Annotated in this window: 53 protein-coding genes, 2 tRNA genes and 1 pseudogene; 42 read left to right on the forward strand and 14 right to left on the reverse strand. The window is 70.0% G+C overall.

The annotated features are described in order from the left end of the window. A pseudogene (locus EEJ31_RS11670) lies at positions 1–539 on the reverse strand (hypothetical protein); the annotation flags it as partial. A 219-nt stretch (positions 540–758) separates the two neighbouring features. Between EEJ31_RS11670 and leuS the strand changes: the two are divergent. The 4 genes from leuS to holA all read left to right on the forward strand — a co-directional run bounded on the left by leuS (position 759) and on the right by holA (position 7707). Then, complete coding sequence (leuS, locus tag EEJ31_RS11675; RefSeq protein WP_123046470.1) at positions 759–3317, forward strand: leucine--tRNA ligase; 2559 nt, start codon at positions 759–761, stop codon at positions 3315–3317. An 89-nt stretch (positions 3318–3406) separates the two neighbouring features. Further along, positions 3407–4087 carry a helix-hairpin-helix domain-containing protein gene (locus EEJ31_RS11680; RefSeq protein WP_123046471.1) on the forward strand — a complete coding sequence of 227 codons (681 nt, stop codon included), beginning with the start codon at positions 3407–3409 and terminating at the stop codon, positions 4085–4087. Further along, positions 4084–6636: a ComEC/Rec2 family competence protein gene (locus EEJ31_RS11685; RefSeq protein ID WP_148040183.1), complete on the forward strand. Its 2553-nt coding sequence runs from the start codon at positions 4084–4086 to the stop codon at positions 6634–6636. The genes EEJ31_RS11680 and EEJ31_RS11685 overlap by 4 nt, the downstream gene beginning before the upstream one ends. Positions 6637–6663: 27 nt before the next feature. Next, the gene (holA, locus tag EEJ31_RS11690) at positions 6664–7707 is read left to right on the forward strand and encodes a DNA polymerase III subunit delta (protein ID WP_123046473.1); all 1044 of its coding nucleotides are present in this window, start codon (positions 6664–6666) and stop codon (positions 7705–7707) included. 166 nt (positions 7708–7873) lie between these two features. Here holA and rpsT read toward each other — a convergent pair whose 3' ends face one another. Then, positions 7874–8134: a 30S ribosomal protein S20 gene (gene rpsT / locus EEJ31_RS11695; protein ID WP_123046474.1), complete on the reverse strand. Its 261-nt coding sequence runs from the start codon at positions 8132–8134 to the stop codon at positions 7874–7876. A gap of 140 nt (positions 8135–8274) precedes the next feature. Beyond that, entirely contained in the window at positions 8275–9006 is a 732-nt protein-coding gene (locus EEJ31_RS11700) for an alpha/beta fold hydrolase (protein ID WP_233563867.1), read from the reverse strand. A gap of 84 nt (positions 9007–9090) precedes the next feature. Here EEJ31_RS11700 and lepA point away from each other — a divergent pair, with 84 nt between their 5' ends. Genes lepA through hemW form a run of 3 tightly spaced genes read left to right on the forward strand, consistent with a single transcriptional unit; the run spans position 9091 to position 12818 of the window. After that, positions 9091–10941, forward strand: coding sequence for a translation elongation factor 4 (gene lepA / locus EEJ31_RS11705; protein ID WP_123046475.1), 1851 nt, complete (start codon positions 9091–9093; stop codon positions 10939–10941). Between the two features lie 4 nt (positions 10942–10945). Continuing rightward, entirely contained in the window at positions 10946–11587 is a 642-nt protein-coding gene (locus tag EEJ31_RS11710; protein ID WP_123046476.1) for a DUF1990 family protein, read from the forward strand. A 4-nt stretch (positions 11588–11591) separates the two neighbouring features. Further along, positions 11592–12818 (forward strand): radical SAM family heme chaperone HemW, encoded by a 1227-nt coding sequence (gene hemW / locus EEJ31_RS11715; RefSeq protein WP_123046477.1) that lies wholly within the window; start codon positions 11592–11594, stop codon positions 12816–12818. Between the two features lie 160 nt (positions 12819–12978). Here hemW and EEJ31_RS11720 read toward each other — a convergent pair whose 3' ends face one another. After that, on the reverse strand, positions 12979–13353 hold the full coding sequence (locus EEJ31_RS11720) for a DUF4870 domain-containing protein (protein WP_233563868.1): 375 nt from the start codon (positions 13351–13353) through the stop codon (positions 12979–12981). Between the two features lie 63 nt (positions 13354–13416). Next, positions 13417–13827: a DUF4870 domain-containing protein gene (locus tag EEJ31_RS11725; RefSeq protein ID WP_123046478.1), complete on the reverse strand. Its 411-nt coding sequence runs from the start codon at positions 13825–13827 to the stop codon at positions 13417–13419. A gap of 167 nt (positions 13828–13994) precedes the next feature. Between EEJ31_RS11725 and hrcA the strand changes: the two genes are divergently transcribed. The 13 genes from hrcA to leuA all read left to right on the forward strand — a co-directional run bounded on the left by hrcA (position 13995) and on the right by leuA (position 27881). Further along, positions 13995–15017, forward strand: coding sequence for a heat-inducible transcriptional repressor HrcA (gene hrcA, locus EEJ31_RS11730; protein ID WP_123046479.1), 1023 nt, complete (start codon positions 13995–13997; stop codon positions 15015–15017). A 52-nt stretch (positions 15018–15069) separates the two neighbouring features. Then, positions 15070–16173, forward strand: a complete 1104-nt coding sequence (dnaJ, locus tag EEJ31_RS11735; RefSeq protein ID WP_123046480.1) for a molecular chaperone DnaJ — start codon at positions 15070–15072, stop codon at positions 16171–16173. 3 nt (positions 16174–16176) lie between these two features. Further along, complete coding sequence (locus EEJ31_RS11740; RefSeq protein WP_123046481.1) at positions 16177–16926, forward strand: 16S rRNA (uracil(1498)-N(3))-methyltransferase; 750 nt, start codon at positions 16177–16179, stop codon at positions 16924–16926. A gap of 39 nt (positions 16927–16965) precedes the next feature. Beyond that, entirely contained in the window at positions 16966–17328 is a 363-nt protein-coding gene (locus EEJ31_RS11745) for an HIT domain-containing protein (RefSeq protein ID WP_123046482.1), read from the forward strand. A 73-nt stretch (positions 17329–17401) separates the two neighbouring features. After that, a complete protein-coding gene (locus tag EEJ31_RS11750) occupies positions 17402–18418 on the forward strand; it encodes a PhoH family protein (RefSeq protein WP_123046514.1) in 1017 nt (338 codons plus the stop codon). Further along, positions 18415–18882 carry an rRNA maturation RNase YbeY gene (gene ybeY, locus EEJ31_RS11755; protein ID WP_123046483.1) on the forward strand — a complete coding sequence of 156 codons (468 nt, stop codon included), beginning with the start codon at positions 18415–18417 and terminating at the stop codon, positions 18880–18882. The genes EEJ31_RS11750 and ybeY overlap by 4 nt, the downstream gene beginning before the upstream one ends. Further along, positions 18879–20183, forward strand: coding sequence for a hemolysin family protein (locus EEJ31_RS11760; RefSeq protein ID WP_123046484.1), 1305 nt, complete (start codon positions 18879–18881; stop codon positions 20181–20183). The genes ybeY and EEJ31_RS11760 overlap by 4 nt, the downstream gene beginning before the upstream one ends. Further along, complete coding sequence (gene era / locus EEJ31_RS11765; protein WP_123046485.1) at positions 20170–21087, forward strand: GTPase Era; 918 nt, start codon at positions 20170–20172, stop codon at positions 21085–21087. The genes EEJ31_RS11760 and era overlap by 14 nt, the downstream gene beginning before the upstream one ends. Positions 21088–21094: 7 nt before the next feature. Next, a complete protein-coding gene (locus tag EEJ31_RS11770; RefSeq protein WP_233563870.1) occupies positions 21095–22852 on the forward strand; it encodes a sensor histidine kinase in 1758 nt (585 codons plus the stop codon). Next, a complete protein-coding gene (locus EEJ31_RS11775; protein ID WP_123046486.1) occupies positions 22849–23514 on the forward strand; it encodes a response regulator in 666 nt (221 codons plus the stop codon). Before EEJ31_RS11770 ends, EEJ31_RS11775 begins: the two co-directional genes overlap by 4 nt. A gap of 78 nt (positions 23515–23592) precedes the next feature. Then, on the forward strand, positions 23593–24354 hold the full coding sequence (locus tag EEJ31_RS11780) for an ABC transporter ATP-binding protein (protein WP_123046487.1): 762 nt from the start codon (positions 23593–23595) through the stop codon (positions 24352–24354). After that, positions 24351–25760, forward strand: a complete 1410-nt coding sequence (locus tag EEJ31_RS11785) for an ABC transporter permease (protein WP_123046488.1) — start codon at positions 24351–24353, stop codon at positions 25758–25760. Before EEJ31_RS11780 ends, EEJ31_RS11785 begins: the two co-directional genes overlap by 4 nt. Positions 25761–26114: 354 nt before the next feature. Next, the gene (gene leuA, locus EEJ31_RS11790) at positions 26115–27881 is read left to right on the forward strand and encodes a 2-isopropylmalate synthase (protein ID WP_123046489.1); all 1767 of its coding nucleotides are present in this window, start codon (positions 26115–26117) and stop codon (positions 27879–27881) included. On the opposite strand, the gene EEJ31_RS11795 is transcribed toward leuA, so the two are convergent. Further along, positions 27871–28737 carry an SDR family oxidoreductase gene (locus EEJ31_RS11795; protein ID WP_123046490.1) on the reverse strand — a complete coding sequence of 289 codons (867 nt, stop codon included), beginning with the start codon at positions 28735–28737 and terminating at the stop codon, positions 27871–27873. The two genes, leuA and EEJ31_RS11795, sit on opposite strands and share 11 nt — an antisense overlap. Before the next feature lie 62 nt (positions 28738–28799). On the opposite strand from EEJ31_RS11795, the gene recO reads away from it, so the two are divergent. The 4 genes from recO to EEJ31_RS14225 all read left to right on the forward strand — a co-directional run bounded on the left by recO (position 28800) and on the right by EEJ31_RS14225 (position 31271). After that, a complete protein-coding gene (gene recO / locus EEJ31_RS11800) occupies positions 28800–29522 on the forward strand; it encodes a DNA repair protein RecO (RefSeq protein WP_123046491.1) in 723 nt (240 codons plus the stop codon). Continuing rightward, positions 29519–30364 carry an isoprenyl transferase gene (locus tag EEJ31_RS11805; RefSeq protein ID WP_123046492.1) on the forward strand — a complete coding sequence of 282 codons (846 nt, stop codon included), beginning with the start codon at positions 29519–29521 and terminating at the stop codon, positions 30362–30364. The genes recO and EEJ31_RS11805 overlap by 4 nt, the downstream gene beginning before the upstream one ends. A 104-nt stretch (positions 30365–30468) precedes the next feature. Continuing rightward, on the forward strand, positions 30469–31146 hold the full coding sequence (locus EEJ31_RS11810) for a DsbA family oxidoreductase (RefSeq protein WP_123046493.1): 678 nt from the start codon (positions 30469–30471) through the stop codon (positions 31144–31146). Further along, positions 31143–31271, forward strand: coding sequence for a hypothetical protein (locus tag EEJ31_RS14225; RefSeq protein WP_267897624.1), 129 nt, complete (start codon positions 31143–31145; stop codon positions 31269–31271). The genes EEJ31_RS11810 and EEJ31_RS14225 overlap by 4 nt, the downstream gene beginning before the upstream one ends. Before the next feature lie 29 nt (positions 31272–31300). On the opposite strand, the gene EEJ31_RS11815 is transcribed toward EEJ31_RS14225, so the two are convergent. Then, a complete protein-coding gene (locus EEJ31_RS11815; RefSeq protein ID WP_233563871.1) occupies positions 31301–31795 on the reverse strand; it encodes an aminoacyl-tRNA deacylase in 495 nt (164 codons plus the stop codon). Between the two features lie 28 nt (positions 31796–31823). Between EEJ31_RS11815 and dusB the strand changes: the two genes are divergently transcribed. From dusB to EEJ31_RS11875, 12 genes are all read left to right on the forward strand, one after another. After that, complete coding sequence (gene dusB / locus EEJ31_RS11820) at positions 31824–33002, forward strand: tRNA dihydrouridine synthase DusB (protein WP_123046494.1); 1179 nt, start codon at positions 31824–31826, stop codon at positions 33000–33002. Further along, positions 32995–34254, forward strand: coding sequence for a deoxyguanosinetriphosphate triphosphohydrolase (locus tag EEJ31_RS11825; protein ID WP_123046495.1), 1260 nt, complete (start codon positions 32995–32997; stop codon positions 34252–34254). Before dusB ends, EEJ31_RS11825 begins: the two co-directional genes overlap by 8 nt. A 114-nt stretch (positions 34255–34368) precedes the next feature. After that, positions 34369–36264, forward strand: coding sequence for a DNA primase (gene dnaG / locus EEJ31_RS11830; protein ID WP_123046496.1), 1896 nt, complete (start codon positions 34369–34371; stop codon positions 36262–36264). A 156-nt stretch (positions 36265–36420) separates the two neighbouring features. Continuing rightward, complete coding sequence (locus EEJ31_RS11835; protein ID WP_123046497.1) at positions 36421–38070, forward strand: ABC transporter substrate-binding protein; 1650 nt, start codon at positions 36421–36423, stop codon at positions 38068–38070. Between the two features lie 96 nt (positions 38071–38166). Next, the gene (locus tag EEJ31_RS11840) at positions 38167–39255 is read left to right on the forward strand and encodes an ABC transporter permease (protein WP_123046498.1); all 1089 of its coding nucleotides are present in this window, start codon (positions 38167–38169) and stop codon (positions 39253–39255) included. A gap of 107 nt (positions 39256–39362) precedes the next feature. After that, positions 39363–40349, forward strand: coding sequence for an ABC transporter permease (locus EEJ31_RS11845; protein ID WP_123046517.1), 987 nt, complete (start codon positions 39363–39365; stop codon positions 40347–40349). Then, on the forward strand, positions 40346–42034 hold the full coding sequence (locus EEJ31_RS11850; RefSeq protein WP_123046499.1) for a dipeptide ABC transporter ATP-binding protein: 1689 nt from the start codon (positions 40346–40348) through the stop codon (positions 42032–42034). Before EEJ31_RS11845 ends, EEJ31_RS11850 begins: the two co-directional genes overlap by 4 nt. Positions 42035–42038: 4 nt before the next feature. Beyond that, complete coding sequence (locus tag EEJ31_RS11855; RefSeq protein ID WP_123046500.1) at positions 42039–43010, forward strand: ATP-binding cassette domain-containing protein; 972 nt, start codon at positions 42039–42041, stop codon at positions 43008–43010. Next, on the forward strand, positions 43007–43996 hold the full coding sequence (locus tag EEJ31_RS11860) for a D-isomer specific 2-hydroxyacid dehydrogenase family protein (protein ID WP_233563873.1): 990 nt from the start codon (positions 43007–43009) through the stop codon (positions 43994–43996). Before EEJ31_RS11855 ends, EEJ31_RS11860 begins: the two co-directional genes overlap by 4 nt. Before the next feature lie 148 nt (positions 43997–44144). After that, positions 44145–44217: transfer RNA gene (locus tag EEJ31_RS11865), tRNA-Asn, on the forward strand. A gap of 81 nt (positions 44218–44298) precedes the next feature. Next, on the forward strand, positions 44299–45042 hold the full coding sequence (locus EEJ31_RS11870) for an AzlC family ABC transporter permease (RefSeq protein ID WP_407643244.1): 744 nt from the start codon (positions 44299–44301) through the stop codon (positions 45040–45042). Beyond that, a complete protein-coding gene (locus EEJ31_RS11875) occupies positions 45039–45344 on the forward strand; it encodes an AzlD domain-containing protein (RefSeq protein WP_123046501.1) in 306 nt (101 codons plus the stop codon). The genes EEJ31_RS11870 and EEJ31_RS11875 overlap by 4 nt, the downstream gene beginning before the upstream one ends. Positions 45345–45362: 18 nt before the next feature. On the opposite strand, the gene def is transcribed toward EEJ31_RS11875, so the two are convergent. Further along, positions 45363–45929 carry a peptide deformylase gene (gene def, locus EEJ31_RS11880; RefSeq protein WP_123046502.1) on the reverse strand — a complete coding sequence of 189 codons (567 nt, stop codon included), beginning with the start codon at positions 45927–45929 and terminating at the stop codon, positions 45363–45365. Between the two features lie 52 nt (positions 45930–45981). On the opposite strand from def, the gene EEJ31_RS11885 reads away from it, so the two are divergent. From EEJ31_RS11885 to EEJ31_RS11900, 4 genes are all read left to right on the forward strand, one after another. After that, complete coding sequence (locus tag EEJ31_RS11885; protein WP_233563874.1) at positions 45982–46884, forward strand: DMT family transporter; 903 nt, start codon at positions 45982–45984, stop codon at positions 46882–46884. 218 nt (positions 46885–47102) lie between these two features. Continuing rightward, on the forward strand, positions 47103–48296 hold the full coding sequence (locus tag EEJ31_RS11890) for a glycosyltransferase (protein ID WP_407643245.1): 1194 nt from the start codon (positions 47103–47105) through the stop codon (positions 48294–48296). A 10-nt stretch (positions 48297–48306) separates the two neighbouring features. Beyond that, positions 48307–48380: transfer RNA gene (locus EEJ31_RS11895), tRNA-Ile, on the forward strand. Between the two features lie 249 nt (positions 48381–48629). Further along, positions 48630–49916: an ice-binding family protein gene (locus EEJ31_RS11900; RefSeq protein WP_123046504.1), complete on the forward strand. Its 1287-nt coding sequence runs from the start codon at positions 48630–48632 to the stop codon at positions 49914–49916. A gap of 104 nt (positions 49917–50020) precedes the next feature. On the opposite strand, the gene EEJ31_RS11905 is transcribed toward EEJ31_RS11900, so the two are convergent. From EEJ31_RS11905 to EEJ31_RS11920, 4 genes are all read right to left on the reverse strand, one after another. Then, positions 50021–50560, reverse strand: a complete 540-nt coding sequence (locus EEJ31_RS11905) for a hypothetical protein (protein ID WP_123046505.1) — start codon at positions 50558–50560, stop codon at positions 50021–50023. A 102-nt stretch (positions 50561–50662) separates the two neighbouring features. Continuing rightward, positions 50663–51262: a DUF3618 domain-containing protein gene (locus EEJ31_RS11910; RefSeq protein ID WP_123046506.1), complete on the reverse strand. Its 600-nt coding sequence runs from the start codon at positions 51260–51262 to the stop codon at positions 50663–50665. Continuing rightward, complete coding sequence (locus EEJ31_RS11915) at positions 51259–51705, reverse strand: phage holin family protein (protein WP_123046507.1); 447 nt, start codon at positions 51703–51705, stop codon at positions 51259–51261. The genes EEJ31_RS11910 and EEJ31_RS11915 overlap by 4 nt, the downstream gene beginning before the upstream one ends. Further along, positions 51705–52496, reverse strand: a complete 792-nt coding sequence (locus EEJ31_RS11920) for a hypothetical protein (RefSeq protein WP_123046508.1) — start codon at positions 52494–52496, stop codon at positions 51705–51707. The genes EEJ31_RS11915 and EEJ31_RS11920 overlap by 1 nt, the downstream gene beginning before the upstream one ends. Before the next feature lie 280 nt (positions 52497–52776). Here EEJ31_RS11920 and EEJ31_RS11925 point away from each other — a divergent pair, with 280 nt between their 5' ends. After that, positions 52777–53253 carry a DUF4383 domain-containing protein gene (locus EEJ31_RS11925; protein ID WP_123046509.1) on the forward strand — a complete coding sequence of 159 codons (477 nt, stop codon included), beginning with the start codon at positions 52777–52779 and terminating at the stop codon, positions 53251–53253. 73 nt (positions 53254–53326) lie between these two features. Here the strand turns inward: EEJ31_RS11925 and EEJ31_RS11930 are convergent, their stop codons facing one another. Together EEJ31_RS11930 and EEJ31_RS13915 are read right to left on the reverse strand one after the other, a co-directional pair. Beyond that, entirely contained in the window at positions 53327–54166 is an 840-nt protein-coding gene (locus tag EEJ31_RS11930; RefSeq protein ID WP_123046510.1) for an SDR family oxidoreductase, read from the reverse strand. Positions 54167–54188: 22 nt separating this feature from the next. Then, positions 54189–54341: a hypothetical protein gene (locus EEJ31_RS13915; protein ID WP_158603953.1), complete on the reverse strand. Its 153-nt coding sequence runs from the start codon at positions 54339–54341 to the stop codon at positions 54189–54191. A gap of 201 nt (positions 54342–54542) precedes the next feature. Between EEJ31_RS13915 and EEJ31_RS11935 the strand changes: the two genes are divergently transcribed. Further along, on the forward strand, positions 54543–55373 hold the full coding sequence (locus EEJ31_RS11935) for a sigma-70 family RNA polymerase sigma factor (RefSeq protein WP_123046511.1): 831 nt from the start codon (positions 54543–54545) through the stop codon (positions 55371–55373). Positions 55374–55408 lie beyond the last annotated feature (35 nt).

The following is a 55408-nucleotide window of genomic DNA, read 5'->3' on the forward strand; positions in this document are numbered from 1 at the left end:
GCCGCCAACGCCTCAGCCAACGCCTGTTCGGTGACGCCCTCGGCCGGTTCGCCGAGGCCGTGCCGGATCCCGGCGGCGGTCTCCGCGCCGATTCGCCCGGCCGCGACCGCGTCCCCGAGCGCGGCGTGCCACGGCCGCGCGTCGATGGCGAGCCGGGCCAGGACCTCGTCCTCGGGGTGCTCCTGGGCTTGCTCGTTGAGGTTGTGAGCGGCTTCGGCCTCGGCCATCATCCGTCCCACGGCCACCTGCCGGCGGGCGGCGGTCTTGGAGGAGCCGGAAATCGTCTGCAGCCACGCCTCCGGCGAGGCGTGGCCCTTCTGCCACGCGAGCCCGTTCTGCCCGAGCTCCGGAGCCGACCGTTTCGCGAGGGCCGCAGCCCCCAACGCGACGTGGGCCTCAACCATCCGCTGAAAACCCGTCATCGCCGCCATCGTCGCCTCGAGCTCCGCGTCGGGGACCTGGTCGAACGACGCGGCCGTGAGCGCGTGGCCGGCGAGGGTGCCGGTGAGGCCTGTGTAGACAGCTTCTATGCTGAGCATGCCTCAATCATCACAGCAGCCACCGACATTAGAAGCTACAGACGACAATCTGTGCACAACTTCTTTCGACCAAGACCTGGGGAGGAACCGCCACGGCGCCGACGGCGGCGGCCCGGCACGGGTGGCCGCGCGAATTGAGTAGCCTAGAAGCTTGGGCGGCCTCCGGGCGCCTGTCCGAGCGACGACGCTCTCCCGATCACCCCACCGAATGAGAGTCACGTGGAACACGAGCACGACACCAGCGCCGCCGAGGGCGAGGAATACGACTTCGCCACCATCCAGAAGAAATGGCAGCCGGTCTGGGAGGACCTCGCCCCGTTCGCGACCAGCGACCCGGACGACACCCGCCCCCGCAAGTACGTGCTCGACATGTTCCCCTATCCCTCCGGCGACCTGCACATGGGCCACGCCGAGGCATACGCGCTCGGCGACGTCATCGCCCGCTACTGGCGCCACCAGGGCTTCAACGTGCTCCACCCGATCGGCTGGGACTCGTTCGGCCTGCCCGCCGAGAACGCCGCCATCAAGCGCGGCATCGACCCGCGTGGCTGGACCTACGACAACATCGAGCAGCAGAAGAAGAGCATGAAGCTCTACGCGGCATCCTTTGACTGGGACCGCGAGCTGCACACCAGCGACCCCGAGTACTACAAGTGGAACCAGTGGCTGTTCCTGCAGATGTACAAGAAGGGCCTGGCCTACCGCAAAGACAGCTGGGTGAACTGGGACCCAGTGGACCAGACCGTGCTCGCCAACGAGCAGGTGCTGCCCGACGGCACCTCCGAGCGCAGCGGCGCCGTCGTGGTGAAGAAGAAGCTGACCCAGTGGTACTTCAAGATCACCGACTACGCCGACCGGCTGCTCGACGACCTGCAGCAGCTGGAGGGGCACTGGCCCGCCAAGGTGCTGAGCATGCAGCGCAACTGGATCGGCCGCTCCCAGGGCGCCGACGTCGACTTCGCCATCGAGGGCCGTGACGAGCCCGTCAGCGTGTTCACCACCCGTCCCGACACGCTGCACGGCGCCACCTTCATGGTGGTCGCGCCCGATGCCGACCTCGCCGCCGAGCTCGCGGCCGGGTCCACACCCGAGGTGCAGGCCGCCTTCCAGGACTACCTGGTGCAGGTGCAGAAGAGCACCGAGATGGAACGCCAGGCCACCGACCGCGAGAAGACCGGCGTCTTCCTCGGCCGCTACGCCATCAACCCGGTGAACGGGGAGCGCCTGCCCATCTGGGCCGCCGACTACGTGCTGGCCGACTACGGGCACGGCGCCGTCATGGCCGTTCCGGCCCACGACCAGCGCGACCTCGACTTCGCGCTCGCGTTCGGACTGCCGGTGCGCGTCGTCGTTGAAACAACAGGCCCAGACACCACAGGCGCAGACACAACGGATGCCGCCGGCGAAGCCGACCCCGCGGCATCCGACCCGGCCGTCACCGGTGTGGCCCTCGCGGGTGAGGGCCGTCTCGTCAACTCCGGCGAGCTCGACGGCCTGACCAAGGGTGACGCCATCGCCCGGATGATCGAGCTGCTCGAACAGCGCGGCACCGGTCGGGCGGCCACGAACTACCGGCTGCGCGACTGGCTCATCTCCCGCCAGCGGTACTGGGGCACGCCCATCCCGATTATCCACGGCGAGGACGGCAGCGAAATCCCCGTTCCCGAGGACCAGCTGCCCGTGTTGCTGCCGCCCACCGAGGGTCTCGACCTGAAACCCAAGGGCACCTCGCCGCTCGGCGCGGCCACCGACTGGGTGAACGTTCCCAACCCCATCGACGGCACGCCCGCGCGCCGCGACGCGGACACCATGGACACCTTCGTCGACAGCTCCTGGTACTACCTGCGGTTCCTGAACCCCAACGACGACACCCAGGCCTTCGACCCGGCGGAGGCGAGGAGGTGGGCGCCGGTCGACCAGTACGTCGGCGGCGTCACGCACGCCATCCTGCACCTGCTCTACGCCCGCTTCATCACCAAGGTGCTCTACGACCTCGGCTACATCACCTTCATCGAGCCCTTCACGGCCCTGCTGAACCAGGGCATGGTGCTCATGGACGGCGCCGCGATGAGCAAGTCCAAGGGCAATATCGTGCAGCTCAGCCAGCAGCTCGAGGAACACGGCGTCGACGCCGTGCGGCTCACCATGGCGTTCGCCGGCCCGCCGGAGGACGACATCGACTGGGCCGACGTCTCGCCGGTCGGATCGGCGAAGTTCCTCGCCCGCGCCTGGCGCATCGCGCGCGATGTCACGAGCGCGCCGGGCGCCGACCCCGCGACAGGCGACCAGGCCTTGCGCCGGGCCACCCACCGGTTCCTCGCCGACGCGCCGGGGCTGGTCGAGGCGTTCAAGTTCAACGTCGTCGTCGCGCGCCTGATGGAACTGGTGAACGCCACCCGCAAGGCGATCGACTCCGGCGTCGGCCCAGCGGATGCCGCGGTGCGGGAAGCCGCAGAGGTCACCGCCCTGACGCTCAACCTGTTCTCGCCGTACACGGCCGAGGACATGTGGCAGCACCTCGGTCACGAACCCGCCGTCGCGCTGGTGCCGTGGCGCACCGCCGACCCGGCCCTCCTGGTCGAGGAGTCGGTCACCGCGGTGGTGCAGGTGGACGGCAAGGTGCGGGACCGCCTGGAGGTCGCGCCGACGATCGCTGACGCCGACCTCGAGGAGCAGGCCCGGGCATCCGCTGCCGTGACCCGCGCCATCGGGGAGCGCCAGGTGGTCAAGGTCATCGTGCGGGCGCCGCGCCTCGTGAGCATCGTCACCAAGCCGTAGCGTCCTCCCCAGCCGCAGTGCCGGGGGAGTTGTCCACCGATCGGGCACGGGCTCGGTGGCGGGCGGGCCCCGCGGCCTAGCCTGCCGGAATGGACTCCCGCCCGCCGCCGGATCCGCTCGCCCGGCTCGACGCGCGCGCCCGGCCACGGGTGCGCCTCGGCATTGGCGCGGCCGTGGTCCTGCTGATCGTGGCGCTCGTGACCGCGGTGCTCGTGTCGGCGTTCGCGTCGGCGCCCACTGCGCAGGTCGTCGCCCCGACCGGGCCGCCCGCGGTGGTCGCAGCGACGGCGCCGCCTGCGTCGCCGGTCGCGGGAACCATCTTCGTGCACGTGCTCGGCGCCGTCCGTCGTAGCGGGCTCTTCGAAGTACGCGCCGGTGCGCGGGTCATGGACGTCGTGGCGGCGGCCGGCGGCCTCACCGCACGGGCCGATCCGGCCGGCATCAATCTGGCCCGACCGGTGAGCGACGGCGAGCAGGTCTATGTTCCCTCCGTCGGTGAGACCCGGGCACCGCCTGCCGGTGCGAGCGCGGCCGGCGGTGCGAGTGGGGCTGGCGGGGCCGGGGCGGGCGGCGTCCATGCTCCCGTGAATCTCAACACCGCAACCATCGCCGAGCTCGAGACACTGCCCCGCATCGGCCCTGCCATGGCACAGCGCATCATCGACTATCGCAACGCGAACGGGCCGTTCGCGTCGGTCGACGACCTGCGCAGCATCACCGGTATCGGCGACAAGACGCTCGAGGCCCTCGCCGGGCAGGTGACGGTGTGAGGCCGCTCGACCTGCGACTGGCCGTTCCTGCCGCGGCGGCCTGGGTCGTGGCCGGATGCCTCGTCGGCGTCCCCGGGGCAGCCGGCGTTGTCGCCGTCGCCTGCTGGCTGGCGGCGGCCGGCACCGCTGCGGGTGGGCTCGTTCTCGGTAGGCGCCAGGCGCGTCGCGAACGCCAGGGTCGGGAGCCGCAGGGTCGTCGGTTGCAGAGTCGGCGGTTGCAGGGTCGGCGGTTGCAGGGTCGGCGCGGGCGGCGCGGTCGGCGGGTGTGGAACGTGGCCGCCTTCGCCGTCGTGACCGTCAGCCTCGCAGGAGGCGCGCTCGTCGCATCCGTCGTCGCGGTCGACGAGCCTCACCGCTTCCCCGTCCTGGCGCACGTCGCGGCCGCCCGTCACAACCGGGTCGACGTGCAGGTCGTGCTGTCCTCGACGCCGGAGACCCGTCATTCGCCCGGCGGCGACACGCTCCGCTTCCGGGGACGCGTGACCGGCCTACGGCTCGCGGGCGGCGCCAGCAGCGACGCCAGCAGCGGCGCCGGTAGCAGCGGCGACGGCAGCAGCGGTGATGCCGGAGACGCCGGGGCACTGTCGATGCCGGTGCTGGTGATGGTCCCCTCCCCGCCGGAGACACCGCGCGGCCTCGCCATCGGCGCCACCGTGCGGATGGTGGGCACTCTCACGGCGACCGCGCCCGGCGACTCCACGGCGGCACTCCTGTTCGGGCGCGACCCGCCGGTCGTCACCGCGGCGCCGCCGGCATGGCTGTCCTGGGCGTCGCCCGTGCGAGACCGATTCGCGGCCGCGGCCGCAGGACTCCCGGGCGACGGCGCGGCCCTCCTCCCCGGGCTCGCCATCGGCGACACCAGCGCCGTCGGCGACGACCTCGACGTGGCCATGAAGCAGAGCTCGCTCAGCCACCTCACCGCCGTGTCCGGCGCGAACTGCGCGGTCGTCATCGCGGCGGTCATGCTCGGCGCGGCGCTGCTGCGGTTGGCCCGCGGTGCGCGGATCGCGCTGGCCCTGCTCGTGCTCGGCGCCTTCGTCGTGCTGGTCACGCCGGACCCCAGCGTGCTCCGCGCGAGTCTCATGGCCGTCATCGTGCTCGCCTCCTACGGGCTCGGGCGCCCCGCCGGCGGTGTGCCGGCCCTCGCCCTCGCGATCATCGCCCTTCTGGTCGTCGACCCGTGGCTGTCCCGCAACTACGGGTTCGCGCTCTCCGTGTTGGCCACGGCAGGGCTGCTCGTGCTCGCCGCGCCGCTCGCCCGCAGTCTCGCCCGGTGGATGCCGCGCTGGCTGGCAACGGTCATCGCCATCCCCGCGGCGGCGCAGCTCGCGTGCCAGCCCGTGCTGGTGCTGCTGACCCCCGCGCTCCCGCTCTACGGGGTGCCGGCCAACCTGCTGGCCGCGCCCGCGGCGCCGGTCGCCACCGTGCTCGGGCTCATCGCCTGCCTGCTGCTCCCGCTTCTTCCCGGCGTCGCCGCCGGCATCCTGCACCTGGCCTGGCTGCCCTCGGCGTTCATCGCCGCCGTCGCGACCACCTGTGCGGGGCTGCCGGGCAGCCAGCTGCCCTGGCCGGAGGGCATCCTCGGATTCGTCGCCTGCCTGGCGGTCACGGTGGCTCTGATCATCGTCCTGGTGCGAGGAAACGCCGCCGGGAACCGCCGGTGGGTGACTCTGGCCGCGGTCCTGCTGCTCGGATTCGCCGGCTCCTACGCCGGCTCGCTGCTCGGCTCCGGATGGGCCCGGGCGCGCGGGTTCCCCAACGACTGGCAGATCGCCGCCTGCGACATCGGCCAGGGAGACGCGGTGCTCGTGCGAGACGGCGACGCCCACGCCCTCGTCGACGTCGGGCCGGACCCGGCCCTGCTCACCACCTGCCTGGCCACCCTCGGCATCACCCACATCGACCTGCTCGTGCTCACGCATTACGACCTCGACCACGTCGGAGGCGTGGAGGCGGTGATCGGCAAGGTCGGCCTGGTTCTCGTCGGCCCCCCTGAGAACGCGCAGGACGAGCGCCTGCACACGCGACTCGCCGCCGCGGGCGCGACCGTGCGCGAGGCGGGCGCCGGCGACAGCGGGACCCTCGGCGGGTTGCGCTGGAGGGTCCTGTGGCCACGACGGGACGCGGTGCCCGTCATCACAGGCAATCCCGCCAGCGTGACCGTGACCTTCGAGGGCCGGGGCATCCGCTCGATCTTTCTCGGCGACCTCGGCGAAGACGCGCAGCAGGCGATGATGGCGGCCGCGTCGCCGTCACCGGTCGACGTCGTGAAGGTCGCGCACCACGGCTCCGCCGACCAGAGCGCGGCGCTGTACCGGCGCCTCCAGGCGACTGTCGGCCTCATCTCGGTGGGGGTCGACAACGGCTACGGGCATCCCACCCGGAGCCTGCTCGGCATGCTCCGCGCCTCCGGCACCCGTGCCCTCCGCACCGACCAGTGCGGCATGATCCTCGTGGCGCCCGGGGGAGAGGGCGGGGCACTCCGCGTCTGGTCGGAGCGCGCGCCGCCCGCCCTGACCACCAGCGGAACGTCGGTGCAGCCCGGGTAAACTGGGCGCAGCAGTCGAAAGGACTCCATGGCCCAGCGAACCGCCGCCCGATCAAACGCATCCGTTGCCGGCAAGGCGAAGGCGACGATCCCGCAGCTGGCCTGGAACCAGGTGCGCCCCGCCCCTATCGTGCTGGTGTCGGGCACCGAGCAGTTCCTCGCCGAGCGCGCCATTCGGCAGCTGCGCGACTTCCTGCGCCTGGAGGACCCGAGCCTCGAGGTCAACGACATCCAGGCAGACGGCTACGCGCCCGGCGAGCTGCTCACGCTGGCCAGCCCGTCGCTGTTCGGCGAACCACGGATGATCCGGGCCTGGTCGGTCGAGAAGTGCAGCGACGACTTCCTCACCGAGGCCCTCGAGTACCTCCAGCAGCCGGCCGACGACACCTACGTGGTGCTTCGCCACGGCGGCGGCGTGCGCGGCAAGAAGCTCCTCGACGCCATCCGCTCCGGACAGGGCGGCGGCATCGAGATCGTGTGCGCGGAGCTCAAGAAGGACACCGAGAAGTACGAGTTCGCCTCCAGCGAGTTCCAGGTGGCCGGGAAGCGGGTCACGGCCAGCGCCCTGCGCGCCCTGGTCGCGGCGTTCGCCGACGACCTCGCGGAGCTCTCCGCCGCCTGCCAGCAGCTCATCTCCGACGCGAGCGCCGAGATCACCGAGGTCACCGTCGAGCGCTACTACGGCGGCCGCGTGGAGACCAACGCGTTCAAGGTCGCCGACTCCGCCATCGCCGGGCGCCACGGGGAGGCCCTGATCACGCTGCGTCACGCGCTGGCGTCGGGCGCGGACCCGGTGCCCATCGTCGCGGCCTTCGCCAGCAAGGTGCGCACTATGGCGAAGCTGTTCGGTGCCCGCGGCGGCTCCGGCCAGCTCGCATCGCAGTTCGGCCTCGCGCCGTGGCAGGTGGAGCGGGCGCAGCGCGACCTCCGCGGCTGGAGCGACGAGGGCCTGGCCCGCTGCATCGAGGCACTGGCTGCAGCGGATGCCGAGGTCAAGGGTGGCGGCCGCGACCCCGTGTTCGCGCTCGAACGGCTGATCGGCATCATCGCCGCGCGCGGCGAATTCCGCTGACCCGCTCGCCCCGCACCCGTTGCGCGGGGTGAACGCCCCTGCGCGCGCTGAATTCATCCCGCGCAACGGCGTCCGACCCGCGCAACGCGAATTCGTCGAGCGGATGCCAACGGTGCAGGCGTACAAAAAAGCCCCCGGCGTGCGCCGGGGGCTTTCTTGGTGTGCCTTAGAGGGCGGAGACGGCCTTGGCGATCGCCGACTTCTTGTTGGCGGCCTGGTTCTTGTGCACGACACCCTTGCTGACGGCCTTGTCGAGCTTCTTGGACGCGAAGGCGAGGCTGGCGACAGCCTTGTCCTTGTCGCCGGAGGCGATCGCGGCGCGGGTCGCGCGGATCGCGGTCTTGAACTCGCTCTTGACGGCCTTGTTGCGCTCCTGGGCCTTCTTGTTGGTGCCGATTCGCTTGATCTGCGACTTGATGTTTGCCACGTTTGTACGCTTTCGTTCGAGAATGTTTTGGACGTTGCCGTCAAGCGGTAGAGGGGCGCTTCACGGCGAATTCGTGCAGGGGTGGGACCCAACACGCAAGCCAAGAATCAACAATACCAGCTATTCGTCGGGCCCGGGAATTACGTCACCTCCGAGGCGAGCTCCGCGGCCACCTGACGCAGCACCGCAGTGAACCGTGCCGGTTGCGCGAGGCTCACCAGGTGCGGGGCGCCCGGGATGACGATCAGGCGCCCGTGGCGGCACGCGGCCAGGAACCGCCGCTCGTTCAGGCGGAAATGGTCGAACCGGCCGTTCACGAGCCAGACCGGCCCCGGGTAACGCGCCAAGTCGTCCAGCGGATGCAATGTGCCGGTCGCCTGCAACCCCGGATCCATCACCTCCAGGGCCACCCCGCCGGCCAGCACGTCCTCGGCGCCCGCGGGAGGGAGCATCCGCCGCACCATCAGGTTGTTGAGCCACAGCCCGTGGTCAGGCAGCCGGTGGATGAGCCGCGCCAGGAAACGGTACCCGGTGAGCCCCGGCCCCGACGGCACGGTCGAGCAGGCGGCCGCGACCAGTCCCACCAGGCGTTCCGGGTGGGCGGCCGCGTACGCGATCGAGTAGTAGCCGCCGAGCGAGAGGCCCACGAGCAAGACCCGCCCGTGCTCGCCGGCCAGCTCGCTCACCCCGGCGTCGATGGCGGCCAACGCTGCCTCCACCGTGAACAGTTCATCGATCCGCCGGCCGTGACCCGGCAGGTCGATCGCGAGCACGCGGCATCCGTCGCCGGAGAGCGCCTCGACCTGGTGACGCCACATGCTCGCCGACGTGCGGATGCCGTGCACCAGCAGGATCGGCACGGTCGTCGTCATGGGCGCAGCCTACCCAGCCGGCCGCACCGCCGCCTGGGCGCCGGGGCCGGAATCGCCCGCAGGGCATGGGAGAATTGCCAGATCATGTCACCCAGAGCTCAGCAGGCGTTGGAACCGGCCGCAACCGCCCCCGCGTTCATCCGTAATTTCTGCATCATCGCGCACATCGACCACGGCAAGTCCACCCTCGCCGACCGCATGCTGCAGATCACCGGCGTCGTCGACGAACGGGCCATGCGCGCCCAGTACCTCGACCGCATGGACATCGAGCGCGAGCGCGGCATCACCATCAAGAGCCAGGCCGTGCGGATGCCGTGGGAGCTTTCGGGGTCGACCTACGCCCTCAACATGATCGACACGCCCGGTCACGTGGACTTCACCTACGAGGTGTCGCGCTCGCTCGCCGCCTGCGAGGGCGCCATCCTCCTCGTCGACGCGGCGCAGGGCATCGAGGCGCAGACGCTGGCGAACCTTTACCTCGCGCTCGAGAACGACCTCACCGTCATCCCGGTGCTGAACAAGATCGACCTTCCCGCGGCCGACCCCGAGAAGTACTCCCGGGAGCTGGCCAGCCTCATCGGCGGCAGCCCCGACGACGTGCTGCGCGTGTCTGGCAAGACCGGTGAGGGCGTCAGCGAGCTCCTCGACCGGGTGACCGAGCTCGTCCCCGCTCCCACCGGCGATGCCAACGCCCCGGCCCGGGCGATGATCTTCGACTCGGTCTACGACAGTTACCGCGGCGTCGTCACCTACGTGCGCATGATCGACGGCGCGCTCGCACCCCGTGAGCGCATCCAGATGATGTCCACCCGTGCCACGCACGACATCCTCGAGATCGGGGTCAGCTCCCCGGAACCCACACCGAGCAAGGGCCTCGGCGTGGGGGAGGTGGGTTACCTCATCACTGGCGTGAAGGACGTGCGGCAGTCCAAGGTCGGCGACACCGTCACCACGGCGTCCAAGCCCGCCACCCAGGCGCTGCCCGGCTACACCGAGCCCAAGCCCATGGTGTTCTCCGGCCTGTACCCGATCGACGGCAGCGACTATCCGATCCTCCGCGAGGCGCTCGACAAGCTGAAGCTCTCCGATGCGTCGCTCGTCTACGAACCCGAGACATCCGTCGCCCTCGGCTTCGGTTTCCGCTGCGGGTTCCTCGGGTTGCTGCACCTCGAGATCATCACCGAGCGCTTAGAGCGCGAGTTCGGCCTCGACCTGATCGCCACCGCCCCCAGCGTGATCTACGAGGTCACCACCGAGGACAAGAAGACCGTCACCGTCACCAACCCGAGCGAGTTCCCGTCCGGGAAGATCCAGAAAGTCGAGGAGCCCGTCGTGAAGGCGGCGATCCTCGCCCCCAAGGACTACGTCGGCGTGATCATGGAGCTCTGCCAGGGCCGCCGCGGCAGCCTGCTCGGCATGGACTACCTCGGTGAGGACCGCGTCGAGATCCGCTACACCATGCCGCTCGGCGAGATCGTCTTCGACTTCTTCGACCAGCTCAAGAGCCGCACCGCCGGCTACGCCTCCCTCGACTACGAGCCCATCGGCTCGCAGGAGGCCGACCTGGTCAAGGTCGACATCCTGCTGCAGGGCGAGCAGGTCGACGCGTTCAGCGCCATCGTGCACCGCGAGAAGGCGTACGCCTACGGCACCCTGATGACCGGGCGGCTGCGCGAGCTGATCCCCAGGCAGCAGTTCGAGGTGCCCATCCAGGCGGCGATCGGCGCCCGCATCATCGCCCGCGAGAGCATCCGCGCCATGCGCAAGGACGTGCTGGCCAAGTGCTACGGCGGCGACATCAGCCGAAAGCGCAAGCTCCTCGAGAAGCAGAAGGAGGGCAAGAAGCGCATGAAGATGGTCGGCCGCGTCGAGGTTCCCCAGGAGGCCTTCATCGCCGCCCTGAGCGGTGACACCGAGAAGAAAGAAAAGAAGTAAACGGATGCGCGAAACCTTCACCGGGTCGGGCGTCACCTACGGCGCCATCGGCGGCACCCTCGCCCCCGACCTCCTGCAGTACCCGCCGCCCGGCACGCACCCCATGGAGAAGACGGTGCGACTCGGCAGCGGCGAGGACCGCTTCACGCGCGCGGCGACCGCGCTCATGACGTGGGGCGTGCAGCGCGGCAGCGGCATCGACGTCACCGACATCCAGCCGGGCACGGGCGTGGAGTACCGGGGCATCATCTTCAACGAGGACGGCACGCCGGCCGCCGAGCAGGTGCACGTGACCGAGTCGGTGCTGCCCGACGACGGCACCGAGTACATCACCAACGGCATGACCGCGAAGCTCGGCCTCCCGCTCGGGCCGTTCACGGTCACCGCCCCGGTGCGCGTCGTCTACGTCATCGACGAGGCCACCCGCATCGGCTTCGCCTACGGCACCATGCACGGGCACCCGGTGAGCGGCGAGGAATCTTTCATCGTGGAGCACCTCGACGACGACTCCGTCTGGCTCACCATCCGGGCCTTCTACCGCGGGAGCGAGTGGTACCACCGGCTGGCGGCGCCGCTGCTGCGCCACCTGCAGGACAAGGCAACCAGACGGTACCTCCGGGCGCTGCACCCGGCCGGCGCCGCGTAGCCCGATGCCCAGCGCCCTGCCCCTCGCCGACCCGGCGCCCCTCGACGGCCTGCTGCCTGCATCCGCCGGTCTCGACGCGGCGAGCCGCGACTTCGGGGTCTACCTGCACGTGCCGTTCTGCCGGGTGCGCTGCGGGTACTGCGACTTCAACACCTACACGGCCACCGAACTCCGCGGCGTGAAGCAGAGCGACTACGCCAGCCAGGCGATCCTCGAGGTCGAGGCGGGCGGTCGCATCCTCGCCGACTCCGGCGTGCTGCCCCGCGCGGCCGCGACGGTGTTCTTCGGGGGCGGGACGCCCACGCTGCTGCCCGCCGAGAACCTGGTGCGCATGCTGCAGGCGGTGGAACGCACCTGGGGGCTCGCGCCCGGCGCCGAGGTGACCACCGAGGCCAACCCCGACTCCGTCGACAGGGAGTACCTCGACTCGCTGGCCGCGGCCGGCTTCACCCGCGTCTCGTTCGGCATGCAATCCGCCGTGCCGCGGGTGCTCGCCACGCTCGAGCGCACGCACGACCCCGAGCGCATTCCGCTTGTGGTGCAGTGGGCGCGTGAGGCCGGCCTCGACGTGAGTCTCGACCTCATCTACGGCACGCCCGGCGAGTCGCTCGAGGACTGGCGCACCAGCCTCGAGCACGCCATCGCGCAGCGGCCCGACCACATCAGCGCCTACTCGCTCATCGTGGAGGACGGAACCAAGCTCGCCCGGCAGATCCGGCGCGGCGAGGTGGCGCCCGTCGACGAAGACCACCAGGCCGATCTCTACGAGCTCGCCGACGAGCTGCTCGACCAGGCCGGCTACGGCTGGTACGAGGTGAGCAACTGGGCGACGGATGCCGCGCACGAGTCACGACACAACCTCGCCTACTGGCGCAGTCAGGACTGGTGGGGCATCGGGCCGGGCGCCCACAGCCACGTGGGCGGCGTGCGCTGGTGGAACGTCAAGCATCCGTCGGCCTATGCCGACCGCGTGCTGGCCGGGCACTCGCCCGCCGCCGGGCGCGAGACCCTCGACGACGCCACCCGTGAGGTGGAGCGCGTGCTGCTGGGGAGCCGCATCCGCGAGGGCCTCGCCGTGGAATCGCTGGCGCCCGCCGGACGGGCCGCCGTGGCGGGCCTCATCGCCGACGAGCTCATCGACCCCCGCCATGCGTTCGCCGGCCGCATCGTGCTGACCCTGCGCGGCCGGCTCCTCGCCGACGCCGTCGTGCGCCGCCTCCTCCCCGACTGAGCCTCGAGCCCCGTCCGCTTCCTGACCGCTGCGCACGCACAGTGGCCGTCCCTGTTCGTAGTTCAGCGTCCCAGGGGCGCTGAATTCGGGGCAGGACCCAGGAGCGGCGCACCGCGGCCACCCCAACACACGAGTGAGGAGCGAAGGAGGGTGGCGGGGCCTAACTGAAGAAGGGGATGCTCAGCGGGTAGGTGTAGCGCCGGCCCTCGTTCGCGGCCACGGCGGCCATGATCCCGAAGACGATCGCGAGCACCCAGGCGGCAAACAGCACGAGCAGGCCGATGAAGACGAGGGTGAGGATGCCGCCCACGATGTAGGCGATCAGCAGCGTCAGCTGGAAGTTCAGCGCGGTCGCCGCGTGCTCGCGGATGAACGGCCCGCGGTCCTTGAGCACGAGGTACCCGATGAGCGCGGGGAGGAAGCCGAAGAGAATCCCGCCGACGTGGATCAGGGTCGCCCAGAGCTTCTCGTCTGCCGGGCTCATCTGTGCGGGCGCCTGGTACGGGTTCTGCGGCGGGGGAGGGTAGTCAGCCATGATGTCTCCTTCGACGGGCCCCGCGAGCTGCCGGGGCGTGTTGCGAACAGCGTAGCGGAATCGCTACCTGATCAGGCGGAGCGTGAACGGATATCGGTAGTGCACGCCGTCTTTCGCGCTCATGAAGCCGAAGACCGAGAACGTGACGCCCGTCACCCAGAGCGCCCAGGTGATCAGCGCGAACAGGCCGCCGCCGATCGGGGTGGTGAGCACCAGCGCCAGCCCGAGGAGGTTGACCGACACGTACGCCACCGCCAGTGTGACCTGCATGTTGAGGGCCTCCGTGGCCTCGGCCCGGGTGAACCGGCCCCGCTCGCCGAACGAGAGCAGGATCACGAGCGCCGGCACGAAGAACAGCACCGCACCCAGGTGGGCGAAGGCGGCCCACTGCCGGTCCTCGTCGCGGCTCAGCGGGCGGATGCCGGGGGCCGGCCCCGGGTCGGGACGAACGGATGCCGCGTCGGAACTGCTCATCGGGTTCCTTTCAGACGTGGTGCTCTCGGGTGTGCCTGAATCGGTGTGGTGCTCACGCTAATGGCAACCCGCGCCGGCGGCAATGGAGCAACCCGCAGGCCGACGCGGTATCATTGGCACTCGAAGGACGTGAGTGCTAACGGGTGAGCAGGGGAGACGGTCGCGGGATGGTGTCTGATCGCAGTCTTGAGGTGCTGCGCGTCATCGTGCAGGACTACGTCGCATCGCGGGAACCGGTGGGTTCCAAGTCGATCGTCGAGCGCCACGCCTTCGGCGTGTCCGCTGCCACCATCCGCAACGACATGGCCCTCCTCGAGGAGGAGGAGCTCATCGCGGCGCCGCACACCTCCTCCGGCCGCATCCCCACCGACAAGGGATACCGGGTGTTCGTCGACCACCTCGCCGACATCCGCCCGCTCACCACGGCGCAGCGCCATGCCATCGAGACGTTCCTCGGCCGCTCCGCCGACCTCGACGAGGTGCTCGCCCGCAGCGTGCGCCTGCTCGCGCAGCTCACCCACCAGGTCGCGCTCGTGCAGTACCCGTCGCTCTCCGGCGCGCGCGTGCGGCACATCGAACTGGTGCCGCTGACCGAGCGCCGCGTGCTGTCGGTGCTCATCACCGACAGCGGGCACATCGAACAGCGGGTCGTCGACCTGCCCCACCCCGTCGACGAGCAGGTGCTCGCCGACCTCCGCGCCCGGTACAACAGCGTGCTCGGCGGCCTCAGCATGAGCGAGGCCACGCCTCTTCTCACGGATGCCTCGGCATTCGGCCCCGAACCTCTGCACGACGTCATCGCGCTCCTGTCCGCCGCGCTCGTGCAGCAGGTGGCCGCCAACCGGCAGGAGAAGCTCGTGATGGCGGGAGCGGCGAACCTCGTGCGCCGCGAAGAGGACTTCACCGGCAGCATCTACCCGGTGCTCGAGGCGATCGAGGAGCAGGTGGCCCTGTTGCGCCTGTTCGGCGAGATGGCCAGCGACCAGCACGGCGTCGCGGTCAGCATCGGCCGGGAGAACGCCTCGTTCGGACTGGGGGAGACCTCGGTGCTGGCCAGCGGCTACACCGCATCCGGGCAGGAGCTCGCCCGGCTGGGATTGCTCGGACCCACCCGCATGGACTACTCCAACAACATGGCGGCGGTTCGCGCCGTCGCCCGCTACCTGTCCCGCCTGCTCGGCGAGAACTGAACACTTTCACCCACGAACACGCTGTCACCCACGAATACAAGGAGAGCCGCTTTTGGCTGACCACTACGAGGTCCTGGGCGTCGCCCGCGACGCGTCCAGCGACGAGATCAAGAAGGCGTACCGCCGTCTCGCACGCGAACTGCACCCCGACGTGAACCCGGGGGCGGATGCCTCCGAGCGCTTCAAGCTCGTCACGCACGCCTACGACGTGCTGAGCGACCCGAAGCAGCGCCAGCAGTACGACCTCGGCGGGCAGGGCGGCGGCGGCTTCGACGGCGGCAACTTCGGCAACTTCGGCGACATCTTCGAGACCTTCTTCGGCGGCGGGGGCGCGAGCCGCGGCCCGAGGTCCCGCCGCGAGCGCGGCCAGGACGCGCTCATCCGGGTGGAGGTCGACCTCGACGAGGTCATCTTCGGCACCCACCGCGACATCGAGGTCGACACGGCCGTGGTCTGCGAGACCTGCCACGGCAGTTGCTGCCAGCCCGGCACCGCACCCGTCACCTGCGATATCTGCCACGGCACCGGCAGCGTGCAGCGCGCGGTGCGCTCCCTGCTCGGCAACGTCATGACCTCCAGCCCCTGCGGCTCCTGCCGCGGCTACGGCACGATCATCGCCACCCCGTGCGTCACCTGCCAGGGTCAGGGCCGCGTGCGCGCGCGCCGCAGCGTCCCCGTGGACATCCCCGCCGGCGTCGACACCGGCCTTCGCCTGCAGATGCCCGGCAGCGGCGAGGCCGGCCCCGCCGGTGGCCCGAACGGCGACCTCTACCTCGAGATCAAGGTGCGCCACCACGACGTGTTCAGCCGCAACGGCGACGACCTGCTGTGCACCCTCGAGGTGCACATGGCCGACGCCATCCTCGGCCGCGATGTGACGCTGAACGCCCTCGACGGCGACGTGCACCTCGAGCTGCGCCCCGGCACCCAGAGTTCCGAGGTGCTCACCGTCAAGGACCGCGGCATCACCAAGCTGCGCGGCAACGGCCGCGGCGACCTCAAGGTCGGCATCCAGGTGGTCACCCCCACCCGGCTCGACCACAAGGAGCGTGAGCTCATCCAGCAGTTCGCCGCCCGGCACAAGACGCCGGAGCCCGCGCTCGGACAGTTCCAGCAGGGCCTGTTCAGCAAGCTCCGCGACCGGTTCCTCGGCTAGCCCGTGGCCCACTTCTTCCTCGACGAGACGCTGCGGGAGGGCGACGCCCGGCCCGGGGCCGCCATCACCCTCACCGGCAGCGAGGCCAGGCACGCGGTCACCGTCAGCCGGGTTCGGCCCGGGGAACGCCTGCGGGTGGGCAACGGGGCGGGGCTCATGGTCACCGCCACGGTGACGAGCGCCGCGCCGGGGGAGCTCACCCTGGGCGTCGAGGAGGCCACGGTCACCGAGCGGCCGGCGCCGCGCATCCGCCTGGTGCAGGCCCTCGCCAAGGGCGACCGCGACGAACGAGCCGTGCAGGCCGTGACCGAGCTCGGCGCCGACGGCGTCGTGCCGTGGGCGGCCGCCCGCTCGGTGTCGCGCTGGGAAGGCGCCAAGGCCGCGAAGGGCCGGGAACGCTGGGCCGGCATCGCCCGCGAGGCGACCAAGCAGTCCATCCGCGCCTGGCTGCCCGAGGTGAGCGAGCTTGTCACGACCCGCCAGCTGGCCCGGTTGGCCGGCGACGAGCGGATGCTCCTGCTCGAACCGAACGCGACGGTGCGGCTCACCGACGCCCTCGACACCCCCGACGGGACGCCCGCGCCCGGGATCCTCCTCGTCGTCGGCCCGGAGGGCGGCATCGCCCCCGAGGAGCTCGACCTGCTGCAGGAGGCCGGCGCCACGCCCGTGCGCCTCGGCGACACCATCCTCCGCACCTCCACCGCAGGGCCGGCCGCCCTCGCGGTGCTGAACCAGGCACTCGGACGCTGGTGACCCCCGCAGTCGGGCGCCCCGGCGCTTAAGATGGGGAACATGACCGCCGAGGCACCAGAACCGTCCATCTTCAGCCGCATCGCGGCCCGAGAGATCCCGGCTGCCATCGTGGCCGAGACCGAACGGGTGATCGCCTTCGACGACATCGCCCCGCAGGCTCCCGTGCACGTCATCGTCACCCCGAAGACGTCGGAGTACCGCAACGTCGCCGAACTCGCGGCCGGAGACCCGGGCCTCCTGGCCGAACTGGTCGACGTGGCCAACCAGGTCGCCGCGAGGCGCGCCGGCGGGGAATTCCGGCTCGTGTTCAACACGGGCGAGTCCGCCGGGCAGACCGTCTTCCACGTGCACGCGCACGTGCTCGGCGGCCGGCTGGGGGAGGGCACCCTTGGCGCCCAGTGACCCGCAGCCGCCCCGCGACGACACAGCGGATGCCGCACCCGCCGAGGTGCGCCTGCACGTCGACGGCATCGCCATGGTGCGCCTGCTCGGCCCGCAGGACCGCTTCCTCACCACGATCGAGAAGCAGTACCCCGGCGTCACCGTGCACGTGCGCGGCAACGAGATCGCGCTCAGCGGCCCGAACGACGACGTCGCGGCCGTCGCCCGGCTCGTGGAGGAGCTGCAGCACATGATCCGGAACGGAGTGGACTTCGACGAGGCGCAGGTGTCGACATCCGCTCGCATGCTCGGCATCGACAGCTCGCAGAGCCCGTCCGACCTGCTCGGAGCGCCGATCCTCACCTCCCGCGGCAAGAGCATCCGCCCGAAGACCCTCGGCCAGAAGGAATACGTCGACGCCATCGACCAGAACACGATCGTGTTCGGCATCGGGCCGGCCGGCACCGGCAAGACCTACCTCGCGATGGCCAAGGCCGTGCAGGCGCTGCAGCGCAAGGAGGTCGACCGGATCATCCTCACCCGGCCCGCCGTCGAGGCCGGCGAGCGGCTGGGGTTCCTGCCCGGCACGCTCACCGACAAGATCGACCCGTACCTGCGGCCGCTGTACGACGCCCTCGGCGAGATGATGGACCCCGAACTCGTGCCGAAGCTGCTGGCCATGGGCACCATCGAGGTCGCGCCGCTGGCGTACATGCGCGGCCGCACCCTGAACTCGTCGTTCGTCGTGCTCGACGAGGCCCAGAACACCACGCCTGAGCAGATGAAGATGTTCCTCACCCGGCTCGGCTTCGGCTCGAAGATGGTCGTCACCGGTGACATCACCCAGGTGGACCTGCCGGCCGCCGCCAGCGGCCTGCGCCTGGTTACCCGCGTGCTCACCGACATCGACGACATCTTCTTCGCCCGTCTCACCAGCGCCGACGTGGTGCGGCACTCGCTCGTCGGGCGCATCGTCGACGCCTACACCGAGTACGACGCCCACAAGCAGGCCCAGCGCTACGAGAGCGAGCAGGCCCGGGAGTTCGCGAACCGCGCCGAACGCCGTGCCGGCACGCCGCGTGACCGCTTCCCGAAACGGAGACAGAGTTGAGCATCGAAATCAACAACGAATCGGCCGTCCCGGTCGATGAGGCCCAAATCCTCGGCCTGGCCGCGTTCGCCCTCGACGCCATGCACGTGCACGCCGACGCCGAGCTCGCCATCGTGCTCGTCGACGAAGGCGCCATGGAGCAGCTGCACGTGCAGTGGATGGACGAGCCGGGTCCCACCGACGTGCTCAGCTTCCCCATGGACGAACTGCGTCCAGGCACCGAGGATGCCGAGACCCCGCCGGGCCTGCTCGGCGACATCGTGTTGTGCCCGCAGGTGGCGCAGGCGCAGGCGGAGACGGCCGGCCACTCGACCCTCGACGAACTGCTGCTGCTGACCACCCACGGCATCCTGCACCTGCTCGGGTTCGACCACGCCGAACCCGATGAGGAGAAAGAGATGTTCGGGCTCCAGCGGGAGATCCTGGCCGGCTACGCGTCGCAGGAGAAACGCCGACGGTCATGATCGCCTGGTTCGTCGTGGTCGCCGTCGCCCTGGTGGCATTCGGCGGCCTCATGGCCGCGGTCGACTCGGCCATCACCGCGCTGTCGCGGGCGGACATCACCGACCTCGCCGCCCACTCCCGGGCCCGCCGGTCGCTCCTGGCCATCGCCGCCGACACCGGCGCGCACCTGAACGCCGTCAGCTTCATGCGCATCATCGCGGAGACCACCGCGGCCGTGCTGGTGACCCTGGTCTTCGCGACCACGCTCCAGCACATCTGGGCGGCGCTCGTGATCTCGGCGTTCATCATGACCGCGGCCTCCTTCGTGCTCGTGGGCGCGAGCCCCCGCAGCGTCGGCCGCGCCCACCCCGGCGCGCTCCTTCGGCTGACCGCATCGCTCGTGCACTTCCTCCGCGTGCTGCTCGGACCCATCGCGAACGCCCTGGTGGCGCTCGGAAACCGGGTGACCCCGGGCCGGGTGCGCCTGAACACCTTCACCTCCGAGGACCAGCTGCTCAGCATGGTCGACGAGGCCACCGAACTCGACGTGCTCGAGGAAGGCGACCGCGAGCTCATCCACTCGATCTTCGAGTTCAACGACACCGTCGTGCGCGAGGTGATGGTGCCGCGCACCGACATGGCAACGGTCGACGCCGACGCCACCGTCGGCGCCGCGATGGGCCTGTTCCTCAGCCGCGGCCTGTCGCGCGTGCCGGTCATCGACGGCGAGGTCGACGACGTCGTCGGCGTGCTGTACCTCCGCGACCTGGCCCGCCTCATCTACGAGCGCCCCGCCGACGCGGAGGACACCACCGTCGCCGACCTCGCGAAGCCGGCGCTGTTCGTGCCGGAGTCGAAGAAGGCCGACGACCTGTTGCGGCAGATGCAGCTGGAGTCCAACCACCTGGCCATGGTGGTCGACGAGTACGGCGGCATCGCCGGGCTGGTCACCCTGGAAGACCTGATGGAAGAGCTCGTGGGAGACATCTCCGACGAGTACGACCGCGACGTGGTGGAGGTCGAGGACCTCGGCGACGGCCGGTACCGGGTGAGCGCCCGGCTCCCGGTGGACGAACTGGGAGAGTTGTTCGACCTCGAACTGGACGACGACGAGGTCGATTCCGCCGGGGGCCTGCTGGCCAAGGCGCTCGGCCGGTTGCCCGTCCGTGGCTCCGTCGCCCGCATCAGCGGGCTCGTGCTCACGGCCGAGCGCACCGAAGGGCGACGCAAGCAGATCAGCACGATCGTCGCCGAACGCGACCAGGCGCTGATCGACGCGCAGGCCGCGTTCCGGAACACCGCCGACGATGAGGGAGTATAAGAACGTGGATGCTGAAGACTACCGGGCCGGATTCGTGTCGTTCGTTGGGCGGCCGAACGTCGGCAAGTCCACGCTCACCAACGCCCTCGTCGGGGAGAAGGTGGCCATCACCTCCTCCAAGCCGCAGACCACGCGGCGCGCCATCCGTGGGATCGTGCACCAGAAGAACGGCCAGCTGATCCTCGTCGACACCCCTGGCATCCACCGGCCCCGCACCCTGCTCGGTGAGCGCCTGAACAGCCTGGTGCAGTCCACGCTCGGCGACGTCGACGTCATCGGGCTGTGCATCCCCGCGAACGAGCCGATCGGCCCCGGCGACCGGTTCATCAACGAGCAGCTCGACGCCTTCCCCCGCGCGAAGAAGGTCGCCATCGTCACGAAGATCGACGCCGCCGCCAAGACCACCGTCGCCGCCCAGCTGCTCGCCGTCTCGCAGCTGCGCGACTGGGAGGCGATCGTGCCGATCTCGTCGACCAGCAGCATCCAGCTCGACACCCTCACCGGCGAACTGCTCCGCCTGCTGCCGCCCTCCGACGCGCCGCTGTACCCGGCCGACGCCGTCACCGACGAAAGCCTGGAGAGCCGCATCAGCGAGTACATCCGCGAGGCGGCGCTCGAGGGCGTGAGCGAGGAACTCCCGCACTCCATCGCGGTCACCATCGACGACATCATCGAGCGCGACGACCAGGACCTCGTCGAGATCTACGCCAACCTTTTCGTGGAGCGCGACAGCCAGAAGGGCATCATCATCGGCAAGTCCGGCAGCCGGCTGAAGGACGTTGGCATGCGCGCCCGCAAGCAGATCGAGCCGCTGGTTGGCACGAAGGTGTTCCTGTCGCTCCGGGTGAAGGTCGCCAAGGAATGGCAGCGCGACGCCAAGGCGCTCGGCCGCCTCGGCTTCTGATCCGCGGATGAGGCAGCCCGGCCTGCTGGCGCGCCCCCTGTTCGAACCGACGCTCGCCGTCGTCTTCCTCGCCGTCTGCGCGATCGCGGCGCTGCTCCCCGGCGGCCGCATCGACCCCGGCAGCGCCCTCATGCTCGCGGTGGCGATCGCCAGCAGCAGGCTGAGTCCCGGGGGAGCCGTGACAGCGGGCTGGTTCGCCGTGGTTCTCCACGTGGTGGCACTCGTGCGCGGCGGGGAGCCGGCGCTCTGGGGGCTCGTCGTCGCAGGCACGGTCGCCGTCTTCGGCACGGCGGCCCATGGAACCACCGCGGTGCGCAGCTGGGGGCTCGCGGTCGTCGTCGTGCTCTCCGGCACCACGGCGCTGCTCGGCATCCGCTCGGTGTTCCTGGCCGTCGGGGCGGGCCTGGCGACCCCGTCCGCGCTCATTCTGTTCACCATTGTGTATGTCGGCGTCGGCGCGGTGTGCGGGGCGCTCCTCACCGCCGGCTGGATCGTCGGCCTCACGCTGCGCCGCCGGGCCGACCGGACCGCGCGTCGCGGCCCGGTCGAGACCTGGCTGATGCAAGCGGACCCCGTCGCATCCGCTGATGTCGCCCGGCGCCGCCATCGGCTCACCGTGGACGCCATCGTCGCCGTGATGTTCTTCGTCGTCGGCACCGTCGCGGGCACGCCCGCGTCGGTGGTCGGGTTCGGCGTGCTGGTGCTGTTCACGGCGGCCGTCGCCCTGCGCCGGGAAGCGCCGCCGGCCGCGCTCGGCCTGGCATGGCCCGCCGCCCTCCTGCAGATGGCCTCCGGCGCCGGCCCCGGTTTCGTGGACATCGCCGTGCTCGCCGTGCTGTTCGCGACGTCGGCTTACGGCGACCGGGTCACGCGGCTCGCCGGCCTTGCCTCGGTCGCAGTGGGGTCGCTCACGGCGGCCGGGTACCTCTTTCTGCAGGCGCACCGGGGAGCGCCGATCACCGCCGCGACCTGGGCATCGCTCGCGACCCTGCTCGTGGGCTGCGTGGCCGTGCTCGGGCTCGCCTGGACGCTCGGCCTGCTGCTGCGCACCTGGCGCACCGCCCGGGACAGCCGCCGCGAGGGGCTCCGCGCGCTCGAGGAGCACCGGCAGGCGCAACGCGCCGTGGTCGTCGAGCAGGAACGCAGCCGCATCGCCCGCGACATGCACGACGTGGTCGCGCACTCCCTCGCTGTCGTGATCGCGCAGGCCGACGGGGCCCGGTACGCCCGGGCAACGGATGCCGCCGCCGTCGACTCCGCGCTCGTCACCATCTCGGCGACCGCGCGCGCCGCCCTCGCCGACGTGCGCGTGCTGCTCGCCCAGCTGCGGCAGGACGACACCGTGGGGCCGCAGCCGACGCTTGCCGATCTCCCCCCGCTGGCCGCGCAGATGCGCGCGGCGGGCCTCGCGCTCAGCTGGTCGGAGACGGGCGAGCCGCTGCCGCTGGGCTCCGGCGCACAGCTCGCCGTCTACCGCATCATCCAGGAGGCGCTCACCAACGCGCTGCGGCACGGCGCGCCGGGCGGCGAGGTGCGCGTGGCGCTCGGCTGGACCGGCGCCGACCTCGCCGTGTCGATCGAGAACGCCCTCGACCCCGGCCGGGACGCGGCCGGCGGCGACGTGGGGCACGGGCTGCCCGGGATGCGGGAGCGCGCCGTCCTGGCCGGCGGCACACTCAACGCCGAGGCGGACGGGGACCGGTTCCGGGTGCGCGTGGCCGTCCCCGCCACGCCCGCCGCGGCATCCGCCCGGGAGACGGCATGACCGCGCGCATCCGCGTCGCCCTCGTCGACGACCAGGCCCTGTTCCGGGCTGGCATCCGCATGCTGGTCGGCTCGCAGCCCGACCTCGAGTTCGCGGGCGAGGCGGGCAACGGCCAGGACGCCGTGGCTCTGGCGACCGCAGCACGGCCCGACGTCATCCTCATGGACATCCGGATGCCCGTGAAAGACGGCATCCAGGCCACCGCCGAGATCATCGCGGCTGCCGAGGCCGGCGGCTCCACCCCGCCGCGGATCCTCGTGCTCACGACGTTCGACCTCGACGAGGCGGCCGCGCGGGCCATCCGGGCCGGGGCCAGCGGTTTCGTGCTGAAAGACGCCGACCCCGAGTTCCTGCTCGCCGCCATCCGCACCGTGCACGCCGGCACCGCCGTCATCGCGGCATCGGCCACCCGCGACCTGCTGCAGCAGTTCCGCGCGCGGGAGCCCGTCGCGGAGCCCGCGGCCTTCGCGCAGCTCACGGTGCGGGAGCGCGACATCTTCCGGCTCGCCGCCCGTGGGCTCAGCAACGCCGAGATCGCGACGGGCGCGTTCCTGTCCGAGGCCACCGTGAAGACCCACATCAGCCGCATCCTCGCCAAGCTGGCGTTGCGCGACCGCGTGCAGCTCGTCGTCTTCGCCTTCGAGCATCGCCTCACCGACTAGAGAAGTCATCCTTGCGACGGATGCGCGTCAGCAGGGCGACGGATGCCGCGGTGCGCGCCCGTCCCTAGCGTGGAAGGCATGCAGAACTCTCCCTCCGCCCTCGGCCTCGTCGCCCGGGTCACGCACCTCACCAAGTCCTACGGCACGGCCGGCAACCGCGTCACCGCCCTCGATGACGTGTCCGTCGGCATCCGTCGCGGCGAATTCACGGCCATCATGGGGCCGTCCGGCTCCGGCAAGTCGACGCTCATGCACGTCATGGCCGGCCTCGACAGCCCCACCAGCGGCGGCGCCTGGCTGGGAGACACCGAGGTGTCCTCCCTCGGGGATGCGGCACTGACCGTGTTGCGCCGTCGCCGGGTGGGTTTCGTCTTCCAGTCGTTCAACCTGGTGCCCACGCTCGACGTGTCCGGCAACATCCTGCTGCCCTTCGAGCTCGACGGCCGCCGGCCTGACGCCTCGGAGAAGGCTTGGATCGACGAGCTGATCCAGTCGCTCGGCCTCGCCCCGCGACTCACCCACCGGCCGCACGAGCTCTCCGGCGGCCAGCAGCAGCGCGTCGCCATCGCCCGCGCCCTGGCCACCCGGCCCGACCTCGTCTTCGCCGACGAGCCCACCGGCAACCTCGACTCCCGCAGCGGCCGGGAGGTGCTCGGCCTGCTCGCCGCGGCCTGCGCCGACTACGGGCAGAGCATCGCCATGGTGACGCACGACCCCATCGCCGCCAGCCACGCCGACCGCATCATCTTCCTGGCCGACGGCCGCATCGTCGAGGAGCGCGGCCGCTCCAGCGCCGAGGAGATCTCCGCCATCATGCTGGGCATGGAGCAGCCGGCATGAGCGCGCCCAGGCGGCTCATGGCCGGGGGCCGGGAGCACCGCTCCAGCATCCTCGTCGCAGCGCTCAGCTCGGCGTTCGGCGTCGTGCTGCTTCAGGTGACCGACGCCCTTGCCACCATGATCGGCGCGGATGACGTTTCCGGGCACGGGAGCGTCGCCATGGCGCTCGCGATCGTGGCGTTCGTCTTCATCGCCATCGCCGTGTATGTCGGGGCCATCGTCACCGCGAACACGTTCGCCACCATCATCGCCGGCCGCACCCGCACCATCGCCCTGCTCCGGCTGGTCGGCGCGAGTTCCCGCACCCTGCGCCGCGCGGTGGCGGGCGAAGGCTTCCGCGTGGGCATCGTGGGCGCTGCCGCCGGCGCCCTGATCGGCACCGGCGTCTCGTTCACCGTGCTCCGCATCAGCGTCGCGCGCGACCTCATCCCCGACCTCGACTACGCGCTCGTCACCCCGGTCGTCGCCGCACCCATCGTCATCGTCGTGCTCTCCACGTGGCTCGCGTCGTGGGTGGGCTCCCACCGGGTGCTGAACGTGCAACCCATCCAGGCGCTTGGCGCGGCGCAGGAGCTCTCCTACGACGAGGCGCGGCACCGGCCGGTGCGGAACGCGCTCGCCCTCTGCCTGGCGGCACTCGGCCTGGCCTTCCTGGCCGGGGGAGTCGCGGTGGGACTCGTGAGCGCCGTCGGCGTGCTCATCGGCCTCATCGGCGGTCTACTGTCGTTCACGGGCCTCATCCTCGGCGCCCACCGGGTCATGCCGCCCGTGCTGCGGCTCGCGGCGCGCCTCACGCCGCGGAGCGCCGCGTCGAGACTCGCCGCGGCGAACGCCCTCCGATACCCGGAGCGGTCGTCGCGGGCCACGATCGGCCTCGTCATCGGCGTGACCCTCATCACCATGTTCGCCGTCGCCGGCCAGAGCTACCAGGACATGATGCACCGCGCGCAGGAGGCGCAGCCCGAGCTCTACCAGGGCGTCGACCAGGTCGTCGCGGTGACGGTCGCCATCTTCTCCGTGCTGATCGGCTTCAGCGCCCTCATCGCCGCGGTGGGCATGGTCAACAACCTCGCGCTCAGCGTGCTGCAGCGCACCCGGGAGCTCGGCCTGCTGCGCGCCCTCGGCTTCACGGCGACGCAGGTGCGGCAGATGATCCTCGCCGAGAGCGCCCAGATGACCATCGCGGCCGTCGGCCTCGGCCTGGTGCTCGGCGTGTTCTACGGATGGGCCGGAGCCCAGTCCTTGCTCGGCTGGCAGGACGGCGTCGGGCTGATCTGGCCCTCCGTGCCGTGGCTGCTCGTCGTGGCCTGTGTGGTCGGGGCCGCCGCGCTCACCCTCGTCGCCTCGGTGTCGCCCGCCCGCCGGGCCACCACCGTGTCGCCGATCGTGGCCCTCGCCGCCGACTGAGCCCACCGCGTCCGCCCGCGGCCCCCGCACCGCCGCCCGCCCCCTATCCGCCCCACCACACCCGAAGTCAGGAGCGGAGGTGTGTCGCGGCCGCCGGCCCCGCGGAAACACGGGGCCCGGTTTTCGACACGCCGGGTGCAGTCCTGAAAACGGGCGGACACGACGGATGCCGGTGCGCGCGACGCGAGCACCGGCATCCGTTGGCCGGCAGCAGCACAGGCGAAACGGTGTTACCCTGATTCTGTGTTGTACGGTGTGCTCCTCCTTAGCTGCCGCGACGAGTCCTAATCTGAGGCCTCACTCGTCGCGGAGTTCGTCGTTGGCACCCAACAACTCGCGAGGAGAACCCCGATCATGAAGAACAACCAGACGGCGTCTGCACTGCCCGTCCACAAGTACCGCCCGTACCACCAGCAGTTCCGGGTGGAGCTGCCCGACCGCACCTGGCCCGACAAGCACATCGAGACGGCGCCGCGCTGGTGCGCCGTCGACCTGCGCGACGGCAACCAGGCCCTCATCGACCCGATGAGCCCCGAGCGCAAGCGCATCATGTTCGACCTGCTGGTGCGCATGGGCTACAAGGAGATCGAGGTCGGCTTCCCGTCCGCCAGCCAGACCGACTTCGACTTCGTGCGCAGCCTGATCGAAGGCGACGCGATCCCCGACGACGTCACCATCCAGGTGCTCACCCAGGCCCGCGAGCACCTGATCAACCGCACCTACGAGTCGATCCGCGGCGCGAAGCAGGCCATCGTGCACCTCTACAACTCCACCAGCACGCTGCAGCGCGAGGTGGTGTTCCGCGAGGACAAGCAGGGCATCATCGACCTGGCCCTGAACGGCGCCCGCCTGTGCAAGGCGGCCGAGGCCACCGTGCCCGGCACCACCGTCTACTACGAGTACTCGCCCGAGAGCTACACCGGCACCGAGCTCGAGTTCGCGCTCGACATCTGCAACCAGGTGATCGAGGTCTTCCAGCCCACGCCGGAGCGCAAGGTCATCGTGAACCTGCCCTCCACCGTCGAGATGGCGACGCCGAACGTGTATGCCGACTCGATCGAGTGGATGAGCCGCCGCCTCGCGCACCGCGAGAACGTCATCCTGTCGCTGCACCCGCACAACGACCGTGGCACCGCCATCGCCGCCGCCGAGCTCGGCTACCTGGCCGGCGCCGACCGCATCGAGGGCTGCCTGTTCGGCAACGGCGAGCGCACCGGCAACGTCGACCTCGTCGCGCTCGGCATCAACCTGTTCACGCAGGGCATCGACCCGCAGATCGACTTCAGCAACATCGACGAGGTCAAGCGCACCGCCGAGCACTGCAACCAGCTGCCCGTGCCCGAGCGCAGCCCCTGGGCCGGCGACCTGGTCTTCACCGCGTTCAGCGGTTCCCACCAGGACGCCATCAAGAAGGGCTTCGAGGCCATGGCAGCGGATGCCGCGCGCCAGGGCCGGCACGTCGACGAGCTCGAGTGGGCGGTGCCGTACCTGCCGGTCGACCCCAAGGACCTCGGCCGCAGCTACGAGGCCGTCATCCGCGTCAACTCGCAGTCCGGCAAGGGCGGGGTCGCCTACCTGCTGAAGACCGACCACGCGCTCGATCTGCCCCGCAAGCTGCAGATCGAGTTCTCCGGCGTCGTGCAGGCCAAGACGGATGCCGAGGGCGGCGAGGTCACTAGCCAGCAGATCTGGGACATCTTCAACGACGAGTACCTGCCGTCGCCGCACGAGAACGCCGACGTCAAGTGGGGCCGGTTCGAGCTGCTGTCGACGCGCACGGCGAGCGACCTCGCCGGGTCGGTGCAGCTCACCGTGGACCTCCGCGACGGCGACCAGGTGTCACAGGTGACCAGCACCGGCAACGGCCCGATCGCGGCGTTCCTGCATGTGATGGAGGAGCGCGGCATCGACATCACGCTGTACGACTACGTGGAGCACGCGCTCTCGGCCGGCGGCGACGCCACGGCCGCCTCGTACGTCGAGCTCGACGTGAACGGCAAGCGCTATTGGGGCGTCGGGATCGACGCCGACATCTCCACCGCGTCGCTGAAGGCCGTCGTCTCGGCCGTCAACCGCGGCATCCGCGTGGAGGCCGGCGAGCGCCAGCTCGTCACCGCGTAACCTCGATACCATTCGACGGAGAATTCCCGGGATACGCCCGTTTCCGCGCGGATCCGGGTAGAAAGCGGCCGATTCTCCATCGAACGGCATGGGCACGGGGTGGGCCGGTCGGGTGACGCCGCGCGGCTCCGGCGCCGGCCAGGAACTCCTCGAAGGTGCGGTGCCCGTATGGAGCGCCGGACACCATGTTGTGGCCGGCCGTGAGCGCGGCGAACGTCGCGCCCGGAAGGCGCAGCGGCGCGATGCGGCGGCGCGATCCGGTCGCGTCTCGCCATGCCCGCGCGAGGTCGCGGCCGGTGCGTTGCTCGGGGCCGCCGATGTCGGGGACGCGGCCGGCGGCATCCGTCGTCGCAAGCTCGACCAGCCGGGCCGCCACCTCGTGCACGTCGATCGGCTGCACGGAGAACGTCGGCGCAAGCAGCACCGGCAGGAACCGCTGCGCGCGGAAGACGCCGGCCACCAGGTTGTGGAACTGCGTGGCCCGAAGGATCGTGTGCGGGATGCCCGAGCCCGACACCAGCTCCTCGATCGCGAGCTTCTGCCGGTAATAGCCGAGGGGGATCGCGTCGACGCCGACGATCGACATGAACACCAGGTGACGGATGCCGGCCTGCCGCGCCTCTGCAACGAGCGTGCGGCTGGCGCCCACGTCGTTCCGACCGGTGGCGAGGTGCAGCACGGTGTTCACGCCCGCGAGCGCGGCAGCGACGCCCTCACCCGTCAGCAGGTTGCCTGTGGTGAGGCCGTCCCCGGTGCGCCGGCTGAGTACCCGCACGTTGTGGCCCGCCGCGCGGAGCGCCGCGACAGTCGGTGTTCCGAGCTTTCCGGTGCCCCCGGTCACAAGCATGGCCGCCATTGGTGATTCCTCTCCTCGCCTCATTCAACCGGATTCCGGACCGCGCATGGGAGAATGGCGGGGTGCCTGTCTACCGTGATGAAGCCGTCGTGCTCCGCACCCACAAACTGGGTGAGGCCGACCGCATCGTCACCATGCTGACCCGGCAGCACGGCAAGGTGCGCGCCGTCGCCAAGGGCGTGCGGCGCACGGCGTCGAAGTTCGGGGCGCGCCTGGAACCGTTCATGGTCGCCGATGTGCAGCTGTACGAGGGCCGCAGCCTCGACATCATCACGCAGGCCGAGTCGCTCGGCTCCTACGGCGCCCAGATCACCGCCGACTACCCCAGCTACACCGCGGCGAGCGCCATGGTAGAGACGGCCGACAAGCTCACCGAGGCGGAGGGGTCGCTGCAGCAGTACCTGCTGCTCGTCGGCGGCCTGCGCTCGCTCTCTCGGCGGGAGCACGGCCCGAGCCTCACGCTGGACTCCTACCTGCTGCGGGCGCTGTCGATGGCCGGCTGGGCGCCGAGCTTCCAGGACTGCGCCCGCTGCGGCGCGGCCGGCACCTACTCCGCCGTCGTGGTGCAACTCGGCGGCGTGGTCTGCGACGACTGCGCGCCCCCCGGCACGCCGCGGCTCACCCCGGAGACGATCGCGCTCCTCGGCGCGCTGCTCTCCGGCGACTGGGCCTCCGCCGGCGCGGCCTCCGAACGCACCCGGGCCCAGGCCACGGGAATCGTCGCCGCCTACACGCAGTGGCACCTTGAGCGGGGACTGCGTTCCCTGGAACACGTGAGCCGATGATCCGCCGGCAGCCGGCACCGGGGCATCCGGGCGACACGACCCCGCTCACCCACCCCGACGCCGTGCCGTTCAAGCCGCTCGACTGGACCGGCCTCTACCCGCCGGCCATCCCGGCCAAGGCCGTGCCCGAGCACGTCGCCGTCGTCATGGACGGCAACGGCCGCTGGGCCAACGGCCGCGGCCTCACCCGAATCGAGGGGCACAAGGCCGGCGAGGCGGCCCTGCTCGACGTCGTCGCGGGCGCCATCCAGATCGGCGTCAAGCACCTCTCCGTCTACGCGTTCTCCACCGAGAACTGGAAGCGCTCACCCGAGGAGGTGCGCTTCCTCATGGGCTTCAACCGGGAGGTGCTGCACCGCCGCCGGGACCAACTGAACGCTTGGGGCGTGCGGGTGCGGTGGGCCGGGCGAAAGCCGAGGTTGTGGGCATCCGTTGTCAACGAACTGCAGTTCGCCGAACGACTGACCGCCGGCAACGACGTGCTCACCCTCACCATGTGCGTCAATTACGGGGGCCGCACCGAGATCACGGATGCCGTGCGCCAGCTGGCCGAGGACGTCGCCGCCGGCAGGCTGAAGCCGAGCGGCATCACCGAGAAGGCCATCGCACGCCACCTCTACACCGCGGGGCTGCCCGACGTCGACCTGTTCGTGCGGAGCTCGGGGGAGCAGCGCACCAGCAACTTCCTGCTCTGGCAGAGCGCGTACGCGGAGATGGTGTTCCTCGACACGCTCTGGCCGGACTTCAGCCGCGTGGACCTCTGGCGCGCCATCGAGCTGTACGCCTCCCGCAACCGCCGCTACGGCGGCGCCGTAGACGCCCCCGCCCCGCAGAACCCGTGAGGGGTCACCTTTACCTAGTGCCCGAGGCATCCAACTAGGTAAACGTGACCCCTCACGGAGGAATGACCGGGAATAGGGGTGCGGCGGCCCGGGTTGGGGTCAGGGTGAGCGAAACCATCAAGGTAGACATCTGGTCCGACGTGCAGTGCCCGTGGTGCTACATCGGCAAACGCACGTTCGAAGCGGGCGCGGCGCAGTTCGGCGGCGACGTCGAGGTCGAGTACCACAGCTTCGAGCTCGCCCCCGATACCCCGGTCGACTTCGACGGCACCCCGGTCGACTACCTCAGCCGCCGCAAGGGTCTCCCGGCCGAGCAGGTGCACCAGATGCTCGACCATGTCACCGGCATCGCCAAGAACGTCGGCCTCGACTACGACTTCGACTCCGTGCACCAGACCAACACGGTCAAGGCGCACGAACTGCTGCACTACGCGAAGGCGCACGGCCGCCAGCTCGAGATGAAGGAACGCCTGCTCAAGGCCTACTTCGTCGACGGGGCGCACGTCGGCCGCATCGACGACCTCGCGGACCTCGCCGCGGAGGTGGGCTTCGACCGGAGCGACGTCGTGCGCGCCCTCACCGAGAACGAGTACCTCGCCGACGTGAAAGCCGACGCCGCCCTCGCCGCCGAGTACGGCATCCAGGGTGTACCGTTCTTCGTCATCGACGGAAAATACGGCGTCTCCGGAGCACAGGAGGCCGCCACCTTCGCCCAGGTGCTCGAGCAGGTCGCTGCCGAGCGCACCACAGCCACCACCGAATCACAGGAGCAGAACGCATGAGCGAGACCACGACCACCGCAACGGATGCCGCCCCCGCCGCCGACGGACGCGCCATCCTCGAGATGGTCGGCCAGCCCGCCGAGACGACCGGCGGATGCTGCGGCGGCGCCTGCTGCGCCGTCTGAGCCCTACCGCGTCGCCGGTTCGGGGCGCGCTACTCGGGGTCGCTGATGTCGGCGACCGTGGCCTCGAACGCGGCGATGAGCGCGTCCGCGTCGACGAAAGCGCTGTAGCCGTGGTCACCGGCGCCCATCGACACCTCCCGGCCCACGATGGAGGCGTCGGCGAACACCGGCCACGCCGTGCTGCTGCCGAACGGCGTGATCGTGCCGCGGGCGTAGCCGGTCGCCTCCAGCGCGTGCGACGCGTCGGGCAGCGAGAGCTTGTTGACCCCGACGAGCGCCCGGAGCTTCGCCCAGGAGATCTTGCGGCCGCCGGGGACCAGGGCGAACAGGTAGTCGCCGTCGTGGCGCTTGACAACCAGGGTCTTCACGATGTCGCCGGGCCGGATACCCATCAGCTCGGCCGCCTCGTGCAGGCTCCGGGCGGCCGGGCGCTGCACGATCCGCACCTGAACGCCGCGTGAAGCCGCATCCCTCAACACCCGGGCTGTGCCATCGGATTCTCCACCCTGCGCTGCCTCGTTCACGACCCGCCCCGGCTTTCTGGGAGAATTGATGACAATGATGACCCCCACGCCCACGATAAGCCACGCACCGGCCCTCCGAATCGGTCCGCTCGAGCTCGACGTCCCCGTCGTGCTCGCACCCATGGCGGGCATCACCAACACGGCGTTCCGCCGGCTCTGCCGCGAGTACGGCGCCGGCCTCTACGTCAGCGAGATGATCACCTCGCGCGCCCTCGTCGAGCGCACCCGCGAGTCCATGCGGTTGATCACCCACCACCCGAGCGAGACCACCCGCTCCATCCAGCTCTACGGCGTCGACCCGACCACCGTCTCCGAGGCCGTCACCATGCTCGTCGCCGAAGATCGCGCCGACCACATCGACCTCAACTTCGGCTGCCCGGTGCCCAAGGTCACCCGCAAGGGCGGGGGAGCAGCGCTCCCATGGAAGCTCACCCTGTTCCGCCAGATCGTCGAGGCCGCCGTGAAGGCCGCCGGCGACATCCCCCTCACCGTGAAGATGCGCAAGGGCATCGACTCCGACCACCTCACCTACCTTGAGGCCGCCAAGGCCGCCCAGGGCGCCGGCGTCGCCTCCATCGCGCTGCACGCCCGCACCGCCGCGGAGTTCTACTCCGGCCAGGCCGACTGGTCCGCCATCGCCGCCCTCAAGGAGGCGATCACCGACACGCCCGTGCTCGGCAACGGCGACATCTGGTCGGCCGACGACGCCGTGCGCATGACCCGGCAGACCGGATGCGACGGCGTCGTCGTCGGGCGCGGCTGCCTGGGCCGTCCGTGGCTGTTCGGCGACCTCGCCGCGGCGTTCCAGCCCGGCGACGGCGAACGTGCACCCATCCAGCCGAACCTCGGCCAGGTGGCCGCAGCATTCCGTCGGCACGCCGAGCTCCTCACCGCGTTCTTCGAGAGCGAAGAACGCGGATGCCGCGACATCCGCAAGCATGTCGCCTGGTATTTCAAGGGGTACCCGGTCGGCGGCGACCTGCGCGCGAGCCTCGCGACGGCGGAGTCCCTCGCCCAGCTCGACGACCTGCTCGGCACGCTCGACCACGACCAGCCATACCCGGGCGTCGGCGCCGAAGGGCCGCGCGGCCGCGCCGGCACCCCCAAGAAGCCGGCACTGCCGGAGAACTGGCTGGCCAGCCGCGAGATGGTCGGCGACGACCGCGCCACCCTCACCGAGGGCGAAGGAGACACCAGCGGTGGCTAACAGCACCGGCTACAGCGCGGCCGACGAAGAGCGGGCTCTGCCCGAGGTGCACCGTTCGCGCCGCAGCGACTTCGCCCGCGACCGCGCCCGGCTGCTGCACTCCAGCGCACTGCGCCGCCTTGCCGCCAAGACCCAGGTGCTCAGCCCCACCGCGGGACTCGACTTCGCCCGCAACCGGCTCACCCACTCGCTCGAGGTGGCCCAGATCGGCCGCGAACTCGCTCTCCGGCTCGGCCTCGACCCCGACATCGTCGACACCGCCTGCCTCGCCCACGACATCGGTCACCCGCCGTTCGGCCACAACGGCGAGAAGGCCCTGAACGCCTGGGCCGCCGATATCGGCGGCTTCGAGGGCAACGCGCAGACCCTGCGCCTGCTCACCCGCCTCGAGCCCAAGGTGTTCGGTCCGGACGGCGAGAGCTTCGGCCTCAATCTCACCCGCGCCAGCCTCGACGCCAGTTGCAAGTACCCCTGGGCAGCGGATGCGTCGGTGGCCGATCCGAGCGGGCGCGCCAAGTTCGGCTTCTACCCCGACGACCTCGCCGCGTTCGAGTGGGTGCGCCGGGGTGCCCCCGCCCGGCAGCTCTGCATCGAGGCGCAGGTGATGGACCTCTCCGACGACATCGCCTACTCCGTGCACGACTTCGAGGACGCCGTGTTCAACGGCTCCATCGACATCGCCGCCCTCGGCCGTCGAGTCGACCACGACGACCTTGTCTCCTCCATGTACGAGTGGATCGGGGGAGCGGTCTCCCACGACGAGCTCATGGCCGCCTTCGACCGGCTCGATACCCTCGACGTGTGGTTCGACAGCTGGGACGGCGGTCGGCGCGACCAGGGCCGGCTGAAGAACCTCACCAGCCAGCTCATCGGCCGGTTCTCCGGCGCCGCGGTGAACGCCACGCGAGCCGCCCACCCGCAGGAGAGCCTGATCCGCTTCGCCGGCTCGGTCGTCGTGCCCCGTGAGATCCAGGCGGAGATCGCTGTGCTGAAGGGCATCGTCGCCGCGTTCGTCATGTCGACCACGACCCGCAAGCCCATCTACGCCGAGCAGCGGTCGATGCTCACCGACCTCGCCGACGCGCTGCTGGCCACCGGCGACGCGCAACTCGACCCCGGGTTCCGGGAGGACTGGCGTGCCGCGACCGACGACGCCGCCCGCAAGCGCGTCGTCGTCGACCAGGTGGCCAGCCTCACCGACCAGTCCGCGACGGCGTGGCACGAGCGCCTCGTGCCGCCCGTCATCCCGTAGGCCATGGAAGTCGCGTCGCGCGCGCTGAACGCCGCTGGGCGGGTTGAATTCAGCGCGCGCAGCGGCGTTCAGCCCGCGCAGCTCGATACTTCGGCGAGAAACTAGGATGACGCTATGGCCGGCCTGATTCGACAAAGCGACATCGAAGAGGTCAAGGCGCGCACCAACATCGCCGACGTCGTCGGCAGTTACGTGAGCCTCAAGTCCGCCGGGGTCGGCTCGCTCAAGGGCCTCTGCCCCTTCCACGACGAGCGCAGCCCCAGCTTCCACGTGCGCCCCCAGGTGGGCTTCTACCATTGCTTCGGCTGCGGCGAGAGCGGCGACGTCTACTCGTTCCTGCAGAAGATGGACCACGTCAGCTTCTCCGAGGCCGTTGAGCGCCTCGCGGCCGGCGTCGGCATCCAGTTGCACTACGAAGACGGCGGCAACGCCCCCGACCACGGCAACCGGGCCCGGCTCCTGGCCGCCAACCAGGCCGCCGCCGAGTTCTTCACCGACGCGCTCGCGAGCCCCGAGGCGCAGGTGGGGCGCGCCTTCCTCGGCGAGCGCGGCTTCGACGCGCACGCCGCCGCACGGTTCGGGGTCGGCTTCGCGCCGAAGAGCTGGGACCAGCTCACCAAGCACCTGCGCGGGCGCGGCTTCACCGCCGACGAGCTCCTCGCCGCGGGCCTCGTCTCCAGCGGTGACAGGGGCGTCTACGACCGCTTCCGCGGGCGGCTGGTCTGGCCGATCCGCGACATCACCGGCCAGACCGTCGGCTTCGGTGCGCGCCGGCTCCTCGACGACGACAAGGGGCCCAAGTACCTCAATACCCCCGAGACGCCGGTGTACCACAAGGCGCAGGTGCTCTACGGGCTCGACCTCGCCAAGCGCGACATCTCCCGCGGGCACCAGGTCGTGGTGGTTGAGGGGTACACGGATGTCATGGCCTGCCACCTCGCAGGCGTCACCACCGCGGTCGCCACCTGCGGCACCTCGTTCGGTGTCGACCACATCAAGGTGCTCCGCCGCGTGCTCGGCGACGACAGCGGCATCGGCGAGGTGGTGTTCACCTTCGACCCGGATGCCGCCGGCCAGAAGGCCGCGGTGCGCGCATTCGGCGAGGAGCAGCGTTTCGCCGCCCAGACCTACGTCGCCGTGGCGCCCGAGGGGCTCGATCCCTGCGACCTGCGCCTGGCGCGCGGCGACGAGGCGGTCCGCCGCCTCATCGACACCAAGAAGCCGATGTTCGAGTTCATGATCCGGCAGCTGCTGGGGCGCTACAACCTGGAGACCGTCGAGGGCCGCGCCGGGGCGCTCAGGGCCGCGGCGCCCGTCGTCGCCGACATCCGCGACCCTTCGCTCCGGCCCGGCTACAGCAGGGAACTGGCGCGCATGCTCGGCGTCGACATCGACGAGGTGAGCCGCGCGGTGTCCGCCGTGCGGCGAGGCGGTGGCGAACAGGGCCGGGCGGGGGAGAACCGCCCCCGCGCCCGCAGCGACGCCGGCACGGCATCCTCTGCCGCGGGGCCGGCAGCCGAACCCGCCCCGGAACGGCCATTCTCGATCGCCGACCTGCCGAAGGACCCGGCCACGCGGCTGGAGCGCGACGCCCTCATGGCCATGCTGCAGTACCCGGCCGTCATCGGGGTCGACCTCCTCCGGCGTGCGACCGCCACCACGTTCACGCAGGGTTCCCTCGCAGTCGTCAGCGACGCGATCGCCGTGAACGCCGAGCACGCCGACGAGCCCAACTGGCTCGGTCGGATCCTCGGCGAGCTTCCCCCGACAGTGCAGGGGCTCGTGCAGCAGCTCGCCGTCGCCCCGCTCCCGGAACGCACCGAGCGGGAGGTGCTCCGCTACGCCCGCGAGATCACCATCTCCCTGGTCGACCGCGACCTGCTGCGGTTGAAGGCCGAGCTGCTCGGCAAGCTGCAGCGCACCGACCCGGCGGCCCGCGAGGTCTACGCAGTGATCCAGCGCGAGCTCGTGCGGGTCGAAACCGAACGGCGCGCCCTCCGGGGCGACTGAGGGCGCGCTGCCTGCCAAACCGCAGGTTGCAGCTGTATAAAGAAGCGGCCGAGCGCTAGGGCGAGGCGTCCTCGATGTGCTAGGTCTATCCCTACAGCAATCACGGTTGCAGGTTCGCGGCGTGACTGAAAGAACAACAGGAAGAGGTTTACGGATATGACATCCGCATCCACCAACGGAAAGCGCGTCGTCGCCGCAGCAGCGGCGTTCACGGCGGTGGCCCTCGTGCTCTCCGGCTGCTCCGCCGGAGGCGGCGGCGACAAGGGCGGCGCCACCGGCGGCGCCAGCGGCGGCCCGATCCTCATCGGGACGACCGACAAGGTCACCACGCTCGACCCGGCCGGCTCGTACGACAACGGCTCCTTCGCCGTGATGAACCAGGTGTTCCCGTTCCTCATGAACACCCCCTACGGCAGCCCCGACGTGAAGCCCGACATCGCGACCAAGGCGGAGTTCACCTCCCCGAACGACTACACGGTCACCCTGAAGTCCGGCCTCAAGTGGGCCAACGGCAACGACCTCACCTCGTCCGACGTGAAGTTCACCTTCGACCGGCAGCTGAAGATCGCCGACGTCAACGGCCCGTCGTCGCTGCTGTACAACCTCGACAGCGTCGACGCGCCCGACCCGACCACGGTCGTGTTCCACCTCAAGGCCGCCAACGACGTGATCTTCCCGCAGATCCTCTCGAGCCCCGCCGGCCCCATCGTCGACGAGGACGTCTTCTCGCCCGACGCCATCACGCCCGACCAGGACATCGTCAAGGGCAAGGCGTTCGCCGGCCAGTACACCATCACGAGCTACGACTTCAACAACCTCATCGGCTACAAGGCGAACCCTGACTACCAGGGCCTCCTCGGACCGGCGAAGACCGACGTCGTGAACGTGAAGTACTACACCGAGGCGTCGAACCTGAAGCTCGACGTGCAGAAGGGCGACATCGACGTGGCCTGGCGCAGTCTGTCGGCCACCGACATCGACGCCCTCCGCGGCAACAAGGATGTCAAGGTCGTCGACGGCCCCGGTGGTGAGCTGCGGTACATCGTCTTCAACTTCAACACGATGCCCTTCGGCGCGAAGACCCCGGATGCCGACCCCGCCAAGGCCCTCGCCGTGCGCCAGGCCATGGCCGACCTCGTCGACCGCCAGGAGATCGCCGACCAGGTGTACAAGGGCACGTTCACGCCCGTGTACTCCTACGTTCCCGCCGGCCTCACCGGCGCGACCGAGTCGCTGAAGCCGCTCTACGGCGACGGCCAGGGTGGCCCCGACGCCGACAAGGCAAAGCAGACCCTCGAGGCCGCCGGCGTCAGCACGCCCGTCACGATCAACCTGCAGTACAGCAACGACCACTACGGGCCGTCCTCGGGCGACGAGTACGCGCTCGTCAAGGACCAGCTCGAGTCGTCGGGCCTGTTCAAGGTCAACCTGCAGACCACCGAGTGGGTGCAGTACTCCAAGGACCGCTCCAGTGACGTGTACCCGGTGTACCAGCTGGGCTGGTTCCCGGACTACTCCGACGCCGACAACTACCTGACCCCGTTCTTCCTCAAGGAGAACTTCCTCGCCAACCACTACGACAACCCCGAGGTGAACGACCTGATCCTCAAGCAGGCCACCACCGCGGACCCGGCGGCGCGGACAGCGATCATCAAGGAGATCCAGGACAAGGTCGCCAAAGACCTGTCGACGCTGCCCCTGCTGCAGGGCGCCCAGGTCGCGGTGACCGGCAAGGACATCACCGGAACCAAGGACACGCTCGACCCCTCGTTCAAGTTCCGCTACGCGGCGCTGACCAAGGGCTGAGTGCAAGACCCGCTAGAGTTTTCCCTAGCTTGACCGACGGGGGCATCCAGTGTTCAGCTGGGTGCCCCCGCTTCATTTTGCGAACGTTAGGTGAGCATGACCACAGCGGCAGCCGCGCCCCAGACCGGGGAAGCACGACCAGCCAGGCGTAAACGGGCACCCGGGGGCGGCCTCGGCCGCTACATCCTAGTGCGTTTCCTGCTGATCATCCCGACCATCTTCATCCTCGTCTCCATGGTGTTCTGGCTCATGCGCACCACGGGCGACCCGATCACCGCCGCACTCGGCGGCCGCCTCGGCGCCGCCCAGCTCGCCCAGCGCATCCACGAGGCCGGCTACGACCGCCCGATTCTCATCCAGTACTTCGAATACATCGGCAAGGTCTTCACCGGCGACTTCGGTACGACCCTCAGCACCAACCAGCCCGTGACGACCGTGCTGGTCACCTACGGCGCCGCCACGGCGGAGCTCGCGTTCTACGCGCTCATCGTCGCCTTCATCGTCGGCATCCCGCTCGGCATGGTCGCCGCATACTGGCGTGACAGGGCAACGGATGCGACGCTCCGCGTCTTCGCGATCCTCTGCTACGCCACGCCCGTGTTCTTCTCCGGCCTGCTGTTCAAGCTCGTGTTCTCGATCTGGCTCGGCGCGCTCCCGGTCGCCGGCCGGGCGTCGACGCGCTCGGAGCTGACGCTGCAGTCGCTGCCGAACCAGACCGGCGTGTACCTCATCGACGCCATCCGCACCGGAAACGGCGCCATCATCACCGACGTGCTCGTGCACGCGATCCTCCCGGCACTGGCGCTCGGCCTCCTCACCGCCGGCGTCTTCCTGCGGCTCGTGCGCACCAACGTCATCGGAACCCTCGGCACCGAATACGTGGACGCCGCCCGGTCCCGGGGGGTGCGCGAGTTCCGCCTCGTGAGCAAGCACGCCTACCGGCCGGCCCTCATCCCGATCATCACCGTGATCGGCCTGCAGATCGCCCTGCTGCTCGGCGGCGCGGTGCTCACCGAGACGACCTTCGAATGGAAGGGCCTAGGCTTCATGCTCGCCGAGTTCCTGAAGGCCCGCGACTTCGTCGCCGTGCAGGGCATCGTCGCGCTGCTCGCCGTCATCGTGGCGCTCACCAACTTCATCGTGGACATCATCGCCGCGCTCATCGACCCGAGGGTGAGGTACTGACCGTGACTGCGACCAGCGGATCGACCGCCATCGCCCACAAGCCGGCACTCTGGACCCGGCTGCCGATCGTGCACCAGGTGCGCCAGAGCGTCGGCCTGCAACGCGGGATGCTCGTGGCCGGCCTCGTCATCACCGGCGTGTTCGTGCTCTCCGCCATCTTCGCCCCGCTCATCGCCCCCTACGGCTACAGCCAGCTGCGCGGCGACAACGGTCCCTTCGGCGCGCAGCAGCCGCCCGGCGCCGATCACCTCCTCGGCACGACCGTGGGCGGCTACGACGTGCTCTCCCGGGTGATCTGGGGCGCGCAGACCGCCCTCTTCGTCATCGTGGTGGCCGTCATCCTGTCGATCTTCGCCGGCGTGCTGCTCGGCCTGGTCTCCGGCTACTTCGGCGGATGGCTCGACCGGGTGCTCGTCGTCGTCTGCGACGCCGTGTACGCGTTCCCGTCGCTGCTGCTGGCCATCGTGATGTCGATCGCGATCTCCGGGGGCCGGTCGGGCCTTCTCGCGGGCGTGTTCGCGGCGGCGATCTCCATCACCGTGGTCTTCATCCCGCAGTATTTCCGGGTGATCCGGGCGGAGACCGTTCGGATCAAGTCGGAGGCGTTCGTCGAATCGGCGCAGGTGCTCGGAGCGAGCAACAGCCGCATCATGTTCCGGCACGTGCTCCGGAACGCCACCCGCACCCTGCCGCTCATCTTCACGCTGAACTCCTCCGAGGCGATCCTCACCCTCGCCGGCCTCGGCTTCCTCGGATTCGGCATCGAACCCACGGCTGCCAGCGAGTGGGGCTACGACCTGAACAAGTCGATCTCCGACGTGACGAGCGGCATCTGGTGGACCGCGCTGTTCCCCGGGCTTGCGATCGTCCTGACGGTGCTCGGCATCACACTCGTGGGGGAGAGCCTGAACGACCTCGCCGACCCGCGGCTGCGCGGGCGCCGAGCCGTCGGGAAGTCCTCCGGAACCGTCGCCGAGACATCCGTTGTGCCCGGCGGCACGCTTGACGCCGTCCCGGGCGGCATCGACGGGCTGGAGAGCGGGCACGGCTCCGCAGACGGAGACCTGGCCACGGAACCGGAGGGGCGCTCATGACCGACGTGCTGACCATCGACGGACTGGGCGTGTCGTTCGCGACGGATGCCGGGGCGGTCAAGGCCGTCGACGGTGTCAGCCTGCAGGTGGCCCCCGGCGAGGTGCTCGCGATCGTGGGTGAGAGCGGCAGCGGCAAGACCGTCACCGCGAAGACGATCCTCGGGCTGCTGCCGGAGACCGCGACCGAGAACGGCGCGGTCATCCTCCGCAGCCGCGACGGGCAGAGCGAGAGCGATATCGTGGCGCTGACCAAGGCCGAGCTGCGACAGGTGCGCGGCCGCGACGTGTCGATGGTGTTCCAGGAGCCCTCCACGGCCCTGAACCCCGTCTACACGGTGGGCTGGCAGATCATGGAGGGCATCCGCGCCCACGGCCAGGTCGGCCGCGCCGAGGCCAAGGCGAAGGCGATCGAGATCCTCGGCCGTGTCGGCATCCCCGACCCCGAGGTGCGCGTCGACTATTACCCGCACCAGTTCTCGGGCGGTCAGAAGCAGCGCGTCGTGATCGCCATGGCGCTGGTGCTGAACCCCGGCCTCATCGTGGCCGACGAGCCCACCACTGCGCTCGACGTCACCGTGCAGGCCGAGATCCTCGACCTGCTGCGCACGGTCCGCGACGACTTCGGCACGGCCATCGTGCTGATCACGCACAACATGGGCGTCGTCGCCGACCTCGCCGACCGCGTTGCCGTGATGTACCAGGGCAAGGTCGTCGAGGAAGCGGACGCGCACACCCTGTTCACGGCTCCCACGAACAGCTACACCAAGTCACTGCTCGCGGCCGTGCCCCACGTGGGCCAGGGCATCGAGCGTGCGGCGGAGCGGGCGAGGGCCCGCCCCGCCGGCTGGGCGGAGCAGGCGCCGGTCGTGCAGGCCGAGAACCTGCGCATCCAGTACCCGGGCCGACTCGGCCGTCCCGGCTTCGTCGCCGTCGACGACGTGAGCTTCAGCATCAGGCCGGGCGAAGTGCTCGGCCTCGTGGGCGAGAGCGGTTCGGGCAAGACCACCACCGGGCGCGCCATCGCGGGGCTCACCCGGGTGACCGGCGGGTCCCTGCGCGTGCTGGGGCACGAGATGAACGGATTCCACGAACGCGCCTTCAAGAAGGTGCGCAGCGAGATCGGCTTCGTCTTCCAGGACCCGGCGTCGAGCTTCAACCCCCTGCTGACCATCGCCGAGTGCGTCGCCGAACCGCTCGTCGTGCACGGGCGCGCCGCCAACCCGGCCGCGGCCCGTGGCCGCGTCGACGAGCTCCTTGAAGCGGTGCAGCTGCCGCGGGCCTATGGCAATCGCTACCCGCATGAGCTCTCCGGCGGCCAGCGGCAGCGCGCGAGCCTGGCCCGTGCGCTCGCGCTGGAGCCGTCGCTGCTGATCGCCGACGAGCCCACCAGCGCCCTCGATGTGTCGGTGCAGGCCAGCGTGCTTGAGCTGTTCGCTGAACTGCAGCGGGAGTTCGGATTCGCGGCGCTCTTCATCAGCCACGACCTCGCGGTCATCGACATCCTCGCCGACCGCATCGCCGTGCTGTACCGCGGCAGGCTCGTGGAGGAGGGCACCGGGGCCGAAGTGCTCGGCGCCCCGAAGGACCCGTACACGCAGCGGCTGCTCGCGTCGCTGCCTGTGCCCGACCCCGCCGAGCAGGCATTGCGCCGGCAGGAACTCGAACGGCTGCGTGCGGCAGGATAGGAGCATGACCCGGGAAGCTGCATCCGTTCACGCCGTGGCGGCCAGCGACCTCACCATCGAATACCCACCGCACGGGGCCAGCCCCGCCTACGTGGCCGTCCACGGCCTCAGCCTCCGCATCGAGCCCGGCGAGGTCGTCGGCCTGCTGGGGGAGAGCGGCTCGGGCAAGAGCACCATCGCCCAGGTGCTCTCGGGGAGGGCGTTCACCCGGCCGACCGGGTCGACCGAGGTGCGCCCGGTGATCACGGGCGGCGAGGTGCGGGTGCTGGGCATGCCGCTCGGCCGGATGCGCCGGCGCAGCCTCGCACGGCTCACGTTCGACGTCGGCTTCCTCGCGCAGGATGCCGCCGACCGGCTTCCGGCGGCCCTGACGGTCGCCGAGATCGTCGCCGCGCCCGTTCTCGAGCGTGACCCGCGGTTCAACCGCGCCGAGCTCGGCACCCGGGTGGCGACCATCGTCGACGCCGTGCGGCTGCCGCTGGCCGTGCTGAAGAAATACCCCTACGAGCTCAGCGGCGGGCAGCGCCAACGTGTCGCCCTCGCCCGTGCACTCGTGTTCGCCCCGACCCTGCTCATCGCCGACGAGCCGACGGCGGGCGTCGACCTCACGCTGCGCGACGCCCTCATCGACCTCGTGAGTGAGCTGCAGCGCGAACGCGCCTTCTCGGCCCTCGTGGTGAGCCACGACCTGCACGTGCTTCGGGGCCTTACCAACCGCATCGGGGTGATGCACCAGGGCGTGCTCGTCGCGCTGGGCACCATCGATGAGGTATTCACCGACCCGTGGCATCCGTATGTGGCGAAGCTCGCGGAGGCGCTCGCTCCGCCGCGCGACGAACCGGACGACGAGGAACCGGACGAGGAACCGGACGACGAGGCGCCGGACGAGGAGGCGCCGGACGACGAGGACGGCCTCGAGGACGAGGAGCCCGGCGACGAACAGCCCGGCGCCGAACCGGCGGAGCAGGCACGGTGAGCCGCCACGCCGCCGTCGTTCCCGGCGGTCCCAGCCGGCTGGAGGAGCACGAGCGCCCCACCCCTGGCCCGATCGCCGTGCTCCCCGAGCCGGACGCCTTCTTCACCGCGGCCGTCGAGGCCGGCGGCGGGCAGGTGCAGCCGCTCTCGGCCAACACCCGCGGCATCATCTGGCTGTCCAACTCCCGTGCCCCTGAGCTCACGGACGTGCTCGCAGCCCACCCCGGCGTGGAGTGGGTGCAGTTGCCGTGGGCCGGCATCGACGCCTTCGCCGGCACGATGCGGCACCACGGCGGCCGCACGCTGCTCTGGACGAGCGCGAAGGGATGCTTCGCCCAGCCCGTCGCGGAGCACGCCCTCGCGCTCACCCTCGCACTCATGCGGGTGCTGCCCAAGCGCGCCCGGGCGACCAGCTGGAACCCCACCGAGGAGGGGCGCTCCCTGTACGGGCGCACCGTCGTGATCGTGGGAGCGGGCGGGATCGCGCACGAACTCCTCCGGCTGCTCGAACCGTTCGGCGTGCATGGCGTCGTCGTGCGACGGCGCGCCGATCCCGTGCCCGGCGCAAGCCGCACCCTGCCCTCCGAGGCGCTCCGCGACGTGCTCCCGGAGGCGGACGTCGTCGTCGTTGCCGCCGCCCTCACCGCCGGCACCCGGCAGCTCATCGGGGCGGCCGAACTCGCGCTGCTGCCACCGACGGCCGTACTGGTGAACGTGGGTCGCGGCGCCCTGGTCGACACGGATGCCCTCGTGGATGCGTTGGCCCGCGGGCTGATCGCCGGGGCGGCACTCGACGTGACCGACCCGGAGCCGCTGCCGGCCTCGCATCCGCTGTGGGCGGAGCCGCGCTGCCTGATCACCCCACACATGGCCGACACGCCCGAGATGACGGCGCCGCTGCTCGCCCGGCGCATCGAGGAGAACGTGCGTGCGTTCCACGGCGGCGGCGCCTTCGTCGGCGTCGTCGACCCGGCCCTCGGCTACTGACCCCGCCCGCTCCCGCCGCCTCGCCGGCCGCCCTGTTCGCACTTCAGCGTCCCAGGGGCGCTGAATTGGGCACGCGGGCGGGCGGATGAGCCGTGCTCGATTTGGCGCACGGCCAACCTTTGATAAAGTAGCAACGCTGTTCAAGCATTCCTCGATAGCTCAATTGGCAGAGCAGCCGGCTGTTAACCGGCAGGTTGTTGGTTCGAGTCCAACTCGGGGAGCGAAAGGCCGTTCCGGGCTCCACCCTGGACGGCCTTTCTCCGTTCCGCCGTCAGGGCGGGCAGGCTGGGAAGGTGCGGTTCGTGGGTCGGGAGGCAACGGACGTGGCGCACCACGACCTGGAATCGGCGGCGAAAGCCGAGGCCGTCCGTGACAGCTTCGCCGTGGGCATCGCGACGGCCGCGTACGGCGTCTCGTTCGGCGCACTGGCTGTTGCGAGCGGCCTGGACGTGTGGCAGGCCTGCGCGCTCAGCCTCGTCATGTTCTCCGGCGGATCCCAATTCGCCTTGATCGGCGTGCTCGCCGGCGGCGGCACCGCGGCCTGGCCGGCGGCCGTCGCCGGCTCCACCCTCCTCGGCGCCCGCAACGGCATCTACGGCATCCGCACGTCACCCATCGTGGGGCGAGGCTGGCTGAAGCGCATCGCGGCCGCGTGGATCACGATCGACGAGTCGACCGCGGTCGCCCTCGCTCAGCCCACGCCCGCGGCCCGGCGTGTGGGCTTCTGGCTCACCGGGATCGTCGTCTTCGCCGGCTGGAACCTCACGACTCTCACCGGCGCACTGATCGGCGACGCACTCGGAGACACCAGCCGGTACGGGCTGGACGCCGCCGCCGCGGCCGCGTTCGTCGGCCTGCTCTGGCCCCGGCTGAAGCGCCTGCAGGCCCGGGCCGTCGCCGTGGCCGCCGGGGTCGTCGCCGCGCTGCTCACCCCCGTGCTGATGCCGGGCCTGCCCGTTCTCGTCGCCGCCGGTGTCGCCGTCGTGGTGGGGCTCACCAACTGGCTGGGCCGCACCGACGAGCTCGTGGCGGAGCCGCGCTCGTGACCATGTGGCAGATCGTCCTCCTCGCGGGCATCGCCTGTGTGGCGCTCAAACTCGCCGGCTACCTGGTGCCGCCGGCTGTGCTCGAGCGGCCCGCCGCCGCGCGCACCGCCGACCTGGTGACCGTGGCGATGCTCGCCGCCCTGGTGGTCGTGCAGACCCTGGGCACGGGGCAGGCGATCGTGCTGGATGCGCGCGTGCCCGCCGTGGTCGTCGCGGCCGTGCTGTTCGCCGTTCGCGTGCCGTTCATCGTCGTGGTGATCGTCGCGGCCGCCGTGGCTGCAGGCATCCGCGCGTTCGTGTAGTCGCTCGAGCTGCGGGAGTCAGTCCTCGAGGTTGTCGACGCCGGGCATCCAGCTGAGCCCCGGCACGCCCCAGCCGCGCTTGCGCGCGACCTTCGCGGCCGCCTTCGCATCGGAGTGCCCCAGGCGGTCGACGTACAGCGTGCCGTTCAGGTGGTCGAACTCGTGCTGGAAGATGCGCGCGAGCCAGCCGTGGGCGGCCAGCTCGAACGGGTTGTCATCGATGTCGTGGGCGCGCAGGAGCGCGAACGGGGACCGGCGGAGCGGGAACCGCTCGCCCGGAAAGGAGAGACAGCCCTCCACATCCGCGTCGTCGTCGGCGGCCCCCGCCGGTACCGGCGAGATGAGGAGCTCGGGGTTGATGGCCACGCCCCGCCAGGGGTGATCGTCGTCGTCGGTGTACGAGTACGTGAAGATCCGCAGCGGAACGCCCACCTGCGGGGCCGCGAGGCCGACGCCCGGCGCCTCGTCCATCGTCTCGTACAGGTCCCGCACCAGATCACGCAGCGCCGAGTCGAAACGGGTGACGGGCTTGGCGGGGGAGTGGAGCACGGGATCCCCGGAAATAACTATCGGTCGCACGGCCATTCAGCAAGAATAACCGGATCGATGTGGATACAGTCGATGGGTGCATTCCGCCTTGACTGATCTCGCCGCGGACATCGCCATCGATCCGCGCCAGGCGATCGGCATCCCCCTGGCACTGGTCGGGGCCGTGTTCCTCTCGCTGGGAGCCCAGTTCCAGCACCGCGGCGTCACCAAGGTGGAGGCGCACACCGCCCAGGTTTCCGGCGGGCTCACGGTGCGACAGGTCACCCTGCTCCTGGCGCGCCCGTCGTGGGTGTTCGGAACCGTCATGCTGGGTCTCGCCATCGTCCTCCAGCTGAGCAGCCTCAACTTCGCGCCCCTCATCGTCGTGCAGCCGCTGGGCGCCATCGCCCTCGTCATGACGACCGTCATCAACGCCCGCATCAGCAAGGTCAGCCCAACGCGGGCCTCGCTCATCGCCATCGGCATGTGCGTCGGCGGCGTGGGCCTGTTCGTCACCGTGGCGGCGTTCACCGCCGTCGACAAGCCGGTGACCCATGCGAACCTCACGACGATCCTCGTCATGCTCGGGATCGTGCTCGTCGCCTTCGCCGTCGCGTTCTTCTTCCTCCGCCGACAGTTCAAGGCCATCTTCTACATCCTGGGCGCCGGCGTGCTCTACGGCTTCGTCGCCACCCTGGCCAAGGTCATCATCAACCGGGTTCAGCACGCCAACTTCGACTGGCTCACACTGGCCTGCGTGCTCGGCCTGCTGCTGGCAGCCGGCTTCGGCGCCTACTTCGTGCAGAACGCCTACGCGTCGGGGCCGCCCGACCTGGTCATCGCCGGGTTGACGGTCGTCGACCCGCTCGTCGCCGTCTGCATCGGCGTGGTCGTGCTGGGCGAAGCCTCGCAGGCTCCGATCTGGGCAGGGGTGGTGTTCGTCGTCGCCGGCGTGGTGGCGATCTGGGGGGTTTTCGTGCTCGCCCGCTACCATCCGCAATCGGAGCACTGAGGTGCGCCGCGCGCGGCCCGCTTGGGCTCCCGTGCCGGCGGACGGTTTAGAATAGGCTGCAAGAACGCGACGACGAACCGTTGTTTACTTCACCGGATGAACGATTCCCGGCCAACGTAGGGATTACGCCACACGTGTCAGACTTCAAGCATGCGCCGAACGATGCTGCCACCGGCAGCCATCCGCAGACCGCGGAGAACCGGGAGGCAAAGAAGCCGATCCGGGTACTGATCGCGGCGGACACCTTCACCCCCGACGTCAACGGCGCCGCGCGATTCGCCGAACGCCTCGCCTCCGGGCTCGCCGCCCGCGGCCACGACGTGCACGTCATGGCACCGGCCGCCTCCCGCAAGCACGGCACCTGGGTAGAGGTGCACGACGGCCAGTCCATGACGGTGCACCGCCTGTTCAGCCTGCGCTGGTACCCGCACGACTGGCTGCGGTTCGCGCTGCCCTGGACCATCCGCCGCGACAGCCGGCGCATCCTGGACTCGGTCAAGCCTGACGTGGTGCACCTGCAGTCGCACATCAACATCGGCCGGGGCTTGTCGCTCGAAGCCCAGAAGCGGGGCATCCGCACCATCGCCACGAACCACTTCATGCCCGAGAACATGCTGGAGTTCACCCTCATCCCCAAGCGGATGCAGAACTGGGCGATCACAGTGGCGTGGAAGGCAGCCAGCCGGGTGTACGCGCGCGTCGCCGCCGTCACCACTCCCACCCGGCGCGCCGCCGAGTTCCTGGAAAAGTACACCGGCCTGACCGGCGTGCACGCCATCTCGTGCGGCATCGACGCCGACAACTACACCCCCGACTTCGGACCGCGCACCGAGAACCGCGTGCTGTTCGTCGGCCGGGTCACCGGGGAGAAGAACATCGACGTGCTGCTGCGAGCCGTCACGCTCCTGCCCGCCGACCTCGACGCACGGGTCGAGATCGTGGGAGGCGGCGACCAGAAACGCAACCTCGAGCACATGGCCGACACCCTCGGCATCCGGGACCGTGTCACGTTCACGGGTTACGTGACGGATGAGGAACTGCGCGCCGCATACACGCGCTCCACGGTGTTCGCGATGCCGTCGATCGCGGAGCTGCAGAGCATCGCGACGATGGAGGCGATGGCCTCGGGCCTGCCGGTTGTCGCCGCGAACGCGATGGCGCTGCCGCACCTCGTGCATGACGGGGAGAACGGCCACCTGTTCGAGCCGGGGAACCCGCAGGACCTCGCCGACAAGCTCGCAACGGTGCTCACCGCCGCCCCCGAGGAGCTGACGGCGATGAAGCGGGAGTCCTTGAAACTCATCGAGGCACACGACATCAACCGCACGTTGAGCACGTTTGAGAGCCTGTATCGTGGTGAATCGGTGACCGATCCGATCACCGACGAAACAGCCGCGCGCTCCGTGGAGTGAACGGCTGTTCGGGGCGGTAGCTCAGCTGGTTAGAGCAGCGGACTCATAATCCGTCGGTCACGGGTTCAAGTCCCGTCCGCCCTACATCGCCGAGACCGAAGATCAGCTCAAGCCACGGGTAAGCAACGGGACGTGGGGTCCAGCCAAGACGAGGACACCGTTCCTCTCCCGCCATCGACGAACAGCGAGCGGAAGTTCGTACCTAACGCCATCCGGCGTGGCACCCGTGGAGGGGCTGTTATAACCAACCTCCTTCCCGTAGAGTCCGAGTAGGAGCAGGGTGGGGCATTCCCCTCGCGCGAGCGCTTCGTCGAAAGTGTGCGGGGAACCCTCATGACCAGACCTTCATTTCGCGTGCAACGAGTGGGGTGGGCCGCATCCGGCATTCTTCTCGCCGCGGTCGCCTCCTTTCTGTCGGCGGGCTCCGCTCAGGGGGCGACGGCGTCCGCGGGTCCGATCGACCTGGGCGCGGCCGGGTCATTCGGGGTGCTCGCCGGCAGTGCTGTGACGAACACCGGGCCGACACGGGTGATCGGTGACGTCGGAGTTTCGGCGGGTACGTCGATCACCGGCTTCACAGGGGCGCCCAACGGTGCCTATACCGGCACACTGCACCAGACCGACACCGTTGCCGGCCGAGGGCAGAACGATCTGACAACCGCATACAACTCGGCGGCAGGGTTGACTCCGACGACATCCGGACTCAGCGAGTTGGACGGGTTGTCGTTGACACCGGGGGTCTACTCCGGCGGAGCACTGTCGTTGGCGGACAACGGCACACTCACGCTCGCGGGCAGCGCCAGTTCGGTCTGGGTATTCCAGGCAGCCAGCACCCTGACCATCGGTTCCGGCACTGACGTCATCCTCACGGGCGGAGCGAGTGCGTGCAACGTCTTCTGGCAAGTGGGCAGTTCCGCCACTCTGGGAACGACAGCGCACTTCGAGGGCACCGTCCTGGCCGACCAGTCCATCAGCGCGACCACAGGGGCGACGATCGCCGGGCGACTTCTCGCACGGACCGCGGCTGTGACGCTTGACACCAACACGATCACCGTGCCCAGCGGATGCGGGGCGCCGGCTGGGCCGACCACGAGCAGCCCGCTCATCACGTCAGCCGCCCCGCCGGCGGCGACGGTCGGAACCGCGTATGCCTTCACCGTCACCGCGACTGGGACACCAGCGCCGGTGTTTGCGGTGACCGCGGGACGCCTCCCGGCGGGCCTCAGCCTGGACGCGGCAACGGGAGCGATCACCGGCACGCCCACTGCAGCCGGTACCGCCACGCTCACCATCACCGCAGGCAACGGTGTTACACCCGATGCGACTGCGACCTACACGATAGCGACTGGGGCGGCGGCAAGACCCACACCGACTCCGACTCCCACACCAACCTCCTCGGTGACACTCCCGTCGACCGCTCAGCCGGAAACCGCCGCGCCGATCGCGCCGGTAAGCACCACGACGGCGGACGCGACGCAGGAGGACTCCTCGGGCGCATCCGAGCTGGCCGCCACCGGAAGTAACAGCGCCGTCCCGGGGCTCGCCGGAATGGGGCTCTTCTGTGCCGGCATCATCCTCGTCATGGTTCGGCGCCGCAGCAGAGGCCAGACCGCCGACTGAAGCCGCTCGCCGCGTCGACCGACGCCGCCCGGCGCGTCCCACGGAGAGAAAAACGCTCAAGGCCCCGCCGAAGCGGGGCCTTGAGCGAACCGGGCGTGCAGCGTTCAGGACTTGAAGAGGCCCTTCAGCACGTTGGTCGGACGCTGCATCTCGCCGTGCTTGGCGCCGAGGACGATGACCCAGCCCGCGAACACCGGCACGATCCACTGCAGCGCCTTCAGCTGCTTCTGCGCCGACTTCAGCTTCTCCGATGCACCGGGCTTGGGCTCGGTGGCTCCTTCAGCGCCTTCGTCGGCCATCTTCTCGACCTTCTTGCCGAGCGCGGCCGAGTAGAGCGTCACTAAGGCGCCGACCACGGTGACGGCGGTCTTGTAGATCGTGTCCTTGGCGACGTCGTCCTGCTTCTTGATCCGCTCCTTGTTATCCCAGGCGATCGCTGCGTCCGCAAGCAGGTGCGTCGCAAACGCCGTCGTCTGGATGCGGCCCCACTTCATCCAGCCGAGGCTGGACAGGCGGGTACGCTCCGATGGATCCTTCGCCTGCGCGGTGGCCCCGTTCAGGCCGACGGCCCCCATCAGGAACCCACCGAACCACGCTGCCGCGCTCAGGTCATGGACCGACCGAGCGAGAAGATTTCCTGCCATGTCATGCATCCTTCATGTGTCTGTGTCTGGAACCGCTTGGGATCTGTCGGGCACGCGACTGAGTGGGGCGCCCAGACGGATCCGGGCGCCCCACGTCGGGCCCTACTGGAGGCTGTGCTTGGCGTCCTGCGCGTCGTCTTTGAGGTTGCTCGCGGCGCTGGTGCCCTCCTCCTTGACGGTCTCGGCGGCATCCGTCGCGGTGTCCTTGACGGCGTTGACCGCGTCCTTCGTCGGCTGGCGCAGATCGTCGGCCGCGTCCTTGGCCACGTCCTTCGCCTGCTCCTTCAGCTCCTCCGCCATGGGGGCTGCCGCTTCCTTCATCTTGTCGGCGGCGCGCTTCTCGGGCCGCGAGGCCGGCATGATCGAAGACACGAGCCAGCCAGCTCCGAGGGCGATAAGCCCGACGGCCAACGGATTGCCCTTCGCGGTCGACGCAGCCTTGTTCGGAGCATCGGACAACTCGTCACCCATGTCCGACATCTTGTCGCCGGCGTGGTGGACGGCCGACTTGGCGTGGTCCTCGACGTCCGTCGCCACACCCATCACCTTGTCCTTCACTCCGGAGAGCGCCCCCTTGACCTTTTCGGTCTGGCGGTGGGCGATCTTCGACGGCGTCACCTTGTCGGCCAGCGCGTCGACGTCTTCGCTGAGCTCATAACGGGTCTGCTCGATATTGGAACGGATTTCGTTTGGATCGGTCATCGGTTCTCCTCGTTTCTCTTCACCGCGTCGGGAATCTTCTTCAGCGTCTCTTCGGTCTTCGGCATGCCCTTGATCTCGTCCATCTCTTTCTTGCCGGTCATGGCGAGGATCGCGGCAATGATCGCCCAGATGACGGCAACGATCACCGCGGACCAAGCGTTGCCCATCAAGTAGCCGAGTCCCCACCAGAGGGCGATGGACAGGAACAACAGGGTCATGTGGCCGGCGATGCCGGCGCCGCCGAACAGTCCGGCGCCCTTGCCTGCGCGCTTCGCGGACTGCGTGAGCTCGGCCTTTGCCAGGGCGACTTCCTGCCGCATGAGCGTCGAGAAGTCGCGGCTCACCTCACCGATGAGTTCTCCCAACGAGGATTCTTCGGCCTGCCGTTCCGAGGGGGTCCGGTCATCCGGCCGCTCGAACGGGTGCGCTCCGCTGTCTGTCATCAGAGGCCACCGTCGGTTCGGTTGGTGCCGAGGCCCGGCTCGCCCGGGTACACCGGAGCGGGCGCGATCGTCTCGTCGAACCCGACGACGTCGTCGACCGGGGCGACGGGAACGTACTGCGCGGTCGCGGTGGTGTCGGACAGGGCGCCCCCGCTGACGGTGCCCGTGCGCGTCGAGCGGCTGCTCGACGTGTCGTCGCCGTGGTCGGTCACGGCGCGCGTCACACGGCCGGCGAGGATGCCGACGCCCGCGGCGATCCCGATGAAGAGCCCGGGACGGCGGCGCGCGAACGACTTCACCTCGTTCAGGAGGTCACCCGGCTCACGGTTGTCGAGCCAGCTCGCCACCGAGTGCACCCGCTCGGAGGCGCTGTTGACGACCTTCGAGGCGGTGCCGGAGCTGTCGCTGTTCTGAGCCATCTGCGACAGCTCGTCGCCCACGGAACGCAGGCTCTCAGCGACCCGCGACTGCTGGGTGGCAGCCTGGCTGCGCACTTCTTCGCCGACCGTGTGAAGCAGGTTCTTCGCCTGGGTTCCCGCTTCGGATGCCACCTTCTTCGTCTGCTCGCCCGCGACGTGGGCGACGTGGCCGCCGGCCTGGGACGCCTCGTCGGCGAGGTGGGATGCCTGGGCCTTGGCGTTGCTTCCGCCGGAACCCGAGCCGCCAGTGCCGCTGGTGCTGATCGTTTCGGTGTCGTAGACCAAGGGGTCCTCGACGGTGCCGGGGAGGGGTGCGGGAACGTCCTCAACTGGACGGCCGTTGGGGAGATCGAAGGGGTTATTGCTCGTCATTATCGATCCTTTCGTGATCGAGGGCGAGATGCTCGCACTCCCGCCGAGTGAATGAATCAACTGGTTCACACGGTAGGCGTGAGCAATTGGCGCGACAAGGCTTCGGCGCGAGAACGCCTCAATTTGGCCAGGGGGTAGCCAGGCGCCCGAAAGGGGGGTAGAAGTGGCGGCCCAAAAAAGCTTCAACCCCTTATCGAGACAACGCTGCGGGCGTATCATCCGCGTTAGAAGGCAATTACGTATACCGCACTCGGCCGCGCGCTGAGGAGAGGGAGAACCAATGGCTACCACACGAGAACCAGTACGAGGCGCCGACAGGGGCTTCGCCGACACCAACGTCCAGAAGGCAGCCCTTGTTGTCGGCATCGTCTTCCTGCTGGTCGGCATCCTGGGATTCATCCCCGGGATCACCAGCAACTACGACCAGATGCAGTTCGCCGGTCACAACTCCACGGCGATGCTGCTTGGCCTGTTCCAGGTGTCGGTCCTGCACAACATCGTCCACCTGCTGTTCGGCGTTGTCGGTGTGGCCTGCGCGCGCAGCTTCTCCGGTGCCCGCAATTTCCTCATCTGGGGTGGCGTGATCTACCTCATCCTGTGGATCTACGGGCTGGTCGTCGGGCATGACTCCGCGGCCAACTTCGTGCCGCTGAACAACGCGGACAACTGGCTGCACCTGCTGCTCGGCATCGGCATGATCGCGCTCGGCTGGTTCCTCAGCCGGACGGTGACCGACCGCGCCGACGCTCGCGTCTAAGACGCAGTGCAACGAGAAGGACGCGGCCGACAGGCCGCGTCCTTTTCCGTTGTCACGAGGGCACACACGGGCATCAGAGAATGGGCCGTCCCCCTGTCACGGCGATCCGCGCGCCCGATACGTAACTGGCCTCATCGGAGGCGAGGAGGACGTACACCGGCGCGAGTTCGGCCGGCTGCCCCGCCCTGCCGAGCGGAGTGTCGGACCCGAAGGACTCGACCTTCTCTTCCGGCATGGTGGCCGGGATCAGGGGCGTCCAGATGGGGCCAGGGGCCACGCTGTTCACACGGATGCCCTTCTCACCCAGCAGCTGGGCCAGGCTGGCCGCGAAATTGGCGATCGCGGCCTTCGTCGCAGCGTATGGCGCGAGGGTCGGTGACGGGTTGTCGGAGTTCACCGAGGAACTGCCGATGATCGATGCCCCCGGCACCATGCGCGGCACGGCGGCCTTCACCAGGTGGAACATGGCGCCGATGTTGACTTTGAACGTGTAGTCCCACTCGTCTTCCGAGATCTCCTCCAGCGAGTCATGGCTCATCTGGTACGCGGCATTGCTGACGAGGACGTCGATCTTCCCGAATTCACGCATGGCGGTGTCGAAGATCTCGCGGCAGTGCGACGACGCAGACAGGTCACCGCTGACCAGAACCGCCTTGCGCCCGGCCGCTTCCACCAGCCGCGCTGTGTCCTGGGCGTCCTCGTGCTCGCTGAGGTACGCGATGAGGACATCGGCGCCTTCCCGGGCATACGCGATCGCGACGGCACGGCCGATGCCGCTGTCGCCGCCCGTGATGACGGCTGCCTTCCCCTCGAGCCGCCCCGAGCCCCGGTAGCTCTCCTCACCGCAGTCAGGGACGGGCGTCATCCGGGACTGCACTCCCGGAACGTCCTGTTGCTGCGCCGGCTGGTTCATCCGCTGCTCCAGTCGTCTTCGCTCAATCCGCCGAGCCACCGGATGCGGAGTCCGCGTCGGTGCCCGGATCGTGGTGCTCCTGGAGGGACGGTTCCTGGCCCGTGGTCTTCTTCGCCTCCGCGGTGTCGGCGTCCGAGGACTCGTCCTTCGGCTGGCGTTCATTGCTCTCGTTCATCGTCTGCTCCCTGCATCCGTTGTGGTTACGACCGACGCTAAGTCGGTTCATTTGCGGGGGCAAGGCCACCGGCGCGCTGAGAAGTCACCACGAGCGAAGGGGGCGCCCTTGGAAAGAAGGAGAAGCGGTGCTTCTCTCGTAGTGGGCGAACGCCCGGCATTCAGTCCGTTGATTTTTGTGACCGAAGGATGCAGGTGCTTCATGGAGACAGAGTCCTCCCGTCTCATGCGACAACTGGCGGATGAAGCCCGTCGAGAGCGCACGGCAGCGTTGTTCCGGGAAGCCGCCGCCGGCACCCCGGAGACGACCCGGCGCATGCACCAGATGATCGTCATCGAGCACATGGATGTCGCCGATTCGATCGCCCGGCGATACTCCGGTGGTCGCCAGGACTGGAGCGACCTCCGGCAGGTCGCCTGCCTGGGCCTCGTCAAAGCCGTCAAGAGATTCGATCTCAGCCGTGGGGATGACTTCGTCGCCTACTGCGCGCCGACGATCTCGGGCGAGATCAAGCGGCACCTGCGCGACCACGGCTGGTTCGTCCGGCCCCCGCGGGCCGTGCAGGAACTTCGCGCCCGCATCGGAGAGGCGCTCCCGCGCCTCATGCAGGAGCTGGGGCGGGAGCCGTCGCCGCACGAACTGGCCCTGGACCTGGGCGAGGACGTCGACAAGGTCGAGGAGGCGATGGTGAGCCATGAGAGCATGCGGCCGTCCTCGCTGGATGCGGTGCCCGACTCCTCCGACGACACCGGGTCGCTTGCGGAGACCCTGGGGTGGCCCGACGAGGGGCTCGAACGCGCCGAGGTGCTGGCGACGATCGGGCCGGTGTGCCGGCGGCTCAGCGCCAGGGAGCGCCGGATCGTCTACCTGCGGTTCTTCGAAGAACGCACCCAGGCGCAGATCGGCCAGGAGCTGCACGTGACCCAGATGCAGGTGTCGCGCCTCATCGCCCAGATTCTCGGGCGCCTGCGTGCCGACCTCGATGGGGAGTCGCGAAACCCCCGGCCCATGCGGGTGCTCTCCGCCCGCTGAACACGCCGCCCGCTGAACACGCCGCCCGCTGAACA

The organism is Cryobacterium tepidiphilum (assembly GCF_003716325.1).
GTDB lineage: Bacteria > Actinomycetota > Actinomycetes > Actinomycetales > Microbacteriaceae > Cryobacterium > Cryobacterium tepidiphilum.

Bases quoted from the DNA above. Each gene is read 5' to 3' on its own strand.
- lepA (WP_123046475.1), top strand. From the start codon at position 9,091: ATGTCACCCAGAGCTCAGCAGGCGTTGGAACCGGCCGCAACCGCCCCC.
- EEJ31_RS11855 (WP_123046500.1), top strand. From the start codon at position 42,039: ATGACCCGGGAAGCTGCATCCGTTCACGCCGTGGCGGCCAGCGACCTC.
- EEJ31_RS11775 (WP_123046486.1), top strand. From the start codon at position 22,849: ATGACCGCGCGCATCCGCGTCGCCCTCGTCGACGACCAGGCCCTGTTC.
- EEJ31_RS11935 (WP_123046511.1), top strand. From the start codon at position 54,543: ATGGAGACAGAGTCCTCCCGTCTCATGCGACAACTGGCGGATGAAGCC.
- EEJ31_RS13915 (WP_158603953.1), bottom strand. From the start codon at position 54,341: ATGAACGAGAGCAATGAACGCCAGCCGAAGGACGAGTCCTCGGACGCC.
- EEJ31_RS11925 (WP_123046509.1), top strand. From the start codon at position 52,777: ATGGCTACCACACGAGAACCAGTACGAGGCGCCGACAGGGGCTTCGCC.
- era (WP_123046485.1), top strand. From the start codon at position 20,170: ATGAGGGAGTATAAGAACGTGGATGCTGAAGACTACCGGGCCGGATTC.
- EEJ31_RS11920 (WP_123046508.1), bottom strand. From the start codon at position 52,496: ATGACGAGCAATAACCCCTTCGATCTCCCCAACGGCCGTCCAGTTGAG.
- EEJ31_RS11680 (WP_123046471.1), top strand. From the start codon at position 3,407: ATGGACTCCCGCCCGCCGCCGGATCCGCTCGCCCGGCTCGACGCGCGC.
- EEJ31_RS11700 (WP_233563867.1), bottom strand. From the start codon at position 9,006: ATGACGACGACCGTGCCGATCCTGCTGGTGCACGGCATCCGCACGTCG.
- EEJ31_RS11910 (WP_123046506.1), bottom strand. From the start codon at position 51,262: ATGACCGATCCAAACGAAATCCGTTCCAATATCGAGCAGACCCGTTAT.
- EEJ31_RS11900 (WP_123046504.1), top strand. From the start codon at position 48,630: ATGACCAGACCTTCATTTCGCGTGCAACGAGTGGGGTGGGCCGCATCC.
- hemW (WP_123046477.1), top strand. From the start codon at position 11,592: ATGCCCAGCGCCCTGCCCCTCGCCGACCCGGCGCCCCTCGACGGCCTG.
- EEJ31_RS11720 (WP_233563868.1), bottom strand. From the start codon at position 13,353: ATGGCTGACTACCCTCCCCCGCCGCAGAACCCGTACCAGGCGCCCGCA.
- EEJ31_RS11915 (WP_123046507.1), bottom strand. From the start codon at position 51,705: ATGACAGACAGCGGAGCGCACCCGTTCGAGCGGCCGGATGACCGGACC.
- hrcA (WP_123046479.1), top strand. From the start codon at position 13,995: ATGGTGTCTGATCGCAGTCTTGAGGTGCTGCGCGTCATCGTGCAGGAC.
- EEJ31_RS11840 (WP_123046498.1), top strand. From the start codon at position 38,167: ATGACCACAGCGGCAGCCGCGCCCCAGACCGGGGAAGCACGACCAGCC.
- def (WP_123046502.1), bottom strand. From the start codon at position 45,929: ATGGCCGTGCGACCGATAGTTATTTCCGGGGATCCCGTGCTCCACTCC.
- EEJ31_RS11845 (WP_123046517.1), top strand. From the start codon at position 39,363: ATGCTCGTGGCCGGCCTCGTCATCACCGGCGTGTTCGTGCTCTCCGCC.
- EEJ31_RS11725 (WP_123046478.1), bottom strand. From the start codon at position 13,827: ATGAGCAGTTCCGACGCGGCATCCGTTCGTCCCGACCCGGGGCCGGCC.
- EEJ31_RS11760 (WP_123046484.1), top strand. From the start codon at position 18,879: ATGATCGCCTGGTTCGTCGTGGTCGCCGTCGCCCTGGTGGCATTCGGC.
- EEJ31_RS11795 (WP_123046490.1), bottom strand. From the start codon at position 28,737: ATGGCGGCCATGCTTGTGACCGGGGGCACCGGAAAGCTCGGAACACCG.
- leuA (WP_123046489.1), top strand. From the start codon at position 26,115: ATGAAGAACAACCAGACGGCGTCTGCACTGCCCGTCCACAAGTACCGC.
- EEJ31_RS11710 (WP_123046476.1), top strand. From the start codon at position 10,946: ATGCGCGAAACCTTCACCGGGTCGGGCGTCACCTACGGCGCCATCGGC.
- EEJ31_RS11745 (WP_123046482.1), top strand. From the start codon at position 16,966: ATGACCGCCGAGGCACCAGAACCGTCCATCTTCAGCCGCATCGCGGCC.
- EEJ31_RS11930 (WP_123046510.1), bottom strand. From the start codon at position 54,166: ATGAACCAGCCGGCGCAGCAACAGGACGTTCCGGGAGTGCAGTCCCGG.
- dnaG (WP_123046496.1), top strand. From the start codon at position 34,369: ATGGCCGGCCTGATTCGACAAAGCGACATCGAAGAGGTCAAGGCGCGC.
- EEJ31_RS11770 (WP_233563870.1), top strand. From the start codon at position 21,095: ATGAGGCAGCCCGGCCTGCTGGCGCGCCCCCTGTTCGAACCGACGCTC.
- EEJ31_RS11805 (WP_123046492.1), top strand. From the start codon at position 29,519: ATGATCCGCCGGCAGCCGGCACCGGGGCATCCGGGCGACACGACCCCG.
- EEJ31_RS11785 (WP_123046488.1), top strand. From the start codon at position 24,351: ATGAGCGCGCCCAGGCGGCTCATGGCCGGGGGCCGGGAGCACCGCTCC.
- EEJ31_RS14225 (WP_267897624.1), top strand. From the start codon at position 31,143: ATGAGCGAGACCACGACCACCGCAACGGATGCCGCCCCCGCCGCCGAC.
- EEJ31_RS11835 (WP_123046497.1), top strand. From the start codon at position 36,421: ATGACATCCGCATCCACCAACGGAAAGCGCGTCGTCGCCGCAGCAGCG.
- EEJ31_RS11905 (WP_123046505.1), bottom strand. From the start codon at position 50,560: ATGGCAGGAAATCTTCTCGCTCGGTCGGTCCATGACCTGAGCGCGGCA.
- EEJ31_RS11780 (WP_123046487.1), top strand. From the start codon at position 23,593: ATGCAGAACTCTCCCTCCGCCCTCGGCCTCGTCGCCCGGGTCACGCAC.
- EEJ31_RS11850 (WP_123046499.1), top strand. From the start codon at position 40,346: ATGACCGACGTGCTGACCATCGACGGACTGGGCGTGTCGTTCGCGACG.
- holA (WP_123046473.1), top strand. From the start codon at position 6,664: ATGGCCCAGCGAACCGCCGCCCGATCAAACGCATCCGTTGCCGGCAAG.
- dusB (WP_123046494.1), top strand. From the start codon at position 31,824: ATGACAATGATGACCCCCACGCCCACGATAAGCCACGCACCGGCCCTC.
- EEJ31_RS11750 (WP_123046514.1), top strand. From the start codon at position 17,402: ATGGTGCGCCTGCTCGGCCCGCAGGACCGCTTCCTCACCACGATCGAG.